Here is a 57248-nt window from a genome sequence, read left to right as displayed (position 1 = left end):
GACGGTGGGCCTGTTCGCCTTCAACGTGCAGGGCCTTGAAGGCGCGATGATCGTCATGCTCTCGCACGGTCTGGTTTCCGGCGCGTTGTTCCTGTGCGTCGGCGTGATTTATGACCGGCTGCACACGCGTGAGATCGCCCGGTACGGCGGTCTGGCAATCAACATGCCGCGCTATGCGGTGCTGTTCCTGCTGTTCACCATGGCCAGCATCGGCCTGCCGGGCACCAGTGGCTTTGTCGGCGAATTCCTCAGCCTGGCAGGCATTTACCAGATTTCCAGCGTGGTCGCCTTTGTCTGCACCACCGGCATCATCCTGGGCGCAGCCTACATGCTCTATCTTTATCGCCGGGTGGCCTTTGGCGATCAGGTGAACGCTGATGCGGCTGCCATGCCAGACCTGAACCATCGCGAATTGTGGCTGCTGGCCCCGATCGCTGCCGTGGTGCTGTGGATGGGCGTCTATCCCGAAAGCTTCCTTGCCCCGATGCGCAGCGATATCGCCGCGCTCGATGCACGGCTCGCGCGTGCCGCACCTGCGGGCGACGCACATCTTGAAATTGGTGAGGCGGCACCTGCCGCACAGGAAGAAGCGCATGGGGGAGCGCACTGATGGAACTGACTAATTCCCTCGCGCTCGTCATTCCGGAACTGGTTCTGTCGGTTTCGGGCCTGCTGCTGCTGCTGATCGCGGCATGGGGCGGGAATGAGGCCAGCAAGCCTGTCTCCATCGCCGCTTGCGTGGCGCTGGGCGGGGCATTCTTCCTTGTTGCCCCCACCGTGTGTGCGGGCGCTTCCGGCCCCGATACGCTGGCATTCTTCGGCCAGTTCCGCGCCGATGCCTTTGCCGGCCTGGCCAAGCTGATGATCTTTGCCGCTGCTGGTGCCACTCTGGTGGTTGCGCCCAATTACTTTGACCGGCTCAAGGCCATGCGCCCTGAATTCGCTATTCTGGTGCTGTTCGCTGCCCTTGGCATGAGCATCATGGTCTCCGCCGCAGACCTTCTGACGTTGTATATCGGGCTCGAGCTCAACAGCCTGTCCGCCTATGTGCTGGCCGCTTACCTGCGTGATAATGATCGCTCTGCCGAGGCTGGCCTCAAGTATTTCGTGCTGGGCGCGCTCGCCAGCGGCATATTGCTGTTCGGTATGAGCCTGACCTACGGCTTCACCGGATCGACCAGCTTTGAAGGCATTCGTGTCGCCATGGCAGGCGGGCTTTCGGGCGGCATGTTGTTCGGCCTGATCTTCATGCTGACGGGCCTTGCCTTCAAGATCAGCGCCGTGCCCTTCCACATGTGGACGCCCGACGTGTACGAAGGCGCACCGACGCCGGTCACCGCCTTCTTTGCCAGTGCTCCCAAGGTCGCCGCCGTTGCGCTCACCGCGCGCGTTTCGCTCGAAGCATTCGGCAATCAGGTTGAGGCGTGGCAGCAGGTGGTGATCTTCGCCGCGCTTGCCTCCATCGTGGTGGGTGCCCTTGGCGCCATCGGCCAGAAGAACATCAAGCGCCTGCTGGCGTTCTCGTCGATCAACAATGTCGGCTTTATTCTGGTCGGCCTGGCCGCTGCCAATGTGGCGGGTGCCAGCGCGATGATTACCTATCTCGCCATCTATGTCGCCACCACCGTGGGCAGTTTCGTGGCCGTGCTGATGATGCGCGATGCAGACGGACAGCCGGTAGAGGACATTGCCGATCTGGCAGGGCTTTCCACCACCCGCCCGGCGCTGGCGTGGTGCCTGCTGGTGATCATGTTCAGCCTGGCGGGTATTCCGCCCATGCTCGGCTTTTGGGGCAAGTTCGTGGTCTTCCAGGCTGCGGTAGAGGCCAACCTGATGCCGCTGGCCGCGATCGGTATCGCCGCCAGCGTGATCGGTGCGTTCTACTACATCAAGATCATCAAGATCATGTTCTTCGATGAAGCTGCGGACAAGGTCGTGGGCGATATCCCGGTGTCGCACTGGGTGCTGCTGGCGATCTGCACGGCCATTATCTCGCCGCTCGGCTATCTGCTGACAGGCTGGTTCGGTGCGCTGGCAGACATGGCAGCGGCATCGCTGTTCCTCACAGTCTGATTTGTCACCACGGCTGACCTTCGTCCCGCAAACCGGATCGACCAACGCCGATCTGCTCGCCCGGCTTCAGGCCGGAGAGGCGCTTGCAGAGAATGACTGGCTGATCGCGGACCGGCAGGTGCAGGGGCGCGGGCGGCAAGGCCGGCAATGGCTGGATGCACCAGGCAATTTCATGGGCTCCACCGTGGTCAGGATCGGCCCGCATGATCCGCCGCCTGCCAGCCTGTCATTCGTGACCGCGCTGGCTGTTTATGAAACCGTGCTGCCACGCCTGGCCGATCCGCATGCCCTGCGGCTCAAATGGCCCAATGATCTGATGCTGGCCGGGCGCAAGTTGTGCGGGATATTGCTGGAGCGCGCGGGCAACTGGGCGGTGATCGGCATCGGCGTGAACCTGGCGCAGGCTCCGGCAATTGCAGACCGTGAGACTGGCGCCGTATCGCAAGCGGGCACAAGGCCGGAGCGGGACTTGTTCGCGCAGGATCTGGCAGTCAATTTCGCCACCGAAGTGCAGCGCTGGCGGGAATTCGGGACAGAGGCGATCTTCAATCGCTGGCAGGCCGCCGCCCATCCGGTGGGAACACCGCTGACCGTTCATGACGATAGCGGCAGGAAGGTTTCCGGCACATTTGCCGGGCTGGGCGCTGATGGCGCTTTGCGCTTGCGCTTGGAGGATGGCTCCTCACATGTCATCCACGCAGGCGATGTAATGCTGGAGGCGCGCTAGATGCTGCTCGCGGTTGATGTTGGAAATACCAATGTGGTGTTCGCCCTGTTCGACGGGGAGGAAATGCGCACGCGCTGGCGCATCGCCACCGATCCTCGCCGAACGGGTGATGAATATGCCGTATGGCTGCTGCAACTGATGCAGATAGAGGGCATTGCCCGTAGCGAAGTCGACACGATGATCGTTTCCAGCGTTGTCCCGCGCACGCAGCACAATCTGGATGTGCTGGCGCGCAAGTACTTCCAGGTCGAACCCTTGTTCGCAGGTGAGGGCGCCGCTGCGTGGAATATTGAGATCGACGTCGAGGAACCGCGCTCTCTGGGGGCGGACCGGGCGGTCAATGCGATCGCGGCCCACGCCCGCTATCCCGGTGACCTGATCGTCATCGATTTCGGCACTGCCACCACCTATGACGTGGTTGATTTCAACGGCGCCTACAAGGGCGGCATCATCGCGCCGGGCATCAACCTGTCGCTCGATGCACTGGTCAACAACACTGCCAAGCTGCCGCGCATCGCCATTGAACAGCCGCGCGATAACACGGTGATCGGCCGCAATACCGAAGACCAGATGCTGATAGGTGTGTTCTGGGGCTATGTTGCCATGATGGAAGGGCTTATAGCCCGGCTGCGGGCGGAGATCGGACGCCCCAGCAAGGTCATCGCAACAGGCGGCCTTGCCGTCCTTTTTGACCAGCATACCGACATTTTTGATGCCGTGGATACGGACCTGACCCTGCGCGGTCTGGCCATGATCGCACAGCGAGCAAGGAATACATGAAAAAGGATTTCACCCCCGAAGACGAACTGCTGTTTCTGGCACTGGGAGGTTCGGGAGAGATTGGCATGAACGTCAATCTCTACGGCTGTCAGGGCAAATGGCTGATGGTCGATCTGGGAATGAGCTTTGGTGCCAATGAATATCCCGGCACGGAGCTGATGTTCGCCGATCCCGAGTTCATCGAGGAGCGGGTCGATGACCTGCTCGGCATCGTGCTGACCCATGCGCATGAGGATCATATCGGCGCGATCCCCTATTTTGCAGGGGATCTGGGCGTGCCGCTTTACGCCACGCCATTCACCGCCGACCTGATCATGCGCAAGCTGGAGGAAGCCGGACTGGCCGACCAGGTGGAGCTGAACGTGATCGATGAGGATCACGGATCGCTGGAAATCGGTCCGTTCGAAATCACCTACATCCCGCTCGCCCACTCGATTGCAGAGGGCAATGCGCTGCTGATCGAAACGCCATACGGGCGCATCTTCCACACCGGCGACTGGAAGCTGGATGAAGAGCCGATTGTTGGCGAACCGGCGACCGAGGAAGAGCTGATGGAAATCGGCGACGAGGGCGTATTGGCGCTCGTCTGCGATTCCACCAATGTGTTCAACCCGCAGGCCTCAGGCTCCGAAGGGGCCGTGTATCGCGGCTTGCTGGAGGAAGTCGCGCGCCACAAGGGCAAGCGCGTGATGGTGACCACCTTTGCCTCCAACGTCGCGCGTTTGCAGACGCTGGGCGAAGTGGCGCAGGAAACCGGTCGGCAATTGTGCGTGGCAGGTCGTTCGCTCGATCGCATCATCGAAGTTTCCAAGGCCAATGGCTATCTCAAGAACTTCCCCAAGACGCTGGATTTTGATGCTGCCATGCGCGTGCCGCGCGGGCAGATCATGTTTCTGGCCACGGGCGGGCAGGGTGAACCGCGTGCAGCGCTGGCCCGCATTGCCGATGAGAACCATCCCATCTCGCTGGAAGAAGGCGACGTAGTGCTGTTCTCCAGCCGCCAGATTCCCGGCAATGAGCTGGCCATCGGTCGCGTGCAGAACATGCTGGCCTTGCGCGGCATCGTGATGGTTTCCGACAGGCAGAGCGAAATCCACGTCTCGGGCCATCCCGGACGGCCGGAGCTGGAAACCCTGTATGACTGGCTGCGGCCCGAAATCCTTGTCCCCGTGCATGGCGAAATCCGCCATATGAAGGAGCAGACACGGGTCGGGAAGGCCAAGGGCATCCCGTATAATGTGTTCCAGAAGAACGGCGATATCGTCCGCCTTGCACCCGGCAAGCCGGGCAAATTGGCGGAAGTACGCACGGGCCGCCTGGTGCTCGATGGCGAGGTCATCGTGCCTTCCGATGGCGATGCCATCACCATGCGCCGCCGCCTGTCGCGCGATGGCCTGCTGATCGTCATGCTGGCCAAGGGCGGAGAGATCCAGGTGGAAGGCATAGGCCTGCCGCTGGATGAGGATTACGATGCCTTTATCGAAGAAGCCGTGGCCGATGTGCGCAAGGCGCTCTCGCGCCTGAAGGGTGCCGCCGGACGCGACCGGGAGACGGTGAAGGAAACGGCCCGGCTTGCGGCGCGCAAGGCGGCGCAGCGCTGGTCCGGCAAGAAGCCGCAAACGCGCGTGATCCTGCCGCTGGAGTAACCGGTTATGAAGATCACCTCGATTGTCGCGATCTATGCGCTGTTCTGGGTCATGTCAGCATTCCTGCTGCTGCCGTTCGGCGTGCGCACGCATGATGAGCTGGGATTGCCCAAGGTGGCGGGTCAGGCAGACAGTGCTCCGGCCAATTTTCGCCCCGGGAAGCTGGCCTTTCGGGCCACGTTGATCGCGGCTGCGCTGACCGGCATCTTCATCGCCAACTACCAGTTTGGCTGGATTACCGCGGAAGACATCAACTTCTTCGGCACACCACCTGAATATTGATGCGATTATTGATCGCCTGAATTCCGATAGTCTGAATTCTGATAGTCTGCGCTGGCTCTCAGTCGCGCAGGCGCTCAATCGCCTGTGCCAGCGCGACATAGAGCTTGCCCATGTCCGATGACAGCAGCGTCACCGCCAGCGCATTGCCATCGCGGGTGGACAGGACATTGCGCAGCATCGCTTCGAAGTCGTGGATGTAGCGGTTCACGGCCTCGCGGAATTCCGCATCATCCTGATAGATGTCGCTGACCGCGCGGGCATCGTGATTGTCCAGCAGACGCACGGCGCGGCGGGTGAAGATACCGCGATCACCGCGCAGGTAGCTCGCCCATGAGGTATCGGTCACTTCATTGTCGAAGGCCTTGGAAATATCGATCGAGCAGGAATTGAGGCTATCGGTGATCAGCGCCATCCTGCGGGTGAAATCGCTGTCCACCTGCTCCGCTGCCCGTTCGCGGGCCTGGCTTACGCGCTGTTCAAGATTCCCGGTCAGTTCATTGACGATGGCCAGCTGGTTGCGCAGCTCGGCGGCGGATTCGCGACCGCGTTCGCCGGCATTGTGCGCCGCTTCCTGCAATTCGGCGATGGCTGCGCTGGCGCCTTCGCGCAGCGCCTGTTCGATGGCGCTGCTGCCCTGCGTGCCGATCCTTTCAGCAATCTCGCGCACCGCATCGGTCTGCTCGCTGCGCAGCTTGCTGACCATCTCACCCGATGCCGCCTCCATCTCCGCTATCGCGGATTGCAGCTCGGTCCGAGCCTGTTCGGCCAGAGCGGTCGACTGCTGGGCGAGCTCCGCCATGCGGGCCTCCAGCGCTTCGATCGTTTCCAGCGAAGCGCGCGATTCCAGCGATGCTGTGCCCACGTGATCGGAGAGCAGGCTGCCCTTGGCCTCGGCCTGCACAATCGTATCGCGCAAGGCCATTGCCTGTTGTTCGAACTGGCTCAGGCGACTTTCAGCCTTGCCGATGGAATCGCACAATGCGCCCTGCGAGTAATCCGCGCTCGAGCGGATGATTTCCAGCAGGCGGACGCTGTCATCGGTCAGGCGGCCGACAAATGTGCCGTTCTCTTCCAGGATCGCCCGGCTATGAGACAGGCGTTCGGCCAGCAATTCGCTCGCCTCGCTCAGCCTGCCGGTTTCCTGCTTTCCTTGCTCGGACAGGCGTGACAGCTCCTGATCCAGAGCTGCCAGTCGCTGCGCCAGGGCGTCGCCGCGTTCGGCAAGGCCCACAACATGCGCCAGATGCTCTTCCTGCCTCTCGTTCACCTGCTGGTCGAATGCCGAGATGCGGCCCTGCAATTGCGCCAGCGCCTGCTCCTCGCGCTGAACGGCCAGTGCCTGCCGGCGTGCAAACTCTTCGTCAAACGCCTCGGTGCTCTGCTTGATCGACGTGTCGGCGCGTTCGGCGATCTGCGACAGTTTCTCAAGCCGGGCGCGGGCGCTTTCGATGGCGGCTTCGTCAATCCGGCTGACAGTGCCAATGGCGTCGGTCATCCGCGCCTGCAGCCCCTCGATAGCGGTCTCCCACAGGCGCTGCGTTTCGGTCTGTCCATCGCGCATGGACAGGGTCAGGCGATCAGCCTCGCTACGCAGATCGGCAATGCGTTCGCGCATGTCCGCAATGGCCGCTTCCTCGCGCGCGCGCACTTCGTCGCTGCGGGCTGAAAGTTCGGTCTGCAGTTCCTCCGCCCGGCGCCTGATGGCCGCCAGAGTATCTGTTTCGCGTGCTTCCAGCTCCTGCCGGAAGTCCTCGCTCTGCCCTCGCAGGGCTTCAAAGCGCGTGTTGCACAGCTGTTCCAGCGCAGTGGTCTGCGCCTCGAACGATGCGAGCGTGTCGCCGACCTTGGCGCGCAGCCCTTCGACCTGGGCCGTGCTGGCCTCACCAAACTGGTTGAGCCGATCAAAGCCCGAGATCATTTCGTCCAGCTGCCCCTGCGCAGTGATCCCCGCATTGCCGATCTGGCTGGCCACATCGCGCGCGGCATTGGCAATCACCGGCAGACGATCGCGCAGCTTTTCCATATTGGAGAGCGCGGTATCGCTGACCTGGCCGATGGAATTCACCTGTTCGCCATTTTCACGGATAAGCTGTTCCAGCCGGTCCGCATTGGTGCTCAGCCGCTCGCTCGCCACCCGGCCCAGCGATTCCAGATCGCGCGATTGCGATGCGATGAAGTCCCGTGCCAGGCTCAGCTCTCGATTGACCGCGACAAGGCGCGTTTCAAGACCTTGCGATTCGTGCGACAGCAACCGCGCGGTTTCCCCAAAACGCGCGGCTTCGCGGGTGGAATTGCGCATGGCGAGCAGCCAAACGCCGATCACCAGCAACACCGGCACGGACCACGATACGATCCAGTCCGCCCATGCCTGCGGCGGGGCGCCAGCAAGAATCTCCGACTGGTGAATCCAGCCAAAAAAGCCGGTCCAGCCCATGATGGCAATCACGCCAAGCGTTGGAATAATCCACCCGGTTGAGCGGCGCGGGGCTTCTTCCTCCCACGCATCTTCAAAGTCAGCAGCATCTTCGGGATAGGTCTCAGCTGCCTCAGGCGTGGGCTGATCCTCTGGACCAGGTCCAGTTTCCGGCTCGTCAGAGGCACCAAGTGCCACCAGGTTCTCGCGTCTGCTCATCGGCCACCAATACCAGTCCGTGCGCGCCTGTTAAACCCCGCCTTAACACTAACGCTCCTATGGCGGCAGCATGGCTTATGAAGCAGCTGATTTTGATGCCAATCTGGTGGCAGCGGCAGGCGACGATACGGCGCTGCGGGCAGAGCTGCGCGCGTGCTTCATGGAAAGCCTGCGGGGACAGCTGGACCTGTTGCAGAGATCGCGCTGCGATGGGAACTGGGAAGTTGCCGCGTTGCGCCTGCGGGCGCTGGGTACCAGCTTTCATGCGCTGGAACTGATGAGACTGGCGGATGAAGCGCTGGATTCCGCGCCGGGTGACCCGGTGATCCTGCGCAAGTTGCGGCAATTCGTGGAAGAGTTTGCCAACCGCTCCTGATTGCCATTGGTCGAGAGGCCCTTGGCAGCATCGCGCCCGCGCCCTAGCACTGCGATGTGAGTGAAACGCCAAAAACCGCCGATGCCGTGCTGGTCACGCTGCCCGATGTTGACGGGCAGGGCAGGGGCCAATTACTCGGCAAGTCGCTGGCGCTCAGACAGTTCGAGCTGGCCAGAATGCTCGGCTGTTCGCGGCTGATCGTGCTGGGGAACGATCTCTCGCCCGAGGGGATGGACCTGCGGCACAAGGCCGAGAAGGCCGGAATGATCTTTCAGGTCGCCTCTGGGCCACACGCGCTGATGGCCTTGCTGGCACCGCAGGACAGGCTGCTGGTGCTCCACCCCTATTTGCAGGCTGAAACCACCGCGCTTTTCGCCGATGTTCCGGAACAGGGCATGGTGGTCACCGTGCCAGCGGCGGCAGGGGTCGAGGCGGGATTTGAAAGAATTGACCTGACGCGCGCGTGGGCGGGCGTGCTGATTCTGCGCGGGGGCCTGCTTTCGCGCCTGCTTGACCTGGCAGAAGATAGCGAAACTGCGCCAGCCCTGCTGCGAATTGCGCTGCAGGCGGGCCTGCCCGAACGCATGCTGGACCAGTCCTTGCTGGCCGAGGGCAGGTGGAGCTTGCCCGGCGGCGGTCCTGGCGGCGGCCCCGATGGGGGCGAGGAAATGCAGATCGCCGAGGAGCGCTGGATTGAGCGGCATTTAGGGACAGGTCGGCCCGGATCACTGTCTGCATGGATAGCCCGGCAGATCACCCGCCGCTTTGCACGCCAGATGCTTTCGCGCGCGGCACTGCTGCCTGTCTTGCTGATCGGCGCCGTTCTGCTTGCCGGTGCTGCCGGATATGCAGGGTGGAGCGGCCAGGCAATTGCTGCATTTGCGATGATTGGCCTTTCCGCTTTGACGCTGGAAGTGGCGATCACGCTTTCGCGCCTTCGGGCAGCGCCCTTCGGCTCTGCCGGTCCGTGGGACCGCCTGCGCCTGTTCATTGACGTGATGTTCCTGACTGCTGCGGTCCTGCTTGTTCAGGGTCCGTGGTTCCGGCAGATGTTTGCCCCACTGGTGCTGATGAGCGGACTGTATCAACCCGTTGGATCCGCTCCCCGGTCGCGCTTTCCCGACATGCGTGATCGTGCCTTGCTGGGCGGCGGCATGGCGGTGCTGGCCGCCTTCCTGCCTGCAGAGCAGGTGGTGATGGCTGCGGCGATGGCAGTTCTGGCCGTTAACCTCATATTCGGTTTGAAGCGGCACGGATAACGCGGGTTTAACTCTATTGGGTTATGGCGCAGCTATGATTGACGACATCCAGATGGACCGACCAGTTCAAGACGCTGAAGATATCCTGCGCGGCGAACTGCAGCGCGGGGATCTTGTGATCGCCACCACCAGGCCGATCCTGCGGCATTTGCTGGCCACCAGCGACCAGTCGCTGTTCAGCGATATGGTCATTGCCCGTGTGCGCGGCATGATCGGCCATGTCGCCCGGCAATTGCTTTTTGCACGCGGGCAGGCCGATGGCGTTGAGGATCTGGGCAGCTATGCCGATCTGAGAGAAGCTCGGCTGACGCAGATGCTGATGGAAGATTCGGCATTTCTGGCTCACGCCCATGCGCAGACGCTGGAAATGCAGCTGGCCGATCAATTGCAGCGCCGCAGCGGGATCGATCTGGTCCTGTCCCCCCTGTTGCAGGAACTGGCGGCGTCCACCGATGCGCAAATGGCTGCGCTCTCGATGCGCGTTCTGGCAGAGCAGGCACGCTTTGTGCAGCAGCAGCGGCGGATGGAACTGCCACTGGCCGAACTGCCCGGCGATCTGTTCCACAGGGCGCTGCTCATCCTGCGCACTCTCGACGATGAAGCCGATGGGGCGCAGCGGACCGAAGCGGGCCTTCGCGACCGGTTTGACGAGAGCAACAGCCGCCTTGGCCTGATCACCCGGCTGATCATGGGGATGGGCAAGACAGCACCGCGTGCGCTGGCCATCGATCATGGCGGGCTGGCGGTTTTTGCCACGGCGCTGGCAATGGCATCGGGTCAGGATCGCAATCTGGCGATTTATTCCTTTGGCGAGAACCAGATCGCGCGCCTCGCCCTTTCCATGCGTGCTGCCGGGCTGAAACCCTCCGCGCTGGAGGAACAAATTCTCTACATCCATCCCGATATCTCCATGCCTGCCGGACTGGATATGATTTCGGGCGATCAGGCAGCCGCCATGCTGGCCTCCTCCATGCCGGACGTGGCGGGCTGATCCATGTCTGGGACCGGCCCCTTCACGGCCCGCGCACGAACAGATGCGCGTGACTGGCTTGTCGAGGCGGACGAACCGCTAGCAGGCATGCAATTGCGCGGTGGCGGGGAACTGCCCGGTGCGCTGATCGCGCCTGCTATTCTGGAACTGGTGCGCAAGGCCCGTGAGTACCGGCTCAAGCTGGCACGTGCGATCACCGCCCGCGACGGCGATGAGCGGGTGACCGCCTGGGTTGAGGTTCAGCCCGATAGTGATGGCGCAGGCTGTAGGCTCGCCATTTCCAACTGGCAGAGCGAACCAGCCACAGAACCTGCACCCGATGCAGATCGCGCGCGGCAGATTGCTTTGGTGCGCCAGCTTTCCGAACTTTCGGCAAGGCTTGACCCGCAGCAACAGATTCTCACCGTCGACAGCCAGTGCGATGAATTATCCGATCTGTACCGCAAGATGCACGAAGGCATCGGTAGGCCGTGGACCGATTTCGTCGAACTGGAAGGCTTCAGCCATCGCCAGCCGATGCACTGGCGGCTGCTGGATGGCGCGAGTGTCGCCATCGAAGGATCGGCGCGCAGCTGGCGTGCCCATCTGGTGCCACTCGGCCAGCCACAGGCGGGACGTAACGGCTTTGAACTGCATTTGTGTGCGGCAGAGCCTTTGCCAGAAACCCATCACCAGCCGTCTTCCCGTGCGCAGAAGCCGGTGGAGCGCGGCATGGGTATTGGGCTTGAGATCGCCCCGGTCCTGCGCCAGCCGGTGACTCGCATCATCGCCAATGCGGAGACAATCCGCACCCAACTAGCCGGTCCGCTGGCCGATGAATACAGCAATTATGCCGCCGACATCGCCTCTGCGGGCGAGCATTTGCTGGCGTTGATAGAAGACCTGACGACGCTGGAACTGGTGGAGGAGGAGGATTTCAATCCTGCCCCCGATCAGATCGACCTGGCCGATATTGCCCGGCGCGCCGCGGGCATATTGGGTGTGCGCGCGCAGGAACGTGAAATCACCATCGACACTCCAAAGACCGGTGAGACGGCTCTCGCCATCGGTGAATTTCGCCGGGTGTTGCAGATCCTGCTCAACCTGCTCGGCAATGCCATTCGCTATTCCCCCAAGGGTTCCGAAATCTGGCTGAGGGTGGAGGAGGATGAAGGCCGCGCGCGCATCATCGTGGCCGATCAGGGCGAAGGGCTGAGCGAGGAAGAACAGCGCCGCGTGTTCTCCAAGTTCGAAAGGCTGGGGCGCAGCGGAGACGGTGGTTCAGGCCTGGGCCTGTATATCTCGCGCAGATTGGCGACCGCCATGCACGGATCGCTCAGCGTGGAGAGCGCCAGGGGGCAGGGTGCCCGCTTCATTCTGGAATTACCGGCGGACGACCAGTCACCCGCCGGCTGAATTCGCGTTCTAGCGCTTGTCGACTGGCACGTAATCGCGCTGCGTCGGCCCGGTATAGAGCTGGCGCGGACGGCCGATGACCTGTGCCGGATCGGAAATCATCTCATTCCACTGCGCAACCCAGCCAACCGTGCGGGCAAGGGCGAACAGCGCCGTGAACATGGTCGTCGGGAAGCCGATCGCGGACAGGATCACGCCCGAATAAAAGTCCACATTGGGGAACAGCTTCTTCTCGATGAAATATTCGTCATTCAGCGCCAGTTCCTCAAGCCGCAGAGCGGTTTCGAACAGCGGGTCCTGAACGTTCAGCGCCTCAAACACTTCACGCACGGTCTTCTGCATCACAGCAGCACGCGGATCGTAGTTCTTGTACACGCGGTGCCCGAATCCCATCAGGCGGAACGGATCGCTCTTGTCCTTAGCGCGCTCGATATAATGCGGGATGCGATCGGGCGTGCCGATTTCGCGCAGCATGTTGAGCGCCGCCTCATTCGCGCCGCCGTGCGCCGGACCCCACAGGCAGGCAATGCCCGCTGCGATACAGGCGAACGGATTGGCGCCCGAAGAACCGGCCAGACGGACCGTGGAAGTCGATGCATTCTGCTCGTGATCGGCGTGAAGGATGAAAATCCGGTCCATCGCCTTTTCCACTGCTGGATGAATCTCATATTCCTCGGCCGGAACGCCAAAGGTCATACGCAGGAAATTGCCGGTATAGCTCAGCGAGTTGAGCGGCTGCATGAAAGGCTGGCCGATGGAATACTTGTATGCCCAGGCCGCGATGGTGGGCATCTTGGCAATCAGCCGGTGGCTGGAAATCTTGCGATGTTCCGGATCGGAGATATCGGTGCTGTCGTGATAGAAGGCCGAAAGGGCACCCACCACGCCGCACATGATCGCCATCGGGTGCGCATCGCGGCGGAAACCCTGGTAGAACTGGCGCAGCTGGTCATGCAGCATGGTATGCCGCGTGATGGTGTAGCTGAAGTCTTCCAGTTCATCCTTTACCGGCAGCTCTCCATTGAGCAGCAGGTAGGAGACTTCCATGAAATTGGAATGTTCGGCCAGTTGGCCGATGGGATAGCCGCGATGGAGCAGAACGCCCTCATCGCCATCGATATAGGTCAGCGAACTTTCGCACGATGCGGTGGATTTATATCCCGGATCGAAAGTGAAAGCCCCGGTTTTCCCGTAGAGCTTGCGGATATCCACCACATCGGGACCGGTGCTGCCAGACATGACCGGAAAGTCATGCGTCTGACCGCCGAAAGTGAGCTGCGCCTGTTTATCCGCCAAATCCAGTCTCCTTGCGCTAATTCATTCCGTCAGCCGGAAGCTTGCGCGTCAATTCGCGCAAGACTTTCTTCCCGGCCCAGAAGTGCCAAAACATCGAAAATACCCGGCGAGGTTGTTTGCCCCGTGAGTGCCGCGCGGAGCGGCTGCGCGAGTTTGCCGAGGCCCAGCCCCAACTCCTCTGCATAGGTCTTCAGATTGGCCTCCAACGCTTCCGTTGTCCAGTCCGAAACGGCGCGCAAACGCGCGGAAATCTGCGAAAGATGCTTGCGCGCCTCGTCATTGAGCAGACTTGCGGCATTTTCGGACATTTCCAGCGGACGCTGTTTGAACAGGAAGGCAGCGCCAGTGGCCAGTTCGATCATGTCGCGCGCGCGGGTCTTGAGCACGGGCATGGCCTTGGTCAGCAGATCGATATCGACATCAGGGCCGATCATCGGCGCTGCGATCCCGGCCAGCCGTGCATCATCGGCTTCGCGAATATAATGGCCGTTCATGTTGAGCAGCTTCTTCATGTCGAAGCGGCTCGGGCCCTTGTTCACATCGCGAATGTCGAACAGCGCAATCGCTTCCTCGCGGGTGAATTCTTCCTTGTCGCCGTGGCCCCAGCCAAGGCGCAGCAGGTAATTGAACAGCGTTTCGGGCAGAATTCCCAGCTCATCGCGATAGGCATCCACGCCCAGCGCGCCGTGGCGCTTGGAAAGCTTGGCGCCGTCATTGCCGTGGATCAGCGGGACGTGGGCATAGACCGGATCTTCCCAGCCATCCTCAATTCCCCGCATCGCGCGGATCACCTGCAACTGGCGGAAGGCATTGTTCAGATGGTCATCGCCGCGGATGATGTGGGTGCAGCCCATATCCACGTCATCGACCACCACGGCCAGCATGTAGGTTGGCGTACCGTCAGCGCGCAGCAGGATGAAATCGTCGATTTCCTCATTCTTCACTGCCACGCGGCCCTGCACGGCATCCTCGATCACAATCTCGCCGGTGGTTTCGGTCTTGATCCGCACGGTAAATGGCGTGCCTTCGGGTGCCTCCGACGGATCGCGATCACGCCAGCGGCCATCATAGCGCAGCGGCTGCTTGTTGGCGCGCTGCTGCTCGCGCATTTCGGTCAGCTCCTCGGGCGTGGAGAAGCACTTGTATGCCCTGCCGGCCTCCAGCAGCTTGTAAGCCACTTCGGCATGGCGATCGGCGCGCTGCGACTGGAACACCGGCTCCCCGTCGAATTCCAGGCCGAGCCAGTCCAGCCCGTCCAGAATCACGTCAATCGCTTCCTGCGTGCTGCGCTGCTTGTCGGTATCCTCGATCCGCAGCAAAGCCTTGCCGCCGAAATGCCGCGCATAGAGCCAGGAAAAAAGACCCGTGCGCGCATTGCCGATATGCAGAAAGCCGGTGGGGGAGGGCGCAAAGCGGGTGACAACCGGACGGGTAGTGCCGCTGCCGATGTCGCTCTTGCTTGCCATAAGGGTCTGATTCCTGTCCAATTCGATCATGGCAACACGCCAACCGCCCTTGGTTCCGTTGGGGGAAGACGCTGGCGATGCTGCGTTGCAGCACTCGCATTGGCGAAAGCGTGCGTCTTTGTCCAGCATCGGCGATGCGTGTGAGCGTTTCCTTGATACCGCAGGCTTTGACCGGGCGCCGTGGCTGGCGGTGGCTTTCGCGGGCGGAATTGCCAGCTGGTTCGTCCTTGATGAAAGTTTTCAATGGGTGCTAGCCATCTCCGCTGCACTGTTTCTGGCATTGGGCGCGGTTGCGCTGTGGCGCGGGCGCGATGATCGCGGCCGGCTGCTAATCGCCTGCGTTTCGCTGGGGCTGATCTTTGCCGCAGGTGTGGGCGTGGTCTGGGCAAGATCGGAACTTGTGGGCGCGCAACCTCTGGACCGCCCGATCTCTGCCAGCTTCGATGCACGCATTCTGGAAAGGGTTGAGCAGCCCGCGCAGGATCGTGTCAGGCTGATCCTTGCCACGCGCCATCCCGAGACCTCCGCGGCCATCAAGATCAGGGTCAATCTGCCAACCGACGGTGACCGGGCGGAGCTGGGCGAAGGAGCGCTGGTGCGGCTGCGGGCGCGCTTGATGCCGCCGGCACCGCCGATGCTGCCGGGTGCCTATAACTTCGCACGCAGTGCCTGGTTTGATGGTTATGCCGCAACCGGCAGTGTTCAGGGCGAGGTGGAGTTGCTCGAACCCGGATCGAATGGAGGCCTGATCGCGCCGTTGCAGCGGCAGCTCTCCCGCCATGTCCGATCTCGCCTGGACGGTGCGCCGGGCGCCATTGCAGCGGCCTTTGCCAGCGGTGACCGGGGCGCAATCGGGGACGAGGATGCCGAGGCGATGCGCGATGCGGGCCTCACCCATTTGCTGGCGATCAGCGGATTGCATGTGAGTGCGGTCATCGCGGCGACCTATCTGCTGGCGATCAGGCTGCTGGCGCTGTGGCCGTGGCTGACCCTGCGCGTGCGCCTGCCGGTTACCGCTGCCGCGCTCGCCGCACTGGCCGGGATTGGCTATACCTTGCTGACCGGCGCGCAGGTTCCGACCGTGAGGAGCTGCGTGGCGGCAATGCTGGTTCTGGGGGCGCTGGCGATGGGGCGTGAGGCGCTGTCACTGCGCATGGTGGCTGTGGCCGCTGTAGTTGTGCTGCTGCTGTGGCCTGAATCGATCATCGGCCCCAGTTTCCAGATGAGCTTTGCCGCCGTGCTGGCGATTGTGGCGCTGCACGGCTGCGATCCGGTGCGAAAGTTCCTCGCCTCGCGGGAAGAAAGCTGGTTCGCCCATGCGGGCCGCCGGGTGGTGATGCTGCTGGTTACCGGCATGGTTATCGAGATTGCGCTGATGCCGATCGTGCTGTTCCATTTCCACCGCGCGGGCCTTTATGGCGCTTTGGCCAATGTGATCGCCATCCCGCTGGTTACCTTCATTTCCATGCCGCTGATTGCCATTTCGCTGGCGCTCGACAGTGCCGGGCTTGGCGCGCCTTTCTGGTGGCTGACGGGCAAATCGCTCGACCTGCTGCTTGGCATTGCGCATTTCACCGCTGGCCAGCCCGGCGCAGTGAAGCTGATGCCGCAGATGAGCACGGGCACCTTCGCGCTGTTCCTTTCAGGCGGCCTGTGGCTGGCGATGTGGAAGGGGCGTGCGCGCCTGTGGGGTCTGGTTCCCGCAGCGCTGGCATCCATGCTGATGCTCAGCACGCCGATCCCGGACCTGCTGATATCGGGCGATGGCAGGCATGTGGGCATTACCGGGGAGAACGACGGGCTGCTGGTCCTGCGTGATTCGCGCAGCGACTATGCGCGGGACAATCTGATGCAACTGTCCGGCGTAACGGCCGAGCCTACCGTGTTGACGCAGTGGCAGGGCGCGGATTGCAGCCGCGACTTCTGCGTCATCACCCTGGCCCGTGGTGGCCGCGACTGGCACGTCTTGATGAGCCGAAGCGGAGAGATCGTTTCTGAAAGGGCGCTGGCCGCCGCCTGCGAGAGAGCGGATATTGTTATTTCCGACCGCTGGCTTCCGCGCAGCTGTCAGCCGCGCTGGTTTATTGCCGACAGGAACAGCCTGGAGCAAAGCGGCGGACTGGCGGTAAATCTGGAAAAGGCGCAAGTCTCAAGCGTGGCCGAAAGCCAGGGCGATCACGGATGGTGGGGCGGGCGGACCGGAGACTAACACAGTCCGCCCGAGGGGTACCACGTGTGGTCAGTTGTAGCGACGCAGCAGTCCTGCAAGCTTGCCCTGAACTTGAACTTCGGAATCGTCATAAATCTGAGGATCATAGGCGCCATTGGCGGGATCGAGCCGGATCTTGCCGTTTTCATGGCGCAGATACTTCAGCGTCGCCTCTTCATTGCGGATCAGCGCGACAACGATTTCTCCATCGCGGGCCGTGCTCGTCTTGCGCACGAGTGCGTAGTCGCCATCGAAAATACCCGCTTCGATCATCGAATCGCCCGACACTTCGAGCGCGTAGTGATCGCCTGCGCCAAGCAGGGCCGCAGGAACCGGCAGGGACTGGAAGTCCTCCATCGCCTCTATCGGCGCACCGGCAGCGATGCGGCCGTGCAGCGGCACTTCGATCACGTCATTGGCGGGCGAGGGCATGGCGCGCGGCGGAGTGACGACACCGCCCACCGCATCATTCGCAGCCGCAGGCCGGGAGGCCGCCACATCATCGGGCTGCTTGAGAACTTCCAGCGCCCGGGCGCGATTGGCCAGACGGCGGATGAAACCGCGTTCTTCCAGCGCCGATATCAGCCGGTGCACGCCAGACTTGCTCTTCAGATCAAGCGCGTCCTTCATCTCTTCAAAAGAAGGCGAGATGCCGGTTTCTTCAAGCTTCCTCTGGATGAAGATCAGCAATTCGCGCTGCTTGGCGGTCAACATGAGGCTTGTCCCTTCAAACTTTGTTCCAATTCAGGAACGAATAAGGAACAAGTATGAAACAGATTGTCTCAAGTCAAGCGATACCGCCATTCTGGAGCAGATAAGCGCAAACGGCCTCACCATCGCTGGCGGCGGGTGCGCCAATATCGCGGCGGATCAGCGCATTGCTGGCGGCGAGCGCGTACAGGCCGCTGCTGTCCTGCTGCGAAAGCGGCGAGATAGCGCCGCCTGTAATGGCCGCGCGCACGAATTCCAGGCGCGATCCCACGGCGGGCACATCACCCGACAGCCTGAATTCCAGCAGTTGCGGCAGCGGATCGCGCGCACCCGCCAACCGCCGCAGCAGTGGCAGCAGGAACAGGAAGGCGGTGACATAGCTGGAGACCGGATTGCCGGGCAGTCCGAGGATAATCTGCCGGCCGCGGCGGGCCACCATCAGCGGCTTTCCCGGCTTCATCGCAATGCGCCAGAAATCCAGTGACGCGCCCCATTTTTCCAGCGCCGGGCGGATCAGGTCGTGATCGCCGACAGAGGCGCCCCCGCTGGTGACGATTACGTCGAAATCGCTCGCGTGGTCGAATGCCCGCAACAGGTCTTCCATCCGGTCACGCACCGGGCCGATCCGGTCCACACTGGATGCAAGAGGAGCAACCAGGGCCGCCAGCATCAACCCGTTGCTGGCGGGAATCTGGTGATTCGCGGTTTGCAGCGGGTCTGCCGCCAGTTCGTCACCGCTGTCGATGATGGTGACATGCGGCCGCCTGCCGAAGCTGCCGAGTGCATGCCCGCCTGACAGGCCGAGTGCGATTCGCGCCGGGTTCATCGCCACACCCTTTGGAACGAGCAGATCGCCCCGGCTGAAATCAAAACCGGCACGGCGGATATGGCGCGGCGTGGGGCCATCGCTGCCCGCAAGCCGGATTGCGCTTCCATCGCGCAGGGCATTTTCCTGCAACAGCACCGCGCAAGATCCCGACGGCATCAACGCCCCGGTGGAGATGCGAATGGCCTGCCCAGCCTGCAATTCGCCCACAAAAGGGTGCCCCGCCGCGCTCTCTCCCGCCAGCGTCCACGGCCCTGCAAGGTCATCGGCGCGCACCGCATAGCCATCCATTGCCGAAAGATCGGCGGATGGCTGCGTGCGCCGTGCAAGCAGGTCTTGTGCAAGAAAGCGCCCGTCCGCTGCGGGCAGGGGCAGTTCTTCTTCACCCAGCGCCTGCACACCGTCCAGCAACCGTGCCTGCGCTTGTTCCAGCGGAATGGGGGCGGGCAGGCTCATCCGGGCAGGTAATCGGGAGAATGCCAGTCCCCGCTCTTGCCGCCGGTCTTTTCCAGCAGGCGGACATGTTCGATGACCATGCCCTTTTCCAGCGCCTTGGCCATGTCGTAAATCGTCAGCAGAGCGATGGAGACTGCGGTCAGCGCTTCCATTTCCACGCCGGTCTTGCCGGTCAGCGTGGCCCTGGCGGCCACTGCAATTGCACCGTCTTCGAAGGTGAATTCCACCGTCACGCTTTCCAGCGCCAGCGGATGGCACATGGGGATCAGCTCTCCAGTTCGCTTGGCCGCCATGATCCCGGCAATGCGCGCGGTGGACAGCACATCGCCCTTGGGGCCGGAGCCATCGCGCACCGCGGCCAGCGTGGCGGCAGACATGCGAATACGGCCCGCAGCTGTGGCGCTGCGGGCCGTTTCGGGTTTGCCGCCGACATTGACCATGCGGGCGGCACCATTTTCATCGAGATGGGTCAGCTTGTTCATGCGCTGCCCATGCCAGATCGCGCCTGATTATGACAGGCCCCACAGGGGCCGTGCCATTGCTGCGATCAATCGCGCAGGCTGGCCGGAACGCGCCCGCCATTATCGGCCAGCTTGTTCATCACCTGGCGGTGCAGCAGGATGTTATCCTCTGCCGAACCGGCATAGTCGGTGTTGCCCATTTCCACGGCCAGTTCCTTGCGGGCGCCATAGCTGGAATCGAGGCCGAGCAGCTTCATCAGATCAACGATGGAAGTGCGCCAGTTGAGATCGGCGGCCCCTTCGCGGGCATCCAGATTGGCTTCCACATCAACGACTTCGATCGCTGCGGGACGGCTCTTGCCGAAGGGAGTGCTGGCTGTGGGAGCCGGAGCTTCCTGGGCCTCTGCCTTGCCGAAAATGGCATCCTTGATGGAACTGAAAATACCCATGACTTACTCCCGTGATTGTCTGGAGGCGATCATCGCCCTGTTGCCGGGCCCAAGTAAAGGGCAAATCTTGAACGCAGCGTTGCTAGGCCGCGATCAGCGCTCTGGTGGCGGCTTCCACATCCTTGCAGCGCATCAGGCTCTCACCCACCAGGAAACAGCGCACGCCCGATTTTGCCAGACGCAGGCAGTCGGCATGGCTGTTGATGCCGCTCTCACCGATCAGCAAGGTGCCGACGGGCGCCAGAGGGGCGAGCCTTTCGGTGGTGGCAAGATCGGTGGAGAAGGTCCGCAAATCGCGGTTGTTGACCCCGATCAGCCGCGATTTGAGCGCGGCTGCGCGTTCCATCTCGGCCTCGTCATGCACTTCGACCAGCACATCCATGCCGCGTTCCAGCGCTGCCGATTCGATCTCGTGCATCACCGCGTCTTCCAGCGCGGCGACGATGATCAGGATGGCATCGGCGCCAATCGCGCGTGATTCTGCCACCTGCCACGGGTCGACCATGAAATCCTTGCGCAGGACCGGCAGACTGCAGCTGGCGCGCGCTTCCACCAGATAATCCTCATGCCCCTGGAAATAGGGCGCATCGGTCAGCACGGAGAGGCAGGCCGCCCCACCGGCGGCATAGGCCATCGCATGGTCATGCGGGCGGAAATCGGCACGGATGAGGCCCTTGGACGGGCTGGCCTTCTTGATCTCCGCGATCAGGCCAAATCCATGCGCGGCCTTGGCTTCCAGCGCGGCGCGAAAGCCGCGCGGTGCGGTTTGCTGTGCGGCCATCCGATCAAGATCGGACACGGTGGCGAGCGTCTTGCGCTGTGCCACTTCGCAGCGCTTGGTGTCGCAGATTTCGATGAGCTTATTGGTCATTTCGTGGTCGCGATCCAGCAATCGAGCAGGGCGCTGGCCAGGCCCTTGTCGATTGCCTCTGCGGCTTCTTCCACGCCTTCGCTCCAGCCATTGACTTCGCCCGCCACGATCAGCGCGCCCGCTGCATTGAGCAGCACGGCATCGCGGTAGGCGGATCTCTCGCCGTCGAGCAGCCGGATGAGGGCAGCGGCGTTGTATGCCGGATCGCCGCCGCGAATGGCATCCAGCGAATGGCGCGGCAGGCCAGCATCTTCGGGCGTTACGCTGGTGCCCAGACCATCGATGCCGATGGTGGCAATACGGGTCGGCCCGGCGATGGAAATCTCGTCCAGTCCTTCCTCGCCCGAGACGATCAGCGCACGGGTGATGCCCAGCAGCTTCATCGCATCGCGGTATGTCTCCACCAGATCGGGCGAGGCGATGCCCACCAGCTGGCGGGTGATCCCGGCAGGATTGGCCAGCGGGCCGAGCAGGTTGAAGATCGTGCGCCGTCCCAGTTCACGGCGGATCGGGGCGATCCTGCCCAACGCCGGGTGATGCGCCTGCGCAAACAGGAAGGTGATGCCAAGATCGGGCAGGGTTTCTTCTGCCAGCGTTCCCGCCCTTTGCAGATCCAGCCCCAGAGCTTCCAGCGTATCGGCAGCGCCCGCCTTGGAACTGGCGGCGCGGTTGCCATGCTTGGCCACGGGCACGCCGCAAGCCGCCACGACCAGCGATGTGGCAGTGGAAATGTTCAGGCTGTGCTGACCATCGCCGCCGGTACCGCACACGTCCATAGCGTCGTCAGGGGCGGAAATACGTGTCATCCGATCCCGCATGGCGCGGGCCGCGCCGGCGATTTCCTGTGCAGTTTCCCCGCGATCTGCCAGCTGGACCAGCACGTCGCGGATTTCATCCTCCGCCATCTCTCCATCCAGCATCCGCGCGAACAGCGCCTCGGCTTCGCTCAGGGACAGGCTGTGTGACGGATTGGGTGAGAGGCTCATCGAACGGCCTTTGGCTCGATCCCGCAAATCCGGAGGAAATTGGCGAGCAGGGCATGGCCATGTTCTGTGGCGATGCTTTCCGGGTGGAATTGCACACCGTGAATGGGCAGGTCCTTGTGACGGAACCCCATGACTGCCGTGCCATCAAGCCCCGGCGTCTCGCTGGTGGCGTTGACCACCAGGCAATCGGGAATATTCTCCACGATCAGCGAGTGATAGCGGGTTGCGGTATAGGGGGAGGGCAGGCCTTCGAACACGCCGGTGCCGTCATGATCGACCGGCGATGTCTTGCCGTGCATCAGCCCGCCGCGGGCAACGGTTCCGCCAAAGTGCTGGCCGATAGACTGATGGCCCAGGCACACGCCCAGCAGCGGCATTTTCGCCTCCGCACAGGCTGCCACCAGGGCAAGGCTGATGCCTGCCTCATTGGGGGTGCAGGGACCGGGCGAAATCAGCACGCCTTGTGCGCCCATGCCCATCGCTTCTTCCACGGTGATGGCGTCATTGCGTTTCACCACCACTTCAGCGCCCAGCTCCATCACGTAATGGACCAGGTTGAAGGTGAAGCTGTCGTAATTGTCTATTACCAGGATCATGGCGCGTCCCTTATCCGCCATTCTCACGCATTTCCACAATGATCAGCGGACCAAGCGGCGCGCGATTGTCCATGCGGCCACTTTCGGCATCCCATAATTGCGAGACACTGCCATCAAGGAACAGCGCGTTGGGCGTGCGCAGAACGTCCCGAAAGAAGCGGGCAAAGCGGCCGAAACTGACCGGCACTTCGGAAATCACGAAATGCGCGCGGCCCGATGGATCGACACCCACCCCGTTGCGGATCTTCTGCGAATCGCCATCGACATCGAAGCCTTGATGCAATTCCCCGGCCACCACCAGCATCGGGCCTGACTGCGTGCCGAATTGCGGGCGGGTCTCCACATTGTCGAAGAACCTTTGCGTATCCCAGACGTGCCAGTTGCCGGTGGCATCGCCAAAGAACACGCCATTGGGCAGCATGTGGAAATTGCCCGGACCCTCTGCCCGGTTGAGGCCGTGCAGGCGCTCCCCTTCCTCGACATAATAGCCAATGGGATCGCCGTTCTCATCGAACATGCCGCCATTCATGGCGAAGGCCACGGGCGGGGCATCGGCAGGGCGCCTGGCGGCATAGCTGGCGAAACTGCGATAGGCTTCGCCATCGGCATCGGCATGGACCATGTGGATGGCATGGACAGCCGGGTCTGCGGTGCACTGGGTGAACTGGGTATCCTCGAAGATCACCGGCTCACAAGGGTGGGCGGCTATCGCGGGCGCCTGTGTGTCCTGTACCGGTTCGTCAGGGGTAATTTCATGCGCTTCGCATGCGGCCAGGGCAAGGATCAGGCAGGCATGTATGGCGGTACGTGCGCCAAACCTCACTGGCCAAAACCCGGTTCACTGGCAACACGCGCCGCCTCGCGCGCGGCGGAGATCAGCGCGCCAGCCTTGTGGCGGCACTCCGCAGCTTCATATGCGGGTTCGCTATCCGCCACTATGCCCGCGCCCGCCTGCACGTGCATGACGCCATCCTTGACCACGGCGGTGCGTAGGACGATGCAGCTGTCAACCGACCCATCGGGTGCGAAATAGCCGACACCGCCCGCATAAGGCCCGCGCGTTTCCGGTTCCAGCTCGGCGATGATCTGGCAGGCCCGAACCTTGGGTGCGCCCGATACCGTGCCCGCCGGAAAGCCTGCGAACAGCGCATCGATGGCGTCGCAGTCATCGGCCAGCTGGCCCACCACATTGCTGACGATGTGCATCACATGGCTATACCGCTCGACAGTGAAGCTGGAGGTCACGGTGACGCTGTCTGCCCGGGCCACGCGGCCCACATCGTTGCGGCCAAGATCGAGCAGCATCAGATGTTCTGCACATTCCTTGGGATCGGCCAGCAGGCTGCGTTCATTCTCGCGGTCCTCGGCCGGGGTTGCGCCGCGCGGTCGCGTTCCGGCAATCGGGCGAATGGTCACTTCGCCATTGCGCACGCGCACCAGAATCTCCGGGCTTGAACCGACAACCGCAAAGCCGGGCAGGTCGAGGAAATAGAGAAAGGGCGATGGATTGATGCGCCGCAGCGCACGGTAAAGCGCGAACGGCGGCAGGGGGAAGGGGCAGGTGAAGCGCTGCGCCAGCACCACCTGGAAGATGTCGCCTGCGGTGATGTACTCCTTCGCCTTGAGGACGATCCGCTCATAATCGGCGGGGTCCATCACCGCCTCAAGGTCCATTTCCGGCAGGTCTGTTTCGCGCAAGGGAGGCGGGGTGACGCCGCCCAGCTTGCGCAATGTCTCGTCGATACGCTCACCCGCACGCTCAATCGCGCGGTCGGGATCGCCGCCATCGGCCCATAGCGGGGCAATGCAGAACAGATTGTCGGACAGATTGTCGAACACCAGCACCAGCGTTGGCCGGGCGAACAGCATGTCGGGCAGTTGCAGTTCGCTCTGCGGGGCGCGCGGCAGCTTCTCGACCAGGCCGATAGTCTCATAGCCGAAATAGCCGACCAGGCAGGCCAGCGCCGAGGGCAGTTCCTCCGGCACATCGATCCGGCAGGAATTTGCCAGCGCGCGCAGTTCCGAAAGACTGTCCCCCTCCAGCGGACGGAAGGCGTCATGGTCATGCTGCCAGCTGGCGTTGACTTCGCACGATGCGCCGGTGGCGCGGAACATCAGGTCCGGATCGAGACCGAGCAGGCTGTAGCGCCCGCGCACTTCGCCGCCCTCGACCGATTCGAGCAGAAAGTCACCGCGGCCCGGCTTGATCAGCTTGAGCGCGGCACCAACCGGCGTTTCGGTATCGGCAACCAGCTTGCGCCACACCAGCGCATGCTCACCAGCGGCCAGTCTGGCGCGTGCCTGGCTGGCGTTTTCAGGACCGCCAGTCACAAGGCCACCCAAAGGGATATCCAAGCCGGTCAGCTTCGCCGTCATCAATTGGTCTGGCCGGTCAGCTGGGCAGCCACGGCATCCACCGCCACCTGGTTGATTTCCACATCAACCGAGTTTTCGGCGGCATTGACGAACTGCAGCGAATATTCGTCCACCAGGAACGGCACCAGCTGGCTTTGGGTGGAGGCAACGATCGGATCGTCGTCCGCCACATCGGGGGCGGAAATATCCGTCAGTTGCACCACGAACCAGCCCAGCGTCTGCGGGCTTTCCAGCCTCTTCGCCGTGCCTTGCGCCATGGAGAAGAACAGCGCGATGGCCGGGGGCAGCCTGCCCGATTGTTCCACTTCGGCGCGGCTCAGCGTCAGGCTTTCGGGGGCGGGAAGGCTCACTTCCTCGGCCCGGATGGCAGCGGCGAGAGTTGCCCCGCCTTCCACCCGCGCCAGCACGCGCGTGGCGGCCTCACCGGCGGCCTTCATGCCTTCATCCACGCGCCATGCGCTCACCACCTGTTCGCGGATATCGGCCAGTGGCGCGGTTGCCGAACGGGTGATCTGGGCAACGTCATAGATCATGAACACCTGCCCCGGCACGGTTTCGGCCAGCTGCGGATCGGCTTCGGTCATTTCGAATGCCACGGGAATGATCCGCGCCAGTTCCTGCGGCGCGCTTTCCTGCGTACCATAGACCTGACCGGCGGCGGTGATGGGCGGGGTGGAGGTCAGTTCCAGACCCAGTTCCTGCGCCACTTCGGACAGGCTGCGGCCGTTGGAGAATTCCTCCTCGATCCGCGCCGTGGTTTCATTCAGCGCTTCGCGGCGCTGTTCATTGGCGAGCGTTGCAGAAATTTCCGCGCGCACCTGCGCGAGACTGCGTCCGGCCCGGCGATCAACCGAATCGACACGCAGAATGTACCAGCCAAGGCTGCCCTGAGCGGGCGCAGACAGGCTGCCGTTGCGGGCGGTGAAGCCGGCGGCGGCTACGGCGGCAGATGTGACGCCTGCGAAATCTTCACGCGTTGTGGCTGCGATCTGGCTGGTGCTCAGACCCTTTTCGCGGGCTGAAACTTCCAGCGCACGGCCACCATTCACTTCATTGACGATTGCCTGCGCCGCAGCCTGTGTGGGCGCGATCAGCTGGGTGAAGCGGCGCGTTTCCTGCTCTGCATAAAGCGCGTTGTCGGCCTCGTACCGCTCGGCAATCTGCGCGTCGGTGGGCTGGGGAAGATTATTCAGAGCCTCCTCGCCGAAACTGGCATAGCGGACCACGCGGCGTTCCGGGCGAATGTAATCGGTGCGGTTGGCGTTGTAGAAGGCCTGCAACTGCTCCGTGCTGGGGTCACCCTTGGGAGCATAAGCGCCGGCAAGAATGGCGCCCACGGCACCGGTTCGGGTTTCCAGGCGCAGCTGGGCATAACGCTTGGCCACGCTCAGCGGCATTTGCGGGGCAGCCATGATCGGCGTGACCAACTGCCGGGCAAACAGACCCATTGCCAGATCATCACGCACCGTATCTTCGTTCAGCCCTTGCTGGCGCAGGGCAGCGCGGAACGCGTTAATGTCGAAAGACCCGTCAATAGCGCGAAAATCGGTGGATTTGACGATTTCGCTGTCAACCAGTCGCGGTCCGGCGCGCAGCCCGTATTCCCGGCCCAGTTCGGCAATGGCGGAGCGGCTGATGATGTTGCCCAGTGCGTCTGCCAGCCCGCCACTGGCGACGAACCCTTCCATGGTCATGGTCGGATTTTCCTGCCGCATGCGTTGCAGGGCATTGTTCGCCAGCTCCGCCAGATCCGAGGTGTTGATCCGTTTGTCGCCCACCACCGCCACGCGGTCACCGCCTGTCACCCCGCCAAAGGTGGAGTTATTGGCCACGTCGGAGGAGGCAAAGGCCACCGCGATCAGCGCCAGGAAGGCCAGGGTCACGATAATCCCGACCTTGGATTTGAAGAAATTGCGGAAGAACTGGAGCATGGATGGATACGCTTTGCTAAAGATTTGGGCGAAAGCCGAACCGCAATGGCCCAGCTCTCCTGTGGCAGGCGCTTTATCGACCCTGCGGCGCACTCGCAACAGGCGAACGCGCTTTGCCCGCAATGTGGAAAACCAGCTTTGACAACCGAGCCGGGTCCGACTAGCGGGCTTGAACTTTCGCCTGCCGTGTCAGAGCGACTTTTCAGTGAATTACCAAGGTAAAAAGATGGCCGAGCGCCCCTACATTGTTGGCAATTGGAAGATGCATGGAACCCGCGCCATGTTGGCAGAGGCGCGTGCGATTGACCGTGCCGCGGAACGTTTGCTCAAGGTGGAGGTGGCGCTGGCGCCGCCTTACACGCTGATTCATGCCACCCGCAAGGAAGCTGAGCTGATCGGCATTGGCGCCCAGGATTGCCATCCTGCCGATGGCGGCGCGCACACGGGCGATATTTCCGCCGCCATGCTCAAGGATGCCGGTGCCGGTTTCACCATTGTTGGCCACAGCGAACGCCGCGCCGATCACGCCGAGAAGGACGCCGATGTGCGCTCCAAGGCCGATGCGGTGCTGGCTGCGGGCATGAACGTGATCGTGTGCGTGGGGGAAACCGAAGCGCAGCGTGACGCGGGCAAGGCAGAATCGGTCGTTGCCAAGCAGCTCAAGGGCTCCTTGCCGCAAGGTGATGACGTGGCCGGGCGCGTTACCGTGGCCTATGAGCCGGTCTGGGCCATCGGCACGGGCCGTACGCCAACGGTTGACGATATCGGCGCCATGCACCGCTCCATCCGCAAGGTGCTGATGGGTTTTTACGGCGAGGAAGATGGCGCGAATGTGCGCATTCTTTATGGCGGTTCGGTCAAGCCGGACAATGCCGCAGAACTGCTCGCCGCCGATGAAGTGGGCGGCGCGCTGGTCGGCGGGGCCAGCCTTGCCGCGGAAAGTTTCCTCGGCATCATCATCGCTGCGGCAGAAGGCCAGGACAGCTGAGGCTTGCCGTAGGCATGGCTGATCACTAGATCAGCCGCCTGCAAGATATTTGGACATTGCCATGAACCTTTTTCTTTTCCTGACCGTGGTCCAGGCCATTGTTGCCTTCTCCCTCATCTGCGTCATCCTGATGCAGCGTTCGGAGGGCGGCGGCCTTGGCATGGGCGGTGGCGGAAGCCCCGGCGGGCTGATGTCCGCGCGCGGTGCTGCCGATTTCCTTACCCGCACCACAAAGTGGCTGGCGGTAATGTTCGTGGTGCTGTCCATCGCGCTGGCTGCGGTGGCCATCAATGCCACCACCGGGCGCGAGATTGACGATACGCTTGACCGTACCGTTTCCTCCCCGGCCGAGGCTGGCGATCCGCTGGCACCTGCCGATGGCGCTGCTCCGGCAGAAGCCGCACCCGCTGAAGTTGATCCGCTGGCTGACGTTGCCCAGTAAAACCGGCTGAGCGATGTCGGCCGAGCAATTTGGCTGAACAAGACCAGTTGAGCAAATTCGGCTGAAATGTGCCCTTATCGGCGCATGACAGTGGATCACTTTGAAAATTAGCACATCGTGGCTTGCCACGAATCCGAAATGGTCCCTACAGCCCAACTCCCATGGCGCGGTACATATTCATAACCGGCGGCGTGGTCTCATCGCTTGGCAAGGGACTTATGGCAGCGAGCCTCGCTGCCCTCTTGCAGGCGCGTGGCTACAAGGTCCGCATTCGTAAGTTCGATCCCTATCTCAATGTAGATCCGGGAACGATGAGCCCTTATCAGCACGGTGAGGTCTACGTCACCGATGACGGGGCCGAAACCGACCTGGATCTGGGGCATTATGAGCGCTTTACCGGCGTCTCTGCCCGCCAGAGCGACAACATTACCTCGGGCCGGGTCTACCGCGACATCATCGCCAAGGAACGGCGCGGGGACTATCTGGGCGCCACTGTCCAGGTGATCCCGCACGTCACGGACGCGATCAAGGAATTCGCGCTGGGTGACGAGGAGGACCACGATTTCATCCTGTGCGAGATCGGCGGCACCGTTGGCGACATCGAAAGCCTGCCGTTCATCGAGGCCATTCGCCAGCTGCGCAATGAGCTGGGGCCTGATCGCACCGCCGTGGTGCACGTTACGCTGGTCCCCTATATTTCTGCTGCGGGCGAGCTGAAGACCAAGCCCACCCAGCATTCAGTCCGCGAACTGACCAGTCTGGGCGTGCAGCCCGACATGCTGCTGTGTCGCTGCGAACATCCCTTGCCGGAAACGGAACGCGCCAAGATCGCGCTGTTCTGCAACGTGCGCAAGGAAGCCGTCATCCCGGCGCTGGATGCCTCCAGCATCTATGCCGTGCCGCTGCAATACCACGCAGAGGGCCTCGATGCGGAGGTGTTGCGCCACTTCCACATGCTGGAAACGTCGATCGCGCCCGATCTGGCGGTGTGGGACGATATCCTCGATCGCTATGAAAATCCCGAAGGCGAAGTGACCATCGGCGTGGTGGGCAAATATGTCGGCCTGCCCGATGCCTACAAGTCGCTGAACGAGGCGCTGGTGCATGGCGGCATGGCCAATCGCACCAAGGTCAATATCCGCTGGATCGATGCGGAGATATTCGAGCTTCCGGACAATGATATCGCCGCCCAGCTGGAGCCGCTGCATGCCATTCTGGTGCCAGGCGGCTTTGGTGAGCGTGGTTCGGAAGGCAAGATCGCCAGTGTGCGCTTTGCCCGCGAACGCAACGTGCCCTTCTTCGGCATTTGCCTGGGCATGCAGATGGCCTGCATCGAAGCTGCGCGCAATACCGCAGGCATTGCAGATGCATCATCCACGGAATTTGGCGAAACGACAGAGCCGGTGGTGGGTATCATCACCGAATGGATGAGCAAGGAAGGCCTGCAGAAGCGTTCGGTGAATACCGACCTTGGCGGCACCATGCGGCTTGGCGCTTATGAAGCCGTGCTGGCTCCCGGCAGCCAGGTTTCGAAGATTTATGGCGGGGCTACCAGCATTTCGGAGCGGCACCGTCATCGCTACGAAGTCAACTCTGCCTATCGCGAGCCGCTGGAGAAGGGCGGACTGGTGTTTTCGGGCATGTCGCCAGATGGCCTGCTGCCCGAAATCGTCGAGCGGCCAGACCATCCCTGGTTCGTTGGCGTGCAGTTCCACCCTGAGCTCAAGAGCAAGCCGTTCGATCCGCATCCGCTGTTCGCCGGCTTCATCGAAGCTGCTCTGAAACAGTCGCGGCTCGTGTGAATTGGATGCATTGCAGCAATTCGTAGGAAATTTCCCTTGCTAACCGGGCGGTGCAAGGCTTAACTCCTAAACAATGAAACTATCTCGTGCATAGGGGAAGTGCGCGAATAGGATCTCAATACCGGTTCGGACCGGCCGAGCATGCTGCTTCAGGGACGTTTCAAGCATGCCGCCGGCTTGGTCTTGCCATTCGCTCAGGCTCTCTAATGCGACCCGGAGAGCAAGGGCGAAGCGGCAAGTCGGCGCCTGGCGCCGAGGGGGCGGAGCCCTTGATCAGGCCCGCCCCCAAATTATGTCCGCTAAATGACCGGTTCTTGACCGAAATCAGGCAGCGTCGGCCTGATCGTCGCTCTTGTCCTTGACGACCTCCAGCCGTGAGGAAGAACCGCCGATGGCGATCTTCTTGGGCTTCATCGCTTCGGGTACTTCGCGCACCAGATCGATCACCAGCAGGCCATCGGCCAGCGCGGCATTTTCAACCCGCACATGGTCGGCCAGTTCAAAGCGGCGTTCAAATCCGCGATTGGCGATGCCGACGTGCAGCATGTCGCCGGCGGTCAGTTCGTCGCGCTTCTTGCCCTGAACCACCAGCATGTTCTGCTGCGCGGTGATATCAAGGTCCTCAGCACGGAATCCGGCCAGCGCCAGCGTGATGCGATATTCATCGTCACCGCGGCGTTCAATGTTGAAGGGGGGGTAGTTATCTCCACCACTGTTGCGGGCCTGCCTTTCGAGCAGGTCGAACAGGTGATCAAAGCCAACGGTGGAACGGCGATAGGGGGTAAAATCAAGTCGGTTCATCTTCTTCAAATCCTCTTTTGAGCAATTTGTACCATGATGGAGCCCGCCGGGCGGCACTCCGCATTGCCAACACGCCTCGCGCGCTGACATGAATTGAGATAAGATCGCCGTGCGTGTAGTCAAGAGGACCACGTCTCCCCCTCAAGCGACTTGAATTGAAGGAAATATTCTTGCCTACCGTCAAAGTTGAAATCTATACCAAGACGTTCTGCGGTTATTGCCACCGCGCCAAGCGGCTGCTCGATGCCAAGGGCGTGGCCTACACTGAATATGACATCACCATGGGTGGCGAGGACAGCAAGCGCATGGTTGAACGCAACCCGGTTGCCCGCACTGTGCCGCAGATATTCATCGATGATAAGCCGGTTGGCGGGTCGGACGATCTTGCCGCGCTGGAGCGGGAAGGGCGGCTTGACGCGATGCTGGGCCTTTGACCCAGGTGGCCACACCCATGCGGATTGCCGTTCTTCAGATGACCAGCGGCATCGATCCTGCTGAAAATGCCGATGTAATCGTCGACGCTGTGCGACAGGCCGCGGCGGGCGGGGCGCAAATGCTGTTCACCCCGGAAATGTGCGGCCTGATCGATCGTGATCGCAAGCGCGCGGCGGCCAGCATTGTCCCTCCGGCCGAAAATCCGGTGCTGCAGGCCGTGCGCAATGCGGCGGCGCAGAATGGCATGGAGGTCGCGCTGGGATCGCTGGCGGTGGAACGGGAGGACGGCCGCTGGGCGAACCGGGCATTCGTGATCGACCGCCTAGGCGATATCGCCGCGACATATGACAAGATGCACATGTTCGACGTGGAGCTGTCCACCGGTGAAAGCTGGCGCGAAAGCGCGGCCTATGCTGCCGGCGATGAGGTGGTGAGCGTGGACCTGCCGCCTTTGGGCAGGCTGGGGCTGACGATCTGCTATGACATCAGGTTTCCCGCATTATTCGAACAACTTGGCCGCCGGGCCTGCGATGTCATCGCCATCCCCGCGGCCTTCACCAGGCCCACTGGCGCGGCACACTGGCACATCCTCCAGCGCGCCCGCGCGATAGAGGCCAGCGCCTTTGTGGTGGCCGCCGCGCAAGTGGGCGTGCACCAGGACGGGCGCGAGACCTATGGCCATTCTCTGGTGATCGATCCGTGGGGCGAAGTGCTGCTGGACATGGGCGGGGAGGAGGCCGGACTTGGCTTTGCCGACATCGATCATGACCGGATCGCGCAGGTGCGCCGCCAGCTGCCCAGCCTTGCCAATCGCCGCGATATCCCTAAATCGACCGCACAATGATCGTTTTTGACCTCAGCTGTGACAACGGACATGCCTTTGAAGGCTGGTTCGGTTCTTCGGACGATTTCGCTTCGCAGAAGGCATCGGGCCTGCTGTGCTGCCCTCAATGCGGGTCGGCGCAGGTGATGAAGGCCCCGATGGCGCCTGCGGTGGGGCAAAAGGGAAACCAGAAGGTCTCTGCCCCCCGCCGAGACACGCGCCCGGAACAGCTGCCTGAAGGCCAGATCATGGCCAATGGCCAGATGCCTCCGGAAGTCCAGAAAGCTCTCAAGAAACTTGCCGAAGCGCAGGCAAAGGCACTGGCGAAGAGCAAATGGGTCGGCCCCAGTTTTGCCGAAGATGCCCGCGCCATGCATTATGGCGAACGCGATGTGGAGCCGATCCACGGTGAAACCAGCGTTGAAGAGGCGCAGCAGCTGCTGGAGGAGGGGATCGATGTCGCTCCGCTGCCATTCCCGGTTGCACCGCCCGAAGATATGAACTGATCGCGCATTGCGCGGCCCAAACTCCCCGACTAAAGGCAATTCCGGCGCGCCCGTAGCTCAGCAGGATAGAGCATCGGATTCCTAATCCGGGGGCCACAGGTTCGAATCCTGTCGGGCGCACCATTTTTCTTGCCCTACCACCCTCAGCCTCACTGCCACAGCCGATCAGAAGCGCACGACCACCTTGCCAATCTGCTGGTTCGATTCGAGGAATGCATTCGCTTCCGGCAAGGATTCCAGTCCGTTAAACGTCTTTGCGATGACGGGTTCGAGCTTGCCCTGCGCCAGGCCGGCGATGATTTTCTCTTTCGCGGCATTGAAGCGGTGCGGGTGATTCCAGATCTCGCTGGCGACCCAGCCACGGATGGAAAGGCCTTTCATCGCGCATTGCCAGTGCGGGTAGGGCGTGGGCTTGCCACTCAGCCCGCCATATATGAACACGATCCCGCGCGGGGCCAGCGCAGCTGCAAGCTGTTCCACATAAGGCCCGCCAACCGGATCAAACGCGCATCGTGCTCCTTTACCGCCAGTAATCTCCATCACGCGGGCAGCGAGATCCTCCTCCTCGGTAGCGATCACATGGGCCGCGCCCAGATCGCGCAGGGCAGAGGCTTTCTTGCTGGTCCTTGTGGCCGCAATGGGGATGGCGCCTGCCCAGTTGGCGAGCTGGATGGCGGCGATGCCCACGCTGGATGATGCCGCAGGAATTATGACGCCATCATTGGGGCCAATCTGGGCGACCTCATAGATGGCATAGGCAGTCATGTACTGCATCCAGATTGCCGCAGCTGCGGTCACATCCATGCCCGCCGGTGCAGGCAAAAGGATCCGCGCCGGTACGATCGCCTCATCTGCCCAGATTCCGTATTCGCCCTGCTGGATCATCGGCAACACGCACACGCGCTCGCCCACGGCGTAATTTGTCACCCCGTCGCCGAGCGCCAGGATCGTGCCCACGCCTTCGTAGCCGATCAGGCTCGGCAATTTGGGCTTGGTGGGATAATTGCCTGCGCGGTACATCGCCTCCGCGCGGTTGAGGCCGACAGCTTCCATCAGCAGGCGGACTTCACCGGGGCCGGGATCGCCAACCTGGCGGTTTTCAAGGATCAGTTTTTCAGGCCCGCCGGTTTCGTGGAAACGTATCAACTTGGTCACAGTATTTCTCCTCACCCGCTTATGCCTCAACTGATGGCGCGGCGAGGGCCGTGTGTCCAGCGGCCGGATGACCGATAACGCGCAAAAGAAAAGGGCCCCTCCCGAAGGAGAGGCCCCGATCTTGTTGGCTTGTCGCCTGGATTAGAACTGAACGTTCGCACCCAAGAAGAAGCGACGGCCCTGCGTGTCATAGAACAGCGAGTTGTAAGAACCGCCGGTCTGTTGACCCTGGGTAACGTCAGCCGTCGGGTTCACACCCGTGAGCGGCGGACGCTTGTTGAAGAGGTTTTCAACACCCAAGCGCAGGTTGATAGCATCACTCAGCGCATACGAACCGCTCAGAGCGAACAGGTTGTATGACGGTGCGCCGAGCTGCGGCGTGTTCTGCTGTGCCTGTGCGGTATCTTCAACGGACGGCAGATGCTGCCACTGAAGGTTCACACTGGCTGCGCCCAGACGGTAGCCCAGGGTACCCAGGATACGATATTCGTATGCGCCGGGGTTCAGGCCAGCCGAGCTGGTGCCGAAGGTGCCAACATAGTCCACCAGCGGGCTGCTGGACAGTTCGGCGACCTTGTAGTGCATGTAGTAGTTGGCAACGATATTGGTGTTGACCGTACCCGGACCAACATCAAACGCCCAGTCGATCTGAGCATCGATACCAGCAATGTCTACGACACCGTCATTGGTGAACGACATGCGAATGTTGCCCAGAGCCGGAGCAGCAAAGCCCGAGTCATAGACGAGACGCTGGTTTTCACCGGCACAAAGGTCATTGGTAGCTGCAGCAAGAGCCTGCGAAGGATTGCTGGCAGCACCGGTAACCAGTGAGTTGTAGAACGGATCAAGGCACTGCTGAATGGTTGCACCCGGCGAGAAGCCGATGGCATTCTTCAGCTTGATGTTGAACCAGTCAACCGACATGCGCAGACGCGAGAACGCTTCTGACGTGAAGGGCGACTGGATCACAACGCCCAGCGTGTAGGTGTCTGCGATTTCAGGCGTCAGGTTCGGGTTGCCGTACAGCGTCGGGAAGGCAAAGCCTACACCGGGCTGCGGCTGCTGAGCGACGGGACGGGCATAATATGCATCGCCCTGACCGGTACCAGCAGTCGTTTCCATGATGGCACGACAAACGGCCTTCACGTCAGCAGCAGTACTTGCACCAGCAGCAGCCGGATTTGCCGAGATGAAGAAGTTCGACGCTTCGGAGCAGATATCACCCAGTGCGTTGATGGCGAAGGTCTGCTGCGGAGCGAGGTACAGCTCAGCAATGTTCGGAGCACGTTCAGCACGGTTGTAACCACCGCGGAAACGCAGCCAGTCGGTCACAGCCCAATCACCCAGGATCTTGTAGGTGTAGGATGTGCCGGTGGTGCTGTAATCCGACATACGACCGCCGATTTCCAGGTTGAATTCCTGAATGCCCGGGATGTCCGCGAGGACCGGGATCAGAAGCTCACCATAGAGCTCGTGCACGTCGTAGTAGCCGAACGAGTCAGCGCTCGGGTAGATACCGATTGCCTGGTCGAGGAACGAGCTACCCTGCGTCGTCAGCGTATCGTTGATGAACTCGAAGTCCTGCTCACGATAGCTGCCACCAAGTGCGAAACGCAGCTGGCCGGCAGGAAGTTCGAACAGACCGCCCTGAATATTGGCTTCCACAATCGTCTGACGGATGGTGGACCGGTTCTTCAGGTCAGCATTGATCGCCTGCTTACAGTCGTCGGAAATTTCTTCCCAGGTAAGCTGGAAGACATTGAAGCCCGACGTACAGGTGCCGAAGTTCGCGCCGAAATCGACACGAGCCGAAGCATCGTTACTGGCAGCATCGAAGCCCTGGCCAAAGCCAGGAGCCGAAAGCAGCGTACGAGCGCGTGCCAGCGAGAAAATACCCGTCTGACGTGCGTAAGTGCTGGATTCGCCGTGGTTCACGAAGAATTCCCAGGTCCAGTCCGTTCCAGGAACGTAACCTTCCAGGCCAGCAAGCAGCTGGTAGGTGGTAACATCCGTGAAGGTCGAACGGTTCTCAGGAACACCGTAACGGACGTCAACGCGGCCATTCGGGTTTGCACGATTGTTCAGCAGGTCCTGCAGCTGCTGCGGCAGGAACTGGCCAAACAGCTGGTTGTTGGTACAACCGCCAGTGGCATTGAGTGCGCAGCTGAACTGATCACCGTAGAGAGCCCGGAAAGCCGGGTTCGTCGGGTTGTCGGTCAGAACGCCGGGCGTGTTATCTACATAACCACCCATGCCATTGAGAGTAACCGAACTCGGGTTGCCGTAGCCGCCCTGGGTCGAACCGGGGATGGCGCTGCCGGTGTAAACGCCGGTGCCATAGGGAACGAAGATGTCCCAGCCGCCCGTGAAAGAGCCGCCCTGGTTGGTGGTTTCGGTTTCAACCTTGCTGAACAGGCCCTGTGCGAACACGCCGATCCAGTCATTGAGCTCGTAATTGCCGTTGAAGAAGCCGTTGTAACGGGTCAGCGGCAGAATCAGGTACGAGTTGGTATCAATGAAGGTCAGAGCGCCAGTGTCGGTGACCTTGGCGAAATCGTTCTGAACGATATTGCCATCCCACAGACCCTGTCCACCCTGCTGGTTACGACCGATCGTGAACAGGCCGCCATCCGGGTTGGTGTAGACGTTGAAGAACGTCGGACCAGGCAGGAAGCTGAAACCACTGATGGTGTTGTCAAAGGGCTGACCGTTGGAGTCAAAACTACTCGTCGTGCCCGGGAAAGCCACATTGTAGAAGTAGTTGCTGTTCACCGGGTTGCCGATTTCCATCGCTACACCCGGATAAAGCGGGAAGAAGCGACCACCACCCGTAGACGGGTTAGCCCACAGATCCTGATAGAAGGAATTGTTGCGCTGGTAGTTCGCTTCACGCGTGTTGACCGACATGGCGATAGACACGTTGCCGCGGCCATCGTCAAAGTCAGTGCCCATGATGCCGGACAGCTGGTATTCAAAGCCATCGCCATTCTGGGTGATACCGGCACGGCCATCGAGTTCGAGGCCTTCGACGTTATCCTTCAGGATGAAGTTGGTCACACCGGCGATAGCGTCGGCACCGTAGGTAGCCGAAGCACCACCAGTGATAACTTCGACGCGCGCAATAGCGGCCGAAGGAATGGTGCTGATGTCGACAACGCCCGTTGCGTTACCAGGAGTTGCGCGACGACCGTCGAGCAGCACCAGGTTACGGTTGGCGCCGATACCGCGAAGCGAGATCGTTGCACCACCGGGGGTGTTGGTTGCGGTCGGCTGAATGTCGCCACCCTGCGTCGGCGTCTTGGCCGGCACGAACTGGGGAAGCTTGTTCAGGTTTTGCTCGAGAGCGGCAGTCGAAGACTGCTCGAGCAGACCTTCGTCAATCGTCACGACCGGGCTGTTGGATTCGAAATCCGCACGCTGAATGCGCGAACCGGTAACAACGATCCGGTTGTCGTTAGATTCGTCTCCCGAATCTTGTGCCATGGCGGGTGACGCCACCGCAATCGTGCTGGCCCCACCGGCCAGCAGCAGGGCCTTAAAGACCCCCTTGTTGGTAAAACTCCTCACTTGGTGCTCCCTTCACAGTGAACGCGGACAGCGTACATGCTGCCGCGATTTCTCATCCGGTCATTCACATCGGACATCACCAGTTGGCGATGAACCGAACGACCGGATATTCTCGAGGAAAAGAAACGCGCTGCCGGAAAATCCGGACATAGACGGGCGCTGGCAAGCGCTGCTGTCATTGGTTTCCTCCCCCAGCGGATAAGCCTATGAATCGGCCAATTCCGCACAAATCCGCACATATTCGTAGCTGTTGAGAGTGTCCAGTCCGGCAGGTGCCGCAAACTTGGGAAAAATCCTACGGGTCCGCCGTTTCCACTCTCTGTAACGCCCGATCAACGGTTGCCGGTGAAACCATCGTGAGGCATTTATGTTGGATTTCCTAGGGTTACGGAGATTGCATTGCGGCGCAGCGAAACAAAGTGTTGCTATCATGCATCGCCACCGCAACTTCCGTTCGCAACGCTGAGTTGACTTGGTCCAAATGGATTTTGCCGCAGAATTTCACCGATTGCCGAGCGATCGGGGTTGTCCTCCCGCACAAAACGGACATAGTCCCGCAAAGCGGTTGATGATTGCGCTGCCGGTCGGTGGTCAGTCCATCAAATGACAACATGAACACCAAGGGATGGGGGCTGGATCGATGGGCGTAAAGATGTCCCGTCCTGCGTGGCGAGATGCTCTGATCGCACATGCGATTGCGGTGCGTCAGTCGATTCTCAAAACCGGCGGATTGCCCTGCCTCGATATTGATCCCGATCCGGCAGGCTTTGCACAGGTGGTCCAGGCCATCGGTCCCATGGCCCACGAAGCCATTCGTATCGTTGAGGCCTATGCGATCGGAGCAGCCACCAGCGAGGTGCGCGCCGCCGGTCAGGCAGAAATGAATGCGGACGCGCCGCCGGAGTTCTTCGCGCGGCTGAACATCATCCTGAACGGCCTTGAACCCGTTGAAATTGCACGGGTGGAGACGCGCGGCGCATCGCCAAAGGTGATCCAGAGCGATCTTTGGCAATTGCTGTATAAAGTGCGTGAAAGCGCCGAAATGGCCTATGCGCGTGAGCTGGACCTGGTTGAGCTGGATCGGCGGATACTGTTCCTGCTGCACAATGTCGGCCCGCTGGTTCCCGCCGAAATTTCCAGTGCGGTGGGCGTCGACAAGGCGCAGGTCAGCCGGTCGGTCAAGCGCCTGCTGGAAATCAAGATGGTTGAGCGCGAGCAATTGCGCTCGCCACTACGGCTGACGCGCAAGGGGGCGGGGCACAGCGAACGCCTGCTGCGGCTCGCCGATCTGCGCAACCGCGAACTCACCTTTGATATCGGCGATGAAGAACTGGCACGCTTCTTCGCGGTCATTGAAAAACTGCTCGATCAGGCGGTGCTGCTGTACGAGCAGGAGCGCAAGCTGAGCCAGGGGCTGGAAACGACCCAGTTCCCGCGTCCCGGCGTGGCGGTGGAAAGCGAAAGCAGCTCTGGCGAGAAGATCGTGCTGGACCGCTCGCGGATCATTTCGCCACTGATGACCCTCAGCTCCTATTTCAGCCGCAGCGGATCACTCACCTTCAAGCGCTTGAGCGGATTGTCGAACTTTGAAGCGTGGGTTCTCAACGAGATAGGGATGAATCCTCACATCGATTGGAACACTCTGGTTGACCGGCTCGATCGCGATCACAGCCAGGCCGGGCGGACGATTAAATCGCTGATGGAGCGCGGACTGGTGGAGCGTGAAGGCAAGCCCGGACGCCGCCACGGATACTTCACCCCCAGTGCCGAAGGGCAGAAGATATACGAGGTCATTCAGGACACCAGCCGTCAGCGCAGCGCCTTTCTGCTGGCGCCCCTGTCCCAGTCCGAACGCAACGCATTCCTGGCCACATTCGACAAGATCAGGCGCAATGCCGTGGTCCAGCTCGAACGGGAGCGGGCATTTGAGGAACTGGGCCAGACCTGACGGGCACCGACCTGCTGAACTGGCCGTGCTGGCCGTTCAGCGCAGTCCGTTCAGCGCAGTCCGTTCAGCGCAGTCCGTTCAGCGCAGGCGGCGGATGCGCACCGAACGTTGGCCGTTGTACCGCATCAGGAAACTGTCCATCGCGGCACGCTGGATGGTGATTTCTGATCCACGGCGCGGCGGACCATAGGACCGGTCGACACTGTCGGAGAAAATCCACTGCGCGCCGTCTTCCAGCGTCAGCAGGTAGATACCCGGCTCACGCTGCGAAACGTCGGTAACGGTTGCGGTGATGGCATCGACACTGCCAGCCGGTGTCTGGAAACGATCAGGCGTGCGCACGTCCTCGCGGCCAAAACCGGCGACGCCGCCACCGGTCAGTGGAGCTCCGGCTCCGCCCTGGACAACCACTTCACCCGGAACGGTGTTGCGCGGATTGCCTCCGGCCGAACGGATGTTGTTGTCATAACAGGCCAGCCGCGCCGTGGGATCATCGATACGCGCACATTCGCGCATGATGTTCAGCACAATTGTCTCATTAACCTGCGCGGTGGCAGGAATGGCGAAAACCGTCAGCGTGGCGGCCCCGGCAAGCAGTATGGCAGCGCGATGCGCAATCATGGCGTAAGAAACTCCCTCTCAAGCCAGCAACAGTGGCGATGTGCGGGCCTGCGCGCAAGAGGCTTGCCATGGGCTGAATGCAAGTTTTCCCGGTTTACATTCGTTTGCCGCCGTGCCTGCCGTCAGCCGCCTGCCAGTTGCCGGCGCCGCTGGTCTTCTTCCATCGATCGGAACAGGGCGGAGATATTGCCTTCGCCAAACCCCTCGTCACCCTTGCGCTGGATGAATTCGAAGAACACCGGTCCGATGGCCAGCTGGCTGAAGATCTGCATCAGCAGGCGCGGTGTGCCAATCTGCGCGTCCCCGGTCTGGGTGGTGCCGTCGATCAGGATTGCGCGCTTGCGCAGTTCCTCCAGCGGCTCACCGTGGCCGGGCAGGCGCTCCTCCAGCTGATCGTAATAGGCATCGGGCGGGGGCGGGGCGAAGCGCAAGTCGTTGCGGGCCAGCGCATCCAGTGAGGCGTAGAGGTCCTGGCTGGCGAGCGCGATATGCTGGATTCCCTCGCCATTATAGGCGCGCAGGTACTCGGCGATCTGGCCCTTTCCATCGGCCCCGCCTTCTTCGTTGAGCGGAATGCGGATCTGGCCGTCGGGCGCCATCATCACCTTCGTGCTGAGGCCGGAATATTCCCCGGTCACATCGAACTGGCGGAATTCGCGAAAGCCGAAAATGCGGCTGTAGAAGCTCTCCCAATGGGCAATGCGGCCGTTGTAGAGGTTGTGGGTCAGGTGATCGATGCGCTCGAAACCCGCGCCCACGGGGAAGCGTTCCACATCATCTTCATAGATGAAATCAATGTCATAGATGCTCAGCTTCTCGCCATATCTGTCGATCAGATAGATCAGCGATCCGCCAATACCGCGCACGGCGGGAAGGCGCAGCTCCATCGGGCCGGTTGGCACTTCGACGGGTTCCGCCCCGCGTTCCAGCGCCATCGTATAGGCTCTGGTGGCGTTGCGGACTCGGAAGCCCATGCCGCAGGCGGAAGGCCCGTGCTCGGCGGCGAAATAGGCGGCGGGGCTGTGCGGTTCGTAATTGGCGATGAAGTTGATCTGGCGCTGGCGCCACAGCTGCACATCCTTGCTGCGATGGCGGGCGACGAGGGTGAAGCCCATGCGGCCAAAGGCCTCTTCCAGCACACCCTTTTCAGGGGCGCAGAATTCAAGGAATTCGAAACCGTCGAGTTCCAGTGGATTGTCGGATAGATCATTCATGGTTGCATATGTAACCAGTATGCCCCTCCGGAACAAGATTCACCTTGCGGCAATTTCAGTGCACCCATCCAAAAGTGCTTGAATCGGCGGGGCAAGTATGATTCTGTCACCATATGAACGCACCCGTCACCAAGCGCGACAAACTGACCCAGCTGTTTGCCCTGGCATGGCTGCTGATAATCGGCCTGCTTGCGCTCGCAGGACCGTACGGTTTGCTGTCCTGGGGGGAGCAGGTTTCGCTGCTCGACGATCGCGAACAGCAGATCGCCAGCCTGCAGGCGGAACGCGCGGTGCTGGTCAATCATGTGGAACTGCTCGATCCCGACAATGTCGACCCTGATTTTTCGAGCGAACTGGTCCGCGATAATCTCAACGTGGCCCACCGCGACGAGTATGTGATCGACCTCGACACGCAACCTTGACGGCACGGCCCAAAAGGTTTTTTCACCAAAACGGTTAATGGCGCTATCGAGGCGTTGCCAGCGCGTGAAACTTCGGCCTATAGGCTGGCCCGAAAGCGTCGCCATATCAATGCAGCGGTGCACAAAGGGACAGATATTTTGGCAAGATCCTCCTCTTCCGCATCCTCAGGCTCCAAATCGGCGGGCGCCAAGACTTCTGCCCCCAAGCGGGCCACACCCGGCAAATCAGCGACGAAAGCACCGGCGAATTCACCGGCTGCCGGCGGCGACAGTTTCGAACTGCGCAGCCTGCAGGACAGTTTCGAGCAGGACAAACGCTTCCACGCCGATGAGCAGACGCTGCTGACCTTCTATGAAAAGATGCTGTTGATTCGCCGGTTCGAGGAAAAGGCCGGGCAGCTCTACGGTCTGGGCCTGATCGGCGGTTTCTGCCACCTCTACATCGGCCAGGAAGCAGTGGCCGTGGGCCTGCAAAGCGCGCTGGAAGAGGGCAAGGACAGCGTCATCACCGGCTACCGCGATCACGGCCACATGCTCGCTTACGGCATTGACCCCCGGGTCATCATGGCAGAGCTGACCGGGCGCGAGGCGGGCATCAGCCGCGGCAAGGGCGGCTCCATGCACATGTTCAGCACCGAGCGCGCGTTTTACGGCGGCCACGGCATTGTCGGCGCGCAAGTGCCACTGGGCGCAGGTCTGGCTTTCGCGCATCAATATCGCGGCGATGGCGGCCTGTGCGTTTCCTATTTCGGCGATGGCGCCGCCAATCAGGGCCAGGTCTATGAGACGTTCAACATGGCCAGCCTGTGGAACCTGCCGATCATTTTCGTGGTCGAGAACAATCAGTATGCGATGGGCACCTCGGTCTCGCGCAGCTCCGCCGAAACCGAATTCTATCGGCGCGGCACAGCCTTCCGCATTCCCGGCATGGAAGTGAACGGCATGGACGTGCTGGAAGTGCACCAGGCCGCCAAGGTTGCGGTCGAGCATGTGCGCGGCGGCAACGGTCCGGTGCTGATGGAACTCAACACTTATCGCTATCGCGGCCACTCCATGTCCGACCCGGCCAAATATCGCAGCCGTGAGGAAGTGCAGGGCGTGCGCGAGAAGAGCGATCCCATCGAAATGGCCAAGGCCGAATTGCTCAAGCTGGGCGTGGACGAGGACAAGTTGAAAGACATCGACAAGGCAATCCGCGCAAAGGTGGCAGACGCTGCCGACTTTGCCGAGAAATCACCCGAGCCGGAGCCTTCAGAGCTCTACACCGATATTCTGGTGGGGAATTACTGATGGCCGTCGAACTGAAAATGCCCGCGCTTTCCCCCACGATGGAGGAAGGCACGCTGGCCAAATGGCTGGTCAAGGAAGGCGACACGGTTTCCGCCGGTGACGTGCTGGCCGAGATCGAAACCGACAAGGCCACGATGGAATTCGAAAGCATCGATGAAGGCGTGGTCGGCAAGATCCTGATCGAGGAAGGCGCCGAGAATGTGAAAGTCGGCACGGTGATCGCAATCCTCGCCATCGATGGTGAGGACGTGTCTGCCGCGTCTGCTCCGGCTGCCGAGGCTGCGCCCGCACCGGCTCCAGCCGCAGAACCTGCCGCTGCAGCGGCCAAGCCCGCCGCGGCCGAGCGGCCAGCTGATCCGGAAATCCCTGCCGGCACCAACATGGCCAAGCTGACCGTACGCGAAGCGCTGCGCGATGCCATGGCCGAGGAAATGCGCCTGGATGAGCGCGTGTTCGTGATGGGTGAGGAAGTGGCCGAGTACCAGGGTGCCTACAAGGTCACCCAGGGCCTGCTGGAAGAGTTCGGCCCCAAGCGCGTGATCGATACGCCGATCACCGAATATGGCTTTGCCGGTATCGGCACGGGCGCGGCGATGGGCGGCCTTCGTCCGATCGTGGAATTCATGACCTTCAACTTCGCCATGCAGGCGATTGACCACATCATCAATTCCGCCGCCAAGACCAATTACATGTCCGGCGGCCAGATGCGCTGCCCGATCGTGTTCCGTGGCCCCAATGGCGCTGCCAGCCGCGTGGGCGCGCAGCACAGCCAGAACTATGCCCCGTGGTACGCCAGTGTCCCCGGCCTGATCGTGATCGCGCCCTATGACGCATCTGACGCCAAGGGCCTGATGAAAGCCGCCATTCGCTGCGACGATCCGGTTGTCTTCCTTGAGAACGAACTGGTTTACGGCAACAGCTTCGAAGTGGCCCAGCTGGATGACCACGTGCTGCCAATCGGCAAGGCGCGGATCATGCGCGAAGGCTCGGACGTGACGATCGTATCCTATTCGATCGGCATCAAGTTCGCGCTGGAAGCAGCCGAGGAGCTTGCAGGGCAGGGCATTGAGGCCGAAGTGATCGACCTGCGCACATTGCGACCGCTCGATACCGCAACGATCCTGGAAAGCCTGGCCAAGACCAATCGCCTGATTGTGGCCGAGGAAGGCTGGCCGGTCTGCTCAATCGCATCCGAAGTGATTGCCGTGTGCATGAACGAGGGCTTCGATTTGCTCGATGCGCCGGTGATGCGCGTGTGCAATGAAGACGTTCCGCTGCCTTATGCCGCCAATCTGGAAAAGCTGGCGCTGATCGATGCCGCGCGCATCGTCGAGGCGGCGAAGAAGGTCTGTTACCGCTGATCAGGGCTGCTGTTTGGCGGGGCCAGGCGGGGTCGGCCAGGCGGGGCTAGGGTTTTCCACCGCCGCGCGGTGGCCTGCCAGAGCCGCCGCCGCGTGGAGGTCGGCCCGGGCCGCCTGAAGTAGTCGATCCGCCGGTCGATGACCAAGGCCCTCCGCTGGTGCTGGTGGTTGATCCACCGCCGGTCGATGACCACGGCCCGCCACCGGTACTGGTTGATGAACTGCCGCCCGAAGTGGATGTGCTTCCTCCGCTGGTGGTGCCACCGGTATCTGCGCCACCTTCAAGCCTTGTGCCCCCATAGACCGCGCAATCGGCAACAGCGTCCGGGCTTGACGGGTCGCGCTGGTAAATGCGCGTCAGGTCGCGGCTGTCGCGAACGGTAAAGCTGGCCCGGGCGCGGATGGTCGTTTCCATGCCAAAGGGATCACCGATCAGCGGCTCATACTCATAGGCGAGCTCGACAAACATCACCGCTTCGGAGGCAAAGGCGATCACCTCTTCTCCCGGCGGTCCCATTCCGGGGAAATTGCTGCCCAGTCCATCGCCCTCAAGGCCGTAGGTCGATTCATAACCGAGTTCGCCCATGCAGCGCTGCCAGTGAATATATTGATCGTCATCAGTGCCCGGCACGACTTCCAGGCTGCTGAGGATCACGCGTCCATTGCCGTAAAGGTCCAGATTGCTGCCGCCCTGCGTTTCCGCGCCGTAGAACAGATCCTGGATATCGCCTTCGTAGATGCGCCGATCCTCCAGCGTGGATTCGTCGCCAATTCGCGAGGCATTGTCGGCGATATGCACGGCCAGCTGGTTGATCTGCATCTGCACGATCGCCCGATTGCTCAGCTCCATGCCGGTAAGCCCGAGGCTGAGCAGGATGGGGAATGTCAGCGCAAATTCGGTAGCGGCCAGACCGCTGCTTTCGCGCAGCAGGCGCTTCAGTCGCGCGGTGAAATGCCGGGTCATGTGCAATTCCCCACGGTGACCGTCAAATCCTGGGTTGCATAGGGCTGGTTGCGCAGCACGGTGCGCGCCACGGTCGTCACCGTTGGCGGCAAGCCGATCATCATGTGCAGCGGGAACTTGCGGTCATAGGTGACAGATACGGTGTACAGCACCGCATCGCGCGCGCCGCCACCGCCAGCGGTTCCCCGGTCGGAATCCCAGCTGTTGTTGCCGTTCACATCTTCGAACGGCTCGCCCGCATTGCACACGCCATCATCGTTGAGATCGGTGAAGTCTTCCGGGCGCGAGATATCGGCGAAATTGGTGTAGGCATCGCGTTCGAACTCAAATGTCGCATTGCCCACCAGGTTCTGCACGGACCGCGTGACCCTGGCGTCTATGGTGGCAGAGGTCGCCGGGCCGCCTTCGATCGATGAATCGCGAGCCGCCTTCTGGATGGCCCCTTCCAGCATGGAGGCGGCATAGATGTTGTACGACATGTCGAACATGCCCAGCAGCGCCAGGATCAACACTGGCGCCACCAGCGCAAACTCAACCAGCGCAGCCCCGCAATCATCCTTGCGCAGCGCACGAATATGCCGGAAAACAGCCATCAGCGCGCCACCCGCAGCTGGCCCATCTGGCGCGCGATATCGCTGAATGTCTGTTCCAGCTGAGCCGCATCGTCCGCCACGAAATAGCGCTCTGGCCCGGAACAGGTCTCCATGATGGAATTGGCCTGCGTGCCGAAGCTGATGACCCACACCTGGATGTTGCGCTTCTTTACCTCTTCGCAGGCGAAGGCGAAACGGCTTTCAACCGTCTGTGTCAGAGTCATCGGCGAGGCCGGGCTCCAGCGCCGGCGGTCAATCGGCTCCAGCCCGTAGCTGCCATAGCTGATATCATTGGGCGCAGTTTCGCCATCGGTCAGGAAGATCAGGTGCCGGGTGGTGGGCGTGGCGGAGCTGACGTCGGCATTGTCCGCCGCGAACAGGCCCGTGGGGGAGAGCAGCCGCCCGCCCCAGATCATGCCGATATCGTGATAGGTGTTGCCGCCCGCAGTAAGCGTGGCAAGATAGTTCGAAAGATCGGTGGAGGTCATTTCCGCCAGCCTGCGGGCAGCGGGCGGGCAGCGCGCGGCATTCATGCTCGATGGCCGGACGTAGTCGTCCTGCGTAACGCGCTGCTGGGTGCGGAATGAACCGGTGCCATCCCATTTCATTTCCCGCGCAAAAATGCTGGCCGGGTACATCGGGCGCCACTTGGTGTCGTCATCGTCCGTTGGGACCAGATCGATGTTGAGATCCAGCGCCCGCGTCAGGTCGACATTGTCATAATCGCTGATTTCATAGGTCGAGCGCTCCTCGATGCAGGTGTTGGCCGCCGGATCGGTGCGCCAGCCAGAAACATCCATCGTCAGCTGCTTGTAGCGCCAGAACAGCGCCGGGTTTCTGCTCGGCTCGGTGACCAGCTCGTAGTTCTCGACATAGGAATTATAGTCGGTGCGCTCCACAATGCAGGTCGATCCGGAGATCGTCTGCGAGAAGGAATATCCATCCTGGCTGCGTCGCCGGGATTCTACCGTCTGCGTGCCGGAAGGCGGGCCGGTGAAGCGATAGGTGGCGCTCGACACACGAACATCGGTCTCGGTCACGTCGTCTTGCGGGAGCGTCCGCTCGCATCTGTAGGCACCGCCGCTCCAGTTGGCCCGATAGGTGCTGACCGTGTTGTTTTCATTCTTGGACCCGCTCACCCGCCGCCAGTTGCGTTCATAGGTGGTGGTGCCCGAAACAGTCAGATTGGCCACTGGCTCGCGCGATTGATAAGCCCATTCGTCCACCAGCCAGTTGTCCTGCAACAGGCCGCCGACATTCACATTGGTGGAATAGGGGACAAATCCGAACCGCAGCCGCGTGCCCGCAGTCGTGGATGCGGTCATCTGGTTGTAGAAGCCGGTGACGGTGTCCTGCAACGCCTCGATCTTGGTTTGCGTATCGCCGGGATTGGTCAGCGTCATGGACCCGGTGACGTCCAGAACCATCATGATGTCGGTGTTGGACATGTTCAGCTGGGCCTGGCACGAGACCGAGATCGGCACTTCGCTGAAGCCAAAGGCCTGCATGATCGTGGTGGGCATGATCGCCGATGCCGTTCCGGTGATGGCGAAGTTGTCCTCCAGCACCATCTCGAATTCCCGGTCCTCGCTGCCATAGGCACCGTCGGGGAAGTTGATGTTGAAGAAGCGCTGGCCGGTATCACCCACCTCGTCGGGAACTTCCGAATTCACCGATGCCAGCGTGCCAAGGCGCTTTCTGGCCGCCAGTACGCCGGAATCGCAGGCTTGCTGCAACCGGGTCTGTGCCAGATAGCCCCGGCCCATATCGATACCGCTGCCGATCAGCGCCAGCAGCGGGAAAAGCGATGCGGCAAAGATGATGATGACATTGCCCGAATGATCGCGCGCAAGGCGCGTGAACACGCGAGAAAGGGCGTGCAGGCAAGAGGGCAGGGGGCCGGTCATGCCCGCGTACATAGGCGATGGCGCGTAAGCGCAGCGTTTACGCCTTTGGTTAATTTGAACGCAACTTTCGGCCAGGAATGGCGGAATTCTGCGCCTCTGCAATGGTTACGGTGTGGTGGTTTCCAGCAGGAAAATCGGGCGCGTATAGCTCACGAAAGGTCCGTTCAACCCGAACCCGTCCAGCAGGCTGTTCACTTCATAGGTGATCACGATCTGCAGTTCCCGGGCGCCGGAAACGCGCTGGGTGGATGCGGTGGTGATGTAGGCGTTGACCCTGCTCGCTTCCAGCATATAGGGCGCGCCCTGCGCGTGGTTCAGGGCATAGGTCTGGATCTGCGAATTGGACAGATTATTGCCGGTCTGGTGCTGCACCATCGCATAGCGCGCGACATCGGCCGAGACATTGCGGACTGCATTGTAGTTCTGCAACGCCATGCCGATTTGCAGCACGCCGAACATCAGCACCAGCAGCACCGGTCCCACCAGGGCAAATTCAACCGCCATGGAGCCCTGGCTATCGGCGGGCAGGCTCCTGAGGCGTTTGATCATGGCGTTGAAACTTATCATTATCTGGTCCTGCTTCCCGGTCTAGCCGACCTGGATTGAACGGCGAACGCTGAAATAGACCGGTTCGGATATGCCGAACGATGTCCACACCGGCGTATAGGTATCGAACATCAGCACCCGCACGTATTCGGTAACGGTTCCGGTGCCGCTGCAATCCGTATTCGCCAGCACATAATCCGACGCAGTTCCGCAACGGTAAACGGGATAGACCCAGACCTGCCAGGAAGACAGGCCGGTGGAGGCCTTGATGATGTCCCGCAGGGTTTCGCGGTCCGCTGCGGTTTCGGGGATTTTGGCGCGCACTACGGCCGCCGCCTCGGCTGCCGCACCCTGCAATTCGGTCTGCCGCGCAACCAGCCTGCTCACCTCGAACCCGCCCAGCGTCAACAGCAGCAGCACAGGCACGACAAAGGCTGTCTCGATCGCGATCGAGCCCCGTTCATGCCCGAGCAGGCGAAACAGCAGTTTGCGCAGGGCGATCACGCGACCAGCCTGACCTTCGCCGCGATATTGGCGACGGTGGTGTCTTCTGAAGAACCCGACGGGCAGAAGGTGGACATGTCGGTCGTGCCCGTCAGCGTGATGGTGTTGGCGGCAATCATCAGGCACTGGCTGGTCACCGATGCGGTGCCCGAAAACGTCACATTGCTGACCGGGAAATAGATTGTCCCGTTCAGGACAGTGTTGGAATTGCCGTTGATGTCATTGCGGCTGCTGCCGCCAGATTGCCGGTCCTCGAACACCAGCATGCCGGCCAGCTTGTTGGCATCCTCGGCAGCAACGCCGCGGGCAATCAGATCGGACGCCTGAATGGCCGTGAGGTTGACGTCGGCACCACCGCGAATCTTGATGTAGGCACCGTTCTTGAGCACGAACATGACGTTCGATCCGGTCACTTCATACTGGCCGGTAATGTCGATACCGCCACCATCGATGATGTACACGCCAGTGGCGAAGGTCGTTCGGCAGCCTACGTGGATATTGGTGTAGGTTCCAGGCGAGAGACTGCCCGCCAGCGTGCCCCCGCTCGTCGTCACATTGCTGTATGTCCTGGTGATGGTGGTGGTGCGCCGTTCCCAGATCTTGTTGCTGCCACTGCCGGAAACCTGCGTCCACGCCGCCGAGGTGGAAGTGACGCTGCCGGCCTGCGTACTGCTGCTGACGGCCTGACCATAGGTAAAGTCCGAAGAGGTCGTATCCGGCTTGGGACTGCCATAGATGTATGGCGTAGCGTTGCTCTTGTTCGACCCCTTGAAATAGTCATAGTTGACCGTTGTAGCCTCGCGCACATCGGCAATGGTGCTGCCTGCGGTGGAGCTGCAGCTATAGGTGCGGGCGACCTGGCTTTCGGTCGGATTGGGTGGGGTGAGATGTTCGAACGGATCGTACAGGCCGTCCATATTCTCCATGATGACGTCATCGGTGTTGGTATCGAACCAGTCATCAATACCGCCGCGTGCCAGAATCCAGCCAGCCTGAACCGTGGGGTTGCCGTTGGCGATGATTGCGTTCGGATCATCGGACAAGGCTGCCATTCCGCAACCCGCTGTAAGCGATGCGTTACCGCCGATAGTGATGGCACCGTCTTCGTCATCATCGACAGCGATGAGGCACGAGGTGAAGGTGGTGCCTTCATTGAAACTGGCCTGGGCATAGGCATAGATTGTCGCCTGGCGCCCGGTCAGGAAGTTGGAGAAGGGCAGGGCCTTGCCGGCCGTCGCACTCACCGCCACCGAGTTATTGCTGCCACCGGCCCAGTTGGCCAGAGCGATCGTGGGCGATACGGTAAAATCCTCGATCACGGACAGGTTCGCGTTGAATTCCTGCTGTGCGCGCGTGACATAGCTGCTTTCCGTGGCGGAATCGGCGCGGGCCCACGCACCGGCCACAGCCGCCTGATCGACGGCATACTGCAATTCACGCTTCCACATGTACCACTGCGCCAGATCCACACCCAGACCAGCGCCGCCGATCAGAACCGGCATCCCGAGTGCTACCAGCATGGTCGCATTGCCACTGGTATTACCTCGTAGGTTGTTGAGCATCTTTCGAATCGGACCGGGCATGGGAGGGACCTCACCTGCAAATTGACTAGTGCGTCACATTCCCTACGGATTGCATGGTCACTACCTCATAAAGACAGTTGGTTAATGTCTGGCAATGATTGAAAATTGTTGATTTAACTCGATAGATTGTTGCGTGCCTGGCAGCAGGCCCGGCGGATCAGGTGCATTTGCGGCCATATCCGGTTCCGATCGGCCGGATTGATGGACCAGGTCAGCTGTGTGACCAGCGTGTGACATTCACCGGCGCTTGCAAATCCGGCGCCGGGTGGCGAAAGCACCTGGAGATGACTTCGCACCCCGCAGACAGCTTGCCAATCGCCCAGCGCCTGGCGCTTTCCTATGCCCCGGCAAGGGCGCGCGACGCGTGCCTTACGCTGTTCCTGCTGGACAATCGCCTGGCCGATATCATGCGCCAGCGCAGCGAAATCATCATCGCGCAGATGAAGCTGGCATGGTGGCGTGACCGGCTGAGTGAAGACCCGCGCGCATGGCCGCAGGGCGAGCCCCTGCTGGCCCGCCTGCAACAGTGGAGCGCTGCTCCGGGTGATCTGCTGCCGCTGGTCAATGGCTGGGAGCGGCTTCTGGCCGATGACCTCACCGCGTCCGCGATGCATGAATTTGCGCAAGGCCGCGCACTGGCGTGGCAGGCGCTTGGTGCCGTCAGCGCGGGCGGGGGCGGCGCGCAGCATGTGCAGCAGGCGGCGCATGAGTGGGCTCTGGCCGATCTGGCGCTCAATCTGGGCACGGCGGAGGAGGCGCAGGCCGCGCGCACGCTGGCGCTCGCCGGGCCGTGGCAGGCAAAGGCACTGCCCCGGGCGGTGCGACCTTTGGCGGTGTTGCGAGGATTGTCCCGCCGCGCGCTCGATCGGGGCAGCACGGAAGTGCTCGATGGACCGGGCGCTGCACTGCTTGCCTTGCGGATTGGCCTGACAGGGCGCTAAACCCCTGTAACCAAGTCTGATGATGGAGGCTCAATCGGCATGAACAGGATCGTCCTGGGAGCATTTGCGGCATTCGTGCTGCTGGGGACCGGGCTGTTCTGGTGGCAGGGCCGCGCGCAAGTGGAGCGGGGCGCGCCGCCGCCCGATCCCGCCGCGCTTGGGCCGCAAGTCGATCCCGGCGCGTTGCCACAAGCCGACATTGCCGGTCTTCAGGGTCCGGCCCCGCCCGAAAGCACCGAATTATCGCGCGAGGAGCGGCGTTTCTTTCGCTATGATCGCAACCGCGACCGCAAGATCACCCGCAATGAAATGCTCTCCAGCCGCACCGATGCCTTTCGCGATCTGGATACGGACGGAAACAACCTGCTGACGTTCGAGGAATGGGCGATCACCACGGCAGAGCGGTTCGATGGCATGGATGCCAATGGCAATGGCGAGCTGACGCCGGCCGAATTTGCCACCAGCGCGCCGAAGCCGCGCCCCACGCCAGGATGTTCCTGCTGATATATCAGGCTGGAACAGCCTCCAGCCCCGCCAGCCAGACGCCGAAATCTTCCTTGCCGCGCTCGGTATAGGCTTCCTTGCGCTGCTTCTTCTTCACATCGTGCAGCGGCGGGAACAGGCCGAAGTTGATGTTCATCGGCTGATAGGAGCTGGCTTCGGCATCGCCGGTGATATGCGCCAGCAGCGCTCCCATGGCCGATGTGCGCGGCGGACCTTCCCAGCGCTCGCCCGCCAGTTCGGTGGCTGTCATCATACCCGCCAGCAGCCCCACGGCAGAGCTTTCGACATAACCCTCGCAGCCGGTAATCTGCCCGGCGAAGCGGATATGTTCGGCGCCTTTCAGCCGCAGCTGACGATCGAGCAGCATGGGTGAATTGATGAAAGTGTTGCGATGCATCCCGCCAAGCCGCGCAAATTCGGCGTTCTGCAGGCCGGGAATGGTGCGCAGCAGTTCCACCTGCGCGCCATATTTCATCTTGGTCTGAAAGCCGACCATGTTCCACAGCGTGCCCAGCTTGTTGTCCTGCCGCAGCTGCACCACTGCATGCGCCCAGCGGCCCTGCGGAAATTCCTCTGTGGCCGTGTGCGGATTATCCAGCCCCACTGGCTTCATCGGGCCGAAGCGCAGCGTATCCAGACCGCGCTCTGCCATCACCTCGATCGGCATGCAGCCATCGAAATAGGGGGTGTCGGCCTCCCATTCCTTGAACTCGCCCTTTTCGGCGTCGAGCAGGCCCTGGTGGAAGGCGAGGTACTGCTCCTCTGTCATCGGGCAGTTGATGTAATCCTTGGTGTCACCCTTGTCCCAGCGGCTCGCCATCCAGCAGATATCCATGTCGATGCTGTCGTAATGGACGATGGGAGCAATGGCGTCGAAGAACGCCAGGCGGTCTTCTCCGGTGGTGCTGACGATGCTCTGCGCCAGCGATTGCGCGGTCAGCGGGCCGGTGGCGACGATGGTCAGGCCTTCGGTGGGCAACTGGTCCACCGTCTCGCGCACGATTTCGATATTCGGGTGCGCCTCCAGTTCCTTCTGCACTTCGGCGGAGAACACGTCGCGGTCCACCGCCATCGCCGTGCCTGCGGGCACGCGGGCAATTTCGCCTGCGCGCATGATGATCGAATCGAGGCGACGCATCTCGTGATGCAGCAGGCCCACGGCGTTCTTCTCGTCATCATCGCTGCGGAAGGAATTGGAGCAGACCAGTTCGGCCAGTCCGTCTGTCTGGTGGGCAGGGGTGGTTGCGCCGGAACCGCGCATTTCGGACAGGCGAACCTTCACGCCGCGCCGCGCCAGCTGCCAAGCCGCTTCGCTGCCAGCCAGACCGCCGCCGATAATATGCACATCATAAGTCATGCCGCAGCGCTTGCAGCGGCGCGCTGTTCGGGTCAAGAGATGGCCATGCCAAGACGCGCCCTAATCGATCAACGCCCATACCTGCTGCTGTCGGTCGCGGCCGCACTGGCTTTCTATTACCTGCGCGCAACGCCGCTGCCCGAACTCTACCTGCTGCTGATCAAGGGATCGGCAGTGGCGCTGCTGGCGATTTACGCCGCAGTGCGCCATTCCAGCGCCGATGCGCGGTTGCTGGCCTGGGCTTTGGGCGCGGCGGCACTCGGCGACATGGCGATAGAGCTGGACCGCACGATTGGCGGGTGGCTGTTCTTCCTGTTCCACATTCTGGCGCTGGGCGTATTCCTGCGCAACCGCCGCGATCAGCTGAGTGGACCGCAAAGCTGGGTGGTCGGCCTGACGCTGATCCTGACGCCGGTCATTGCCTGGTTCATGCCCGCAGACCGCAATATGGCATGGGAAGTGGGGCTGTATGCGCTGGCGCTGGGCGGCATGGCATCGGGCGCATGGGCGAGCAATTTCCCGCGTTACCGCGTGGGGGCAGGGGCCATGCTGTTCCTGGCGTCGGACTTCCTGCTGTTTGCCGAAATGGGGCCGCTGGCCGGTTCCGATATCCCGCGCATCATGGTCTGGCCGATCTATTATCTGGGCATGTTCCTGATCTGCACCGGCGTTATCCAGACATTGCGCAAGCGCGATCCTGAGCTGCGGGTGGTCAAGTAGGCGCGCGCCTTTCAGTCAGCCCTTGCTACCGCACGGCGATAGAGGTGCCATGTGGCATGGCCGAGGACGGGCAGCACCACCAGCAGGCCAAGGAAGAAGGGCAGGATCGCCAGTAACAGCATCACCGCCACCACCGCCGCCCAGACCATCAGCGTAAAGGCGTTTTTCAGCACCGTGCCAATGCTCACGACGATTGCGGTGATGACGTCGACATCCCGGTCAACCAGCATGGGCAGGCTGAATACCGTGACTGCGTAAAACACCATCGCCATCGCCCCGCCGATGACGCTGCCGAACAACAGCATCATCAAGCCATCCTGCGTGTAAATCAGGTCAATCCAGTCCGCCCCCAGGTTCGATCCCGACATGAAGATGGCGAAGATGCCGTGCGCCACCATCAGCCAGAAACTGAAGGCGATGAACACAAGGCCGCCCATCAGCAGCAATTGCTCGTCCCCGCGGCCCAGCAATGCGCCAAGAACCGATTTCCAGCTGAGGGGCAGGCCTGCCTCGCGTCTGCGGCTGACCTCATAAAGACCGGCAGCTGCAAATGGCGCGATCAGGGGGAAGCCCGCCACGGCGCCGATCAGCCACTGGATCTCTCCGCGCTCAACCAGCGCAAAATAGAGGAACAGGCCCGTCGCCACGTAAATCGCGGCAAAGAACAGCCCGTATTTCGGGTGCGCCAGAAAATCGCGCCAGCCTGCATTTAGCGCAGCCCCCAGATCGCCCGGCTTGAGATCGGTGGCGACCGATAGCTGCATGATCTGAACCTGTTCGCCAGAAGCCATGCCAATCCCCCTCCCACAGGAAACTGCAAGCGAGGGTGCAACAATCATGTCCGGACTGCAAGACTCGTCAGTCTTCAGTCCGAATGGGCCAAGGCCTCAGGTCTGGAGCGCCGGCAACCGCCGGAAGATCAATCCTCGCCCGTCTCGCCCGTCCCACCCGTCATGTCATCATCGCTTTGGGGCGTGGTGTAAGGCTCGGTAACGTCATCGCCGCCGCGCTTTTCGACCAGAGCTTCGACGATCGCCTCTTCCACCTCGGTTTCGGGGGCCTCTTCCTCGTCAATGCGCACGGCGGATACGACATGCTCATTCTTGCCGACATCGAACAGGCGCACGCCTGCGGTGTTGCGGCCAAGGATGCGCAGTGAATCGAGGCCGATGCGGATCAGCTTGGCCTGATCGGTCACCAGCATCAGCTGGTCCTGCCTTGTGGCGGTGAAGCTGGCGACAACCGGGCCGTTGCGGGCGATATTGTCAATGTTGACCACGCCCTGTCCGCCGCGCCCGGTCTGCCGGTATTCATAGGCGGACGACATCTTGCCATAGCCATTGGCGCAGATGGTGAGGATGAACTCCTCCTCTGTCGCCATAGCCTGCTGGTCTTCGGTCAGCGGCGGAGCGTCCTCATTACCCTTCCACGGGGCCACGCGCAGATAATCCTCGCGCGCTTCCACGTCGGGCAGGTCGCCGCGCAGGATCGACAGCGAGATAACCTCGTCATCGCCCTTCAAATTCATTCCGCGCACACCGGTGGAGGTACGTGAGGTGAATTCGCGCACTTCATCGCCGGCAAAGCGGATCGCCTTGCCGCTGCGCGATGCCAGCAGCACGTGATCGTTCTCCTCCAGCAAGGCCACGCCGATCAGCTTGTCCGCCGATCCTTCTTCAAAGCGCATGGCCAGCTTGCCGTTGGAGGGGATGTTGGCGAAGGCATCCATGGAATTGCGCCGCACGCCGCCCTTGGCCGTGGCGAACACCACGCTGAGCGCGCCCCAGCTGTCCTCATCTTCGGGCAACGGCAGGACGGTGGCGATGGTCTCCCCCTGATCCAGCGCGGGCAGCAGGTTCACGATCGGGCGACCGCGTGTGTTGGGCCCGCCTTCGGGCAGCTTCCACACCTTCAGGCGGTAAACCTTGCCCGCGGTGGAGAAGAACAGCACCGGATTATGCGTGCTGGTGACGAACATGGAGGAAATCGCATCCTCGTCCTTCGTGCTCATCCCGGCGCGGCCCTTGCCGCCGCGATGCTGTGCGCGGAAGGTGGAGAGCGGGGTGCGCTTGATATAGCCATCGAGCGTGACCGTCACGACCATCTCGTCGCGCTCGATCAGGTCCTCGTCTTCCAGACCATCCCATGCAGGCGCGATTTCGGACACGCGCGGCGTGGCATAGAGATCGCGGATTTCCTTCAGCTCACCGCGCATCACTTCATACAGCTTCACCCGGTCACCCAGGATCGCCAGATATTCGGCAATGTCGACGGACAATTCTTCCAGCTCACCGCCGATTTCATCGCGGCCAAGCGCGGTCAGGCGATGCAGGCGCAGGTCCAGAATGGCCTTCACCTGCCGCTCGGACAGGCGGTATGTACCGCCGGCCTGCTCGGCATCGGGTTCGATCGCTTCGACCAGGCGGATATATTGCGCAATCTCGCCAATCGGCCATTCGCGCTCCATCAGCTTGGCGCGCGCCGTGGCCGGGTTGGGCGAGGAGCGGATGATCTTCACCACCTCGTCCATGTTGGACACGGCAACCACCAGACCCAGCAGGATATGCGCCCGGTCCCGCGCCTTGTTCAGTTCGAACTTGGTGCGCCTTGTGATGACCTCTTCACGGAACTGGATGAAGGCCTGAATGATATCGCGCAGCGCCAGCGTTTCCGGCCGACCGCCACGGATCGCCAGCATGTTGGCGGGGAAGGAGGATTGCGCGGGCGTGTGTCGCCAGATCTGGTTGAGCACCACTTCGGCAGTGGCGTCACGCTTCAGTTCCACCACCACGCGCACACCTTCGCGCGAACTCTCGTCGCGAATGTCCGTTATGCCTTCGATGCGCTTTTCCTTGGCGGCATCGGCAATCTTTTCGACCAGGCCGGACTTGCCCACCTGGAAGGGGATGGAGGTGAGCACGATCGTCTCACGGTCACCGCTGCGCGTCTCAATCTCATGGCGGCAGCGCATCAGGATGGAGCCGCGCCCGGTGGTATAGGCGGATTTCGCGCCCGCCGTGCCCAGGATCAGCGGGCCGGTGGGGAAATCGGGGCCGGGAATAATCTCGAACAATTGTTCGGACGTGATGCCCGGATCGTCCATATAGGCAAGGCAGCCGTCGATCACTTCGCCCAGATTATGCGGCGGGATGTTGGTGGCCATGCCCACGGCAATACCGCCCGCGCCATTGACCAGCAGGTTGGGGAAGCGCGCAGGCAGGACATTGGGTTCGGACCGGGAACCGTCGTAATTGTCGACGAAATCGACCGTGTCCTTGTCCAGATCCTCCAGCAGCGTTCCGGCTACCTTGGCCAGGCGCGCTTCGGTATAGCGCATGGAGGCAGGCGGATCGGGGTCCATGCTGCCGAAGTTGCCCTGACCATCGAGCAGCGGCACGCGCAGCGACCACGGCTGCGTCATGCGGGCCAGCGCATCGTAAATCGCGCTGTCACCGTGCG

Annotated in this window: 51 protein-coding genes and 1 tRNA gene (2 of these 52 only partly in view); 25 read left to right on the top strand and 27 right to left on the bottom strand. The window is 61.7% G+C overall.

The window, feature by feature from the left end:
* The 6 genes in view from ABDZ98_RS10645 to ABDZ98_RS10620 are tightly spaced (at most 6 nt apart) and all read left to right on the top strand, a layout consistent with a single transcriptional unit that may run on beyond the window.
* Positions 1 to 610: the 3' end of an NADH-quinone oxidoreductase subunit M gene (locus ABDZ98_RS10645; protein ID WP_343807480.1), read on the top strand. 923 nt of this gene lie to the left of the window's left edge; only the last 610 of its 1533 coding nucleotides appear in the window; its start codon lies beyond the left edge, outside the window; the stop codon is at positions 608 to 610.
* Positions 610 to 2073 (top strand): NADH-quinone oxidoreductase subunit NuoN, encoded by a 1464-nt coding sequence (nuoN, locus tag ABDZ98_RS10640; RefSeq protein ID WP_343807477.1) that lies wholly within the window; start codon positions 610 to 612, stop codon positions 2071 to 2073. Before ABDZ98_RS10645 ends, nuoN begins: the two co-directional genes overlap by 1 nt.
* Position 2074: 1 nt before the next feature.
* A complete protein-coding gene (locus ABDZ98_RS10635; protein WP_343807475.1) occupies positions 2075 to 2800 on the top strand; it encodes a biotin--[acetyl-CoA-carboxylase] ligase in 726 nt (241 codons plus the stop codon).
* Positions 2801 to 3580 carry a type III pantothenate kinase gene (locus ABDZ98_RS10630; protein ID WP_343807473.1) on the top strand — a complete coding sequence of 260 codons (780 nt, stop codon included), beginning with the start codon at positions 2801 to 2803 and terminating at the stop codon, positions 3578 to 3580.
* A complete protein-coding gene (locus tag ABDZ98_RS10625; RefSeq protein WP_343807470.1) occupies positions 3577 to 5226 on the top strand; it encodes a ribonuclease J in 1650 nt (549 codons plus the stop codon). Before ABDZ98_RS10630 ends, ABDZ98_RS10625 begins: the two co-directional genes overlap by 4 nt.
* Positions 5227 to 5232: 6 nt before the next feature.
* Positions 5233 to 5508, top strand: a complete 276-nt coding sequence (locus ABDZ98_RS10620) for a DUF1467 family protein (protein WP_343807467.1) — start codon at positions 5233 to 5235, stop codon at positions 5506 to 5508.
* A 58-nt stretch (positions 5509 to 5566) separates the two neighbouring features.
* On the opposite strand, the gene ABDZ98_RS10615 is transcribed toward ABDZ98_RS10620, so the two are convergent.
* Positions 5567 to 8140, bottom strand: a complete 2574-nt coding sequence (locus ABDZ98_RS10615) for a coiled-coil domain-containing protein (RefSeq protein WP_343807464.1) — start codon at positions 8138 to 8140, stop codon at positions 5567 to 5569.
* A 70-nt stretch (positions 8141 to 8210) separates the two neighbouring features.
* Between ABDZ98_RS10615 and ABDZ98_RS10610 the strand changes: the two genes are divergently transcribed.
* The 4 genes from ABDZ98_RS10610 to ABDZ98_RS10595 are packed head-to-tail and all read left to right on the top strand — an operon-like array spanning position 8211 to position 12161.
* The gene (locus tag ABDZ98_RS10610) at positions 8211 to 8516 is read left to right on the top strand and encodes an Hpt domain-containing protein (RefSeq protein ID WP_343807462.1); all 306 of its coding nucleotides are present in this window, start codon (positions 8211 to 8213) and stop codon (positions 8514 to 8516) included.
* A 56-nt stretch (positions 8517 to 8572) separates the two neighbouring features.
* A complete protein-coding gene (locus ABDZ98_RS10605; RefSeq protein WP_343807459.1) occupies positions 8573 to 9775 on the top strand; it encodes a hypothetical protein in 1203 nt (400 codons plus the stop codon).
* 52 nt (positions 9776 to 9827) lie between these two features.
* Positions 9828 to 10766 (top strand): hypothetical protein, encoded by a 939-nt coding sequence (locus ABDZ98_RS10600; protein ID WP_343807456.1) that lies wholly within the window; start codon positions 9828 to 9830, stop codon positions 10764 to 10766.
* Between the two features lie 3 nt (positions 10767 to 10769).
* The gene (locus ABDZ98_RS10595; RefSeq protein ID WP_343807453.1) at positions 10770 to 12161 is read left to right on the top strand and encodes a sensor histidine kinase; all 1392 of its coding nucleotides are present in this window, start codon (positions 10770 to 10772) and stop codon (positions 12159 to 12161) included.
* A 9-nt stretch (positions 12162 to 12170) separates the two neighbouring features.
* On the opposite strand, the gene ABDZ98_RS10590 is transcribed toward ABDZ98_RS10595, so the two are convergent.
* Together ABDZ98_RS10590 and gltX are read right to left on the bottom strand one after the other, a co-directional pair.
* A complete protein-coding gene (locus tag ABDZ98_RS10590; RefSeq protein ID WP_343807450.1) occupies positions 12171 to 13457 on the bottom strand; it encodes a citrate synthase in 1287 nt (428 codons plus the stop codon).
* A 29-nt stretch (positions 13458 to 13486) separates the two neighbouring features.
* On the bottom strand, positions 13487 to 14923 hold the full coding sequence (gene gltX, locus ABDZ98_RS10585; protein ID WP_343807447.1) for a glutamate--tRNA ligase: 1437 nt from the start codon (positions 14921 to 14923) through the stop codon (positions 13487 to 13489).
* A 28-nt stretch (positions 14924 to 14951) separates the two neighbouring features.
* Between gltX and ABDZ98_RS10580 the strand changes: the two genes are divergently transcribed.
* Positions 14952 to 17132 carry a ComEC/Rec2 family competence protein gene (locus ABDZ98_RS10580; RefSeq protein WP_343807446.1) on the top strand — a complete coding sequence of 727 codons (2181 nt, stop codon included), beginning with the start codon at positions 14952 to 14954 and terminating at the stop codon, positions 17130 to 17132.
* A gap of 30 nt (positions 17133 to 17162) precedes the next feature.
* Here ABDZ98_RS10580 and lexA read toward each other — a convergent pair whose 3' ends face one another.
* The 10 genes from lexA to ABDZ98_RS10530 form a co-directional block, all read right to left on the bottom strand.
* The gene (gene lexA, locus ABDZ98_RS10575; protein ID WP_343807444.1) at positions 17163 to 17846 is read right to left on the bottom strand and encodes a transcriptional repressor LexA; all 684 of its coding nucleotides are present in this window, start codon (positions 17844 to 17846) and stop codon (positions 17163 to 17165) included.
* Between the two features lie 73 nt (positions 17847 to 17919).
* Positions 17920 to 19125, bottom strand: a complete 1206-nt coding sequence (locus tag ABDZ98_RS10570) for a molybdopterin molybdotransferase MoeA (protein ID WP_343807442.1) — start codon at positions 19123 to 19125, stop codon at positions 17920 to 17922.
* Positions 19122 to 19607: a cyclic pyranopterin monophosphate synthase MoaC gene (gene moaC / locus ABDZ98_RS10565; protein WP_343807440.1), complete on the bottom strand. Its 486-nt coding sequence runs from the start codon at positions 19605 to 19607 to the stop codon at positions 19122 to 19124. Before moaC ends, ABDZ98_RS10570 begins: the two co-directional genes overlap by 4 nt.
* A 65-nt stretch (positions 19608 to 19672) precedes the next feature.
* The gene (locus tag ABDZ98_RS10560) at positions 19673 to 20035 is read right to left on the bottom strand and encodes a DUF3597 domain-containing protein (protein WP_343807437.1); all 363 of its coding nucleotides are present in this window, start codon (positions 20033 to 20035) and stop codon (positions 19673 to 19675) included.
* 82 nt (positions 20036 to 20117) lie between these two features.
* Positions 20118 to 20906, bottom strand: coding sequence for an indole-3-glycerol phosphate synthase TrpC (trpC, locus tag ABDZ98_RS10555; protein WP_343807434.1), 789 nt, complete (start codon positions 20904 to 20906; stop codon positions 20118 to 20120).
* Positions 20903 to 21892, bottom strand: coding sequence for an anthranilate phosphoribosyltransferase (gene trpD / locus ABDZ98_RS10550; protein ID WP_343807431.1), 990 nt, complete (start codon positions 21890 to 21892; stop codon positions 20903 to 20905). The genes trpC and trpD overlap by 4 nt, the downstream gene beginning before the upstream one ends.
* The gene (locus ABDZ98_RS10545; protein WP_343807428.1) at positions 21889 to 22488 is read right to left on the bottom strand and encodes an anthranilate synthase component II; all 600 of its coding nucleotides are present in this window, start codon (positions 22486 to 22488) and stop codon (positions 21889 to 21891) included. The genes trpD and ABDZ98_RS10545 overlap by 4 nt, the downstream gene beginning before the upstream one ends.
* A 10-nt stretch (positions 22489 to 22498) precedes the next feature.
* Positions 22499 to 23311, bottom strand: coding sequence for a phosphodiester glycosidase family protein (locus ABDZ98_RS10540; protein ID WP_343807425.1), 813 nt, complete (start codon positions 23309 to 23311; stop codon positions 22499 to 22501).
* Entirely contained in the window at positions 23308 to 24864 is a 1557-nt protein-coding gene (gene trpE / locus ABDZ98_RS10535; RefSeq protein ID WP_425543038.1) for an anthranilate synthase component I, read from the bottom strand. Before trpE ends, ABDZ98_RS10540 begins: the two co-directional genes overlap by 4 nt.
* A complete protein-coding gene (locus ABDZ98_RS10530) occupies positions 24864 to 26795 on the bottom strand; it encodes a peptidylprolyl isomerase (RefSeq protein ID WP_343807422.1) in 1932 nt (643 codons plus the stop codon). Before ABDZ98_RS10530 ends, trpE begins: the two co-directional genes overlap by 1 nt.
* A gap of 226 nt (positions 26796 to 27021) precedes the next feature.
* Here ABDZ98_RS10530 and tpiA point away from each other — a divergent pair, with 226 nt between their 5' ends.
* The 3 genes from tpiA (at position 27022) to pyrG (ending at position 30027) form a co-directional block, all read left to right on the top strand.
* Complete coding sequence (gene tpiA, locus ABDZ98_RS10525) at positions 27022 to 27783, top strand: triose-phosphate isomerase (protein ID WP_343807419.1); 762 nt, start codon at positions 27022 to 27024, stop codon at positions 27781 to 27783.
* A 61-nt stretch (positions 27784 to 27844) separates the two neighbouring features.
* On the top strand, positions 27845 to 28225 hold the full coding sequence (gene secG, locus ABDZ98_RS10520) for a preprotein translocase subunit SecG (RefSeq protein ID WP_343807416.1): 381 nt from the start codon (positions 27845 to 27847) through the stop codon (positions 28223 to 28225).
* 161 nt (positions 28226 to 28386) lie between these two features.
* Positions 28387 to 30027 (top strand): CTP synthase, encoded by a 1641-nt coding sequence (gene pyrG, locus ABDZ98_RS10515; protein ID WP_343807413.1) that lies wholly within the window; start codon positions 28387 to 28389, stop codon positions 30025 to 30027.
* A 324-nt stretch (positions 30028 to 30351) separates the two neighbouring features.
* On the opposite strand, the gene ABDZ98_RS10510 is transcribed toward pyrG, so the two are convergent.
* Complete coding sequence (locus ABDZ98_RS10510) at positions 30352 to 30828, bottom strand: Hsp20 family protein (protein ID WP_343807410.1); 477 nt, start codon at positions 30826 to 30828, stop codon at positions 30352 to 30354.
* Positions 30829 to 30998: 170 nt separating this feature from the next.
* On the opposite strand from ABDZ98_RS10510, the gene grxC reads away from it, so the two are divergent.
* From grxC to ABDZ98_RS10490, 4 genes are all read left to right on the top strand, one after another.
* The gene (grxC, locus tag ABDZ98_RS10505) at positions 30999 to 31262 is read left to right on the top strand and encodes a glutaredoxin 3 (protein ID WP_343807407.1); all 264 of its coding nucleotides are present in this window, start codon (positions 30999 to 31001) and stop codon (positions 31260 to 31262) included.
* A 38-nt stretch (positions 31263 to 31300) separates the two neighbouring features.
* The gene (locus tag ABDZ98_RS10500) at positions 31301 to 32107 is read left to right on the top strand and encodes a carbon-nitrogen hydrolase family protein (RefSeq protein ID WP_425543037.1); all 807 of its coding nucleotides are present in this window, start codon (positions 31301 to 31303) and stop codon (positions 32105 to 32107) included.
* Positions 32104 to 32592: a DUF1178 family protein gene (locus tag ABDZ98_RS10495; protein ID WP_343807404.1), complete on the top strand. Its 489-nt coding sequence runs from the start codon at positions 32104 to 32106 to the stop codon at positions 32590 to 32592. The genes ABDZ98_RS10500 and ABDZ98_RS10495 overlap by 4 nt, the downstream gene beginning before the upstream one ends.
* A gap of 46 nt (positions 32593 to 32638) precedes the next feature.
* Positions 32639 to 32715: transfer RNA gene (locus tag ABDZ98_RS10490), tRNA-Arg, on the top strand.
* 42 nt (positions 32716 to 32757) lie between these two features.
* Here ABDZ98_RS10490 and ABDZ98_RS10485 read toward each other — a convergent pair.
* Both ABDZ98_RS10485 and ABDZ98_RS10480 read right to left on the bottom strand, forming a co-directional pair.
* Positions 32758 to 33747: a zinc-dependent alcohol dehydrogenase family protein gene (locus tag ABDZ98_RS10485; RefSeq protein WP_343807401.1), complete on the bottom strand. Its 990-nt coding sequence runs from the start codon at positions 33745 to 33747 to the stop codon at positions 32758 to 32760.
* Between the two features lie 141 nt (positions 33748 to 33888).
* The gene (locus ABDZ98_RS10480; RefSeq protein ID WP_343807397.1) at positions 33889 to 37314 is read right to left on the bottom strand and encodes a TonB-dependent receptor domain-containing protein; all 3426 of its coding nucleotides are present in this window, start codon (positions 37312 to 37314) and stop codon (positions 33889 to 33891) included.
* 652 nt (positions 37315 to 37966) lie between these two features.
* Between ABDZ98_RS10480 and ABDZ98_RS10475 the strand changes: the two genes are divergently transcribed.
* The gene (locus tag ABDZ98_RS10475; RefSeq protein WP_343807394.1) at positions 37967 to 39262 is read left to right on the top strand and encodes a MarR family winged helix-turn-helix transcriptional regulator; all 1296 of its coding nucleotides are present in this window, start codon (positions 37967 to 37969) and stop codon (positions 39260 to 39262) included.
* A gap of 78 nt (positions 39263 to 39340) precedes the next feature.
* Here ABDZ98_RS10475 and ABDZ98_RS10470 read toward each other — a convergent pair whose 3' ends face one another.
* Positions 39341 to 39883 carry a hypothetical protein gene (locus ABDZ98_RS10470; protein WP_343807391.1) on the bottom strand — a complete coding sequence of 181 codons (543 nt, stop codon included), beginning with the start codon at positions 39881 to 39883 and terminating at the stop codon, positions 39341 to 39343.
* A gap of 122 nt (positions 39884 to 40005) precedes the next feature.
* Positions 40006 to 41097, bottom strand: coding sequence for a 4-hydroxyphenylpyruvate dioxygenase (gene hppD / locus ABDZ98_RS10465; protein ID WP_343807389.1), 1092 nt, complete (start codon positions 41095 to 41097; stop codon positions 40006 to 40008).
* A gap of 113 nt (positions 41098 to 41210) precedes the next feature.
* On the opposite strand from hppD, the gene ABDZ98_RS10460 reads away from it, so the two are divergent.
* The 3 genes from ABDZ98_RS10460 (at position 41211) to ABDZ98_RS10450 (ending at position 44170) form a co-directional block, all read left to right on the top strand.
* Positions 41211 to 41519, top strand: a complete 309-nt coding sequence (locus ABDZ98_RS10460; RefSeq protein ID WP_343807387.1) for an FtsB family cell division protein — start codon at positions 41211 to 41213, stop codon at positions 41517 to 41519.
* 138 nt (positions 41520 to 41657) lie between these two features.
* A complete protein-coding gene (pdhA, locus tag ABDZ98_RS10455; protein ID WP_425543036.1) occupies positions 41658 to 42809 on the top strand; it encodes a pyruvate dehydrogenase (acetyl-transferring) E1 component subunit alpha in 1152 nt (383 codons plus the stop codon).
* Positions 42809 to 44170, top strand: a complete 1362-nt coding sequence (locus tag ABDZ98_RS10450) for a pyruvate dehydrogenase complex E1 component subunit beta (protein ID WP_343807384.1) — start codon at positions 42809 to 42811, stop codon at positions 44168 to 44170. The genes pdhA and ABDZ98_RS10450 overlap by 1 nt, the downstream gene beginning before the upstream one ends.
* Before the next feature lie 46 nt (positions 44171 to 44216).
* On the opposite strand, the gene ABDZ98_RS10445 is transcribed toward ABDZ98_RS10450, so the two are convergent.
* From ABDZ98_RS10445 to ABDZ98_RS10420, 6 genes are all read right to left on the bottom strand, one after another.
* Complete coding sequence (locus ABDZ98_RS10445) at positions 44217 to 45134, bottom strand: TadE/TadG family type IV pilus assembly protein (RefSeq protein ID WP_343807381.1); 918 nt, start codon at positions 45132 to 45134, stop codon at positions 44217 to 44219.
* The gene (locus ABDZ98_RS10440) at positions 45131 to 45727 is read right to left on the bottom strand and encodes a TadE/TadG family type IV pilus assembly protein (protein WP_343807378.1); all 597 of its coding nucleotides are present in this window, start codon (positions 45725 to 45727) and stop codon (positions 45131 to 45133) included. Before ABDZ98_RS10440 ends, ABDZ98_RS10445 begins: the two co-directional genes overlap by 4 nt.
* Positions 45727 to 47592, bottom strand: a complete 1866-nt coding sequence (locus tag ABDZ98_RS10435) for a pilus assembly protein TadG-related protein (RefSeq protein ID WP_343807375.1) — start codon at positions 47590 to 47592, stop codon at positions 45727 to 45729. The genes ABDZ98_RS10440 and ABDZ98_RS10435 overlap by 1 nt, the downstream gene beginning before the upstream one ends.
* Positions 47593 to 47739: 147 nt before the next feature.
* Entirely contained in the window at positions 47740 to 48201 is a 462-nt protein-coding gene (locus ABDZ98_RS10430) for a TadE/TadG family type IV pilus assembly protein (protein ID WP_343807372.1), read from the bottom strand.
* A 21-nt stretch (positions 48202 to 48222) separates the two neighbouring features.
* Complete coding sequence (locus ABDZ98_RS10425) at positions 48223 to 48684, bottom strand: TadE/TadG family type IV pilus assembly protein (protein ID WP_343807369.1); 462 nt, start codon at positions 48682 to 48684, stop codon at positions 48223 to 48225.
* Entirely contained in the window at positions 48681 to 50204 is a 1524-nt protein-coding gene (locus ABDZ98_RS10420; protein WP_343807366.1) for a Tad domain-containing protein, read from the bottom strand. The genes ABDZ98_RS10425 and ABDZ98_RS10420 overlap by 4 nt, the downstream gene beginning before the upstream one ends.
* Positions 50205 to 50551: 347 nt before the next feature.
* Here ABDZ98_RS10420 and ABDZ98_RS10415 point away from each other — a divergent pair, with 347 nt between their 5' ends.
* Positions 50552 to 51208: a hypothetical protein gene (locus ABDZ98_RS10415; protein ID WP_343807363.1), complete on the top strand. Its 657-nt coding sequence runs from the start codon at positions 50552 to 50554 to the stop codon at positions 51206 to 51208.
* A gap of 39 nt (positions 51209 to 51247) precedes the next feature.
* A complete protein-coding gene (locus ABDZ98_RS10410) occupies positions 51248 to 51712 on the top strand; it encodes an EF-hand domain-containing protein (RefSeq protein WP_343807359.1) in 465 nt (154 codons plus the stop codon).
* A gap of 4 nt (positions 51713 to 51716) precedes the next feature.
* Here ABDZ98_RS10410 and trmFO read toward each other — a convergent pair whose 3' ends face one another.
* Complete coding sequence (gene trmFO, locus ABDZ98_RS10405; RefSeq protein WP_343807357.1) at positions 51717 to 53069, bottom strand: methylenetetrahydrofolate--tRNA-(uracil(54)-C(5))-methyltransferase (FADH(2)-oxidizing) TrmFO; 1353 nt, start codon at positions 53067 to 53069, stop codon at positions 51717 to 51719.
* Positions 53070 to 53114: 45 nt separating this feature from the next.
* Between trmFO and ABDZ98_RS10400 the strand changes: the two genes are divergently transcribed.
* The gene (locus ABDZ98_RS10400; protein WP_343807355.1) at positions 53115 to 53789 is read left to right on the top strand and encodes a lysoplasmalogenase family protein; all 675 of its coding nucleotides are present in this window, start codon (positions 53115 to 53117) and stop codon (positions 53787 to 53789) included.
* Between the two features lie 11 nt (positions 53790 to 53800).
* Here the strand turns inward: ABDZ98_RS10400 and ABDZ98_RS10395 are convergent, their stop codons facing one another.
* Positions 53801 to 54580: a DUF2189 domain-containing protein gene (locus tag ABDZ98_RS10395; protein ID WP_343807352.1), complete on the bottom strand. Its 780-nt coding sequence runs from the start codon at positions 54578 to 54580 to the stop codon at positions 53801 to 53803.
* A gap of 128 nt (positions 54581 to 54708) precedes the next feature.
* Positions 54709 to 57248, bottom strand: the 3' portion of a protein-coding gene (gyrA, locus tag ABDZ98_RS10390; protein WP_343808933.1) for a DNA gyrase subunit A. Its footprint extends 241 nt past the window's final position; the window shows 2540 of its 2781 coding nt (coding positions 242-2781); its start codon lies beyond the right edge, outside the window; the stop codon is at positions 54709 to 54711.

Source organism: Alteraurantiacibacter aestuarii (genome assembly GCF_039523595.1).
GTDB classification, from domain to species: domain Bacteria; phylum Pseudomonadota; class Alphaproteobacteria; order Sphingomonadales; family Sphingomonadaceae; genus Alteraurantiacibacter; species Alteraurantiacibacter aestuarii.
The sequence above is the reverse complement of the archived record's forward strand: the minus strand, read 5'-3'. Positions and strand labels throughout refer to the sequence as shown.

Excerpts from the sequence above, each read along its gene's own strand:
- nuoN (WP_343807477.1), top strand. The coding sequence starts at position 610 with ATGGAACTGACTAATTCCCTCGCGCTCGTCATTCCGGAACTGGTTCTG.
- ABDZ98_RS10630 (WP_343807473.1), top strand. The coding sequence starts at position 2,801 with ATGCTGCTCGCGGTTGATGTTGGAAATACCAATGTGGTGTTCGCCCTG.
- ABDZ98_RS10625 (WP_343807470.1), top strand. The coding sequence starts at position 3,577 with ATGAAAAAGGATTTCACCCCCGAAGACGAACTGCTGTTTCTGGCACTG.
- ABDZ98_RS10620 (WP_343807467.1), top strand. The coding sequence starts at position 5,233 with ATGAAGATCACCTCGATTGTCGCGATCTATGCGCTGTTCTGGGTCATG.
- ABDZ98_RS10615 (WP_343807464.1), bottom strand. The coding sequence starts at position 8,140 with ATGAGCAGACGCGAGAACCTGGTGGCACTTGGTGCCTCTGACGAGCCG.
- ABDZ98_RS10610 (WP_343807462.1), top strand. The coding sequence starts at position 8,211 with ATGGCTTATGAAGCAGCTGATTTTGATGCCAATCTGGTGGCAGCGGCA.
- ABDZ98_RS10600 (WP_343807456.1), top strand. The coding sequence starts at position 9,828 with ATGGACCGACCAGTTCAAGACGCTGAAGATATCCTGCGCGGCGAACTG.
- ABDZ98_RS10595 (WP_343807453.1), top strand. The coding sequence starts at position 10,770 with ATGTCTGGGACCGGCCCCTTCACGGCCCGCGCACGAACAGATGCGCGT.
- gltX (WP_343807447.1), bottom strand. The coding sequence starts at position 14,923 with ATGGCAAGCAAGAGCGACATCGGCAGCGGCACTACCCGTCCGGTTGTC.
- ABDZ98_RS10580 (WP_343807446.1), top strand. The coding sequence starts at position 14,952 with ATGGCAACACGCCAACCGCCCTTGGTTCCGTTGGGGGAAGACGCTGGC.
- lexA (WP_343807444.1), bottom strand. The coding sequence starts at position 17,846 with ATGTTGACCGCCAAGCAGCGCGAATTGCTGATCTTCATCCAGAGGAAG.
- ABDZ98_RS10570 (WP_343807442.1), bottom strand. The coding sequence starts at position 19,125 with ATGAGCCTGCCCGCCCCCATTCCGCTGGAACAAGCGCAGGCACGGTTG.
- moaC (WP_343807440.1), bottom strand. The coding sequence starts at position 19,607 with ATGAACAAGCTGACCCATCTCGATGAAAATGGTGCCGCCCGCATGGTC.
- ABDZ98_RS10560 (WP_343807437.1), bottom strand. The coding sequence starts at position 20,035 with ATGGGTATTTTCAGTTCCATCAAGGATGCCATTTTCGGCAAGGCAGAG.
- trpC (WP_343807434.1), bottom strand. The coding sequence starts at position 20,906 with ATGACCAATAAGCTCATCGAAATCTGCGACACCAAGCGCTGCGAAGTG.
- trpD (WP_343807431.1), bottom strand. The coding sequence starts at position 21,892 with ATGAGCCTCTCACCCAATCCGTCACACAGCCTGTCCCTGAGCGAAGCC.
- ABDZ98_RS10545 (WP_343807428.1), bottom strand. The coding sequence starts at position 22,488 with ATGATCCTGGTAATAGACAATTACGACAGCTTCACCTTCAACCTGGTC.
- trpE (WP_425543038.1), bottom strand. The coding sequence starts at position 24,864 with ATGACGGCGAAGCTGACCGGCTTGGATATCCCTTTGGGTGGCCTTGTG.
- ABDZ98_RS10530 (WP_343807422.1), bottom strand. The coding sequence starts at position 26,795 with ATGCTCCAGTTCTTCCGCAATTTCTTCAAATCCAAGGTCGGGATTATC.
- tpiA (WP_343807419.1), top strand. The coding sequence starts at position 27,022 with ATGGCCGAGCGCCCCTACATTGTTGGCAATTGGAAGATGCATGGAACC.
- secG (WP_343807416.1), top strand. The coding sequence starts at position 27,845 with ATGAACCTTTTTCTTTTCCTGACCGTGGTCCAGGCCATTGTTGCCTTC.
- pyrG (WP_343807413.1), top strand. The coding sequence starts at position 28,387 with ATGGCGCGGTACATATTCATAACCGGCGGCGTGGTCTCATCGCTTGGC.
- ABDZ98_RS10510 (WP_343807410.1), bottom strand. The coding sequence starts at position 30,828 with ATGAACCGACTTGATTTTACCCCCTATCGCCGTTCCACCGTTGGCTTT.
- ABDZ98_RS10500 (WP_425543037.1), top strand. The coding sequence starts at position 31,301 with ATGACCAGCGGCATCGATCCTGCTGAAAATGCCGATGTAATCGTCGAC.
- ABDZ98_RS10495 (WP_343807404.1), top strand. The coding sequence starts at position 32,104 with ATGATCGTTTTTGACCTCAGCTGTGACAACGGACATGCCTTTGAAGGC.
- ABDZ98_RS10475 (WP_343807394.1), top strand. The coding sequence starts at position 37,967 with ATGTCCCGTCCTGCGTGGCGAGATGCTCTGATCGCACATGCGATTGCG.
- ABDZ98_RS10470 (WP_343807391.1), bottom strand. The coding sequence starts at position 39,883 with ATGATTGCGCATCGCGCTGCCATACTGCTTGCCGGGGCCGCCACGCTG.
- hppD (WP_343807389.1), bottom strand. The coding sequence starts at position 41,097 with ATGAATGATCTATCCGACAATCCACTGGAACTCGACGGTTTCGAATTC.
- ABDZ98_RS10460 (WP_343807387.1), top strand. The coding sequence starts at position 41,211 with ATGAACGCACCCGTCACCAAGCGCGACAAACTGACCCAGCTGTTTGCC.
- ABDZ98_RS10450 (WP_343807384.1), top strand. The coding sequence starts at position 42,809 with ATGGCCGTCGAACTGAAAATGCCCGCGCTTTCCCCCACGATGGAGGAA.
- ABDZ98_RS10445 (WP_343807381.1), bottom strand. The coding sequence starts at position 45,134 with ATGACCCGGCATTTCACCGCGCGACTGAAGCGCCTGCTGCGCGAAAGC.
- ABDZ98_RS10440 (WP_343807378.1), bottom strand. The coding sequence starts at position 45,727 with ATGGCTGTTTTCCGGCATATTCGTGCGCTGCGCAAGGATGATTGCGGG.
- ABDZ98_RS10430 (WP_343807372.1), bottom strand. The coding sequence starts at position 48,201 with ATGATAAGTTTCAACGCCATGATCAAACGCCTCAGGAGCCTGCCCGCC.
- ABDZ98_RS10420 (WP_343807366.1), bottom strand. The coding sequence starts at position 50,204 with ATGCTGGTAGCACTCGGGATGCCGGTTCTGATCGGCGGCGCTGGTCTG.
- ABDZ98_RS10415 (WP_343807363.1), top strand. The coding sequence starts at position 50,552 with ATGACTTCGCACCCCGCAGACAGCTTGCCAATCGCCCAGCGCCTGGCG.
- ABDZ98_RS10410 (WP_343807359.1), top strand. The coding sequence starts at position 51,248 with ATGAACAGGATCGTCCTGGGAGCATTTGCGGCATTCGTGCTGCTGGGG.
- trmFO (WP_343807357.1), bottom strand. The coding sequence starts at position 53,069 with ATGACTTATGATGTGCATATTATCGGCGGCGGTCTGGCTGGCAGCGAA.
- ABDZ98_RS10400 (WP_343807355.1), top strand. The coding sequence starts at position 53,115 with ATGCCAAGACGCGCCCTAATCGATCAACGCCCATACCTGCTGCTGTCG.
- ABDZ98_RS10395 (WP_343807352.1), bottom strand. The coding sequence starts at position 54,580 with ATGGCTTCTGGCGAACAGGTTCAGATCATGCAGCTATCGGTCGCCACC.